54 protein-coding genes and 5 tRNA genes (2 of these 59 cut by a window edge) are annotated in these 55,103 nt (G+C 70.9%); 37 read left to right on the top strand and 22 right to left on the bottom strand.

Annotated features, from left to right (window positions below; all coding sequences use genetic code 11):
* Positions 1-1,665, top strand: partial view of a glycoside hydrolase family 3 N-terminal domain-containing protein gene (locus ACIRVK_RS14205; protein WP_404246626.1) — the 3' portion only. The gene continues 1,344 nt to the left of window position 1, outside the view; only the last 1,665 of its 3,009 coding nucleotides appear in the window; its start codon lies beyond the left edge, outside the window; its stop codon occupies positions 1,663-1,665.
* A gap of 58 nt (positions 1,666-1,723) precedes the next feature.
* On the top strand, positions 1,724-3,097 hold the full coding sequence (locus ACIRVK_RS14200) for a hypothetical protein (RefSeq protein ID WP_404246624.1): 1,374 nt from the start codon (positions 1,724-1,726) through the stop codon (positions 3,095-3,097).
* 22 nt (positions 3,098-3,119) lie between these two features.
* Here ACIRVK_RS14200 and ACIRVK_RS14195 read toward each other — a convergent pair whose 3' ends face one another.
* The gene (locus tag ACIRVK_RS14195) at positions 3,120-3,563 is read right to left on the bottom strand and encodes a MarR family winged helix-turn-helix transcriptional regulator (protein WP_404246622.1); all 444 of its coding nucleotides are present in this window, start codon (positions 3,561-3,563) and stop codon (positions 3,120-3,122) included.
* Positions 3,564-3,625: 62 nt separating this feature from the next.
* On the opposite strand from ACIRVK_RS14195, the gene ACIRVK_RS14190 reads away from it, so the two are divergent.
* Both ACIRVK_RS14190 and ACIRVK_RS14185 read left to right on the top strand, forming a co-directional pair.
* Positions 3,626-4,720 (top strand): FUSC family protein, encoded by a 1,095-nt coding sequence (locus ACIRVK_RS14190; RefSeq protein WP_404246620.1) that lies wholly within the window; start codon positions 3,626-3,628, stop codon positions 4,718-4,720.
* A 9-nt stretch (positions 4,721-4,729) separates the two neighbouring features.
* A complete protein-coding gene (locus ACIRVK_RS14185; protein WP_404246618.1) occupies positions 4,730-5,320 on the top strand; it encodes a YdeI family protein in 591 nt (196 codons plus the stop codon).
* A 68-nt stretch (positions 5,321-5,388) separates the two neighbouring features.
* Here the strand turns inward: ACIRVK_RS14185 and ACIRVK_RS14180 are convergent, their stop codons facing one another.
* Positions 5,389-5,940 (bottom strand): YceI family protein, encoded by a 552-nt coding sequence (locus tag ACIRVK_RS14180; RefSeq protein WP_404246616.1) that lies wholly within the window; start codon positions 5,938-5,940, stop codon positions 5,389-5,391.
* Between the two features lie 338 nt (positions 5,941-6,278).
* Between ACIRVK_RS14180 and ACIRVK_RS14175 the strand changes: the two genes are divergently transcribed.
* Together ACIRVK_RS14175 and ACIRVK_RS14170 are read left to right on the top strand one after the other, a co-directional pair.
* The gene (locus ACIRVK_RS14175) at positions 6,279-7,874 is read left to right on the top strand and encodes an acyl-CoA carboxylase subunit beta (RefSeq protein WP_404246614.1); all 1,596 of its coding nucleotides are present in this window, start codon (positions 6,279-6,281) and stop codon (positions 7,872-7,874) included.
* Between the two features lie 57 nt (positions 7,875-7,931).
* Positions 7,932-8,123: an acyl-CoA carboxylase subunit epsilon gene (locus tag ACIRVK_RS14170; RefSeq protein WP_404246612.1), complete on the top strand. Its 192-nt coding sequence runs from the start codon at positions 7,932-7,934 to the stop codon at positions 8,121-8,123.
* Positions 8,124-8,290: 167 nt separating this feature from the next.
* Here the strand turns inward: ACIRVK_RS14170 and ACIRVK_RS14165 are convergent, their stop codons facing one another.
* From ACIRVK_RS14165 to ACIRVK_RS14130, 8 genes are all read right to left on the bottom strand, one after another.
* A complete protein-coding gene (locus ACIRVK_RS14165) occupies positions 8,291-8,872 on the bottom strand; it encodes an ATP/GTP-binding protein (protein WP_026248371.1) in 582 nt (193 codons plus the stop codon).
* A complete protein-coding gene (locus ACIRVK_RS14160; RefSeq protein ID WP_404246610.1) occupies positions 8,853-9,437 on the bottom strand; it encodes a DUF742 domain-containing protein in 585 nt (194 codons plus the stop codon). The genes ACIRVK_RS14165 and ACIRVK_RS14160 overlap by 20 nt, the downstream gene beginning before the upstream one ends.
* Before the next feature lie 95 nt (positions 9,438-9,532).
* A complete protein-coding gene (locus tag ACIRVK_RS14155; RefSeq protein WP_004983065.1) occupies positions 9,533-9,946 on the bottom strand; it encodes a roadblock/LC7 domain-containing protein in 414 nt (137 codons plus the stop codon).
* A gap of 10 nt (positions 9,947-9,956) precedes the next feature.
* Positions 9,957-13,262 carry a nitrate- and nitrite sensing domain-containing protein gene (locus ACIRVK_RS14150; protein WP_404246608.1) on the bottom strand — a complete coding sequence of 1,102 codons (3,306 nt, stop codon included), beginning with the start codon at positions 13,260-13,262 and terminating at the stop codon, positions 9,957-9,959.
* Between the two features lie 386 nt (positions 13,263-13,648).
* Positions 13,649-14,224 carry an ATP/GTP-binding protein gene (locus tag ACIRVK_RS14145; RefSeq protein ID WP_133046741.1) on the bottom strand — a complete coding sequence of 192 codons (576 nt, stop codon included), beginning with the start codon at positions 14,222-14,224 and terminating at the stop codon, positions 13,649-13,651.
* A complete protein-coding gene (locus tag ACIRVK_RS14140) occupies positions 14,205-14,600 on the bottom strand; it encodes a DUF742 domain-containing protein (protein WP_016432454.1) in 396 nt (131 codons plus the stop codon). Before ACIRVK_RS14140 ends, ACIRVK_RS14145 begins: the two co-directional genes overlap by 20 nt.
* Positions 14,601-14,711: 111 nt before the next feature.
* Entirely contained in the window at positions 14,712-15,125 is a 414-nt protein-coding gene (locus ACIRVK_RS14135; RefSeq protein WP_003973453.1) for a roadblock/LC7 domain-containing protein, read from the bottom strand.
* Between the two features lie 9 nt (positions 15,126-15,134).
* Positions 15,135-18,896 (bottom strand): nitrate- and nitrite sensing domain-containing protein, encoded by a 3,762-nt coding sequence (locus tag ACIRVK_RS14130; RefSeq protein WP_404246606.1) that lies wholly within the window; start codon positions 18,894-18,896, stop codon positions 15,135-15,137.
* A 571-nt stretch (positions 18,897-19,467) separates the two neighbouring features.
* Here ACIRVK_RS14130 and ACIRVK_RS14125 point away from each other — a divergent pair.
* From ACIRVK_RS14125 to gltX, 3 genes are all read left to right on the top strand, one after another.
* Positions 19,468-19,656: a hypothetical protein gene (locus tag ACIRVK_RS14125; RefSeq protein ID WP_404246604.1), complete on the top strand. Its 189-nt coding sequence runs from the start codon at positions 19,468-19,470 to the stop codon at positions 19,654-19,656.
* 146 nt (positions 19,657-19,802) lie between these two features.
* Positions 19,803-20,588, top strand: coding sequence for a fumarylacetoacetate hydrolase family protein (locus ACIRVK_RS14120; RefSeq protein WP_404246602.1), 786 nt, complete (start codon positions 19,803-19,805; stop codon positions 20,586-20,588).
* Positions 20,581-22,065: a glutamate--tRNA ligase gene (gene gltX / locus ACIRVK_RS14115; protein WP_404246600.1), complete on the top strand. Its 1,485-nt coding sequence runs from the start codon at positions 20,581-20,583 to the stop codon at positions 22,063-22,065. The genes ACIRVK_RS14120 and gltX overlap by 8 nt, the downstream gene beginning before the upstream one ends.
* A gap of 158 nt (positions 22,066-22,223) precedes the next feature.
* Here gltX and ACIRVK_RS14110 read toward each other — a convergent pair whose 3' ends face one another.
* The gene (locus tag ACIRVK_RS14110; RefSeq protein ID WP_404246598.1) at positions 22,224-22,409 is read right to left on the bottom strand and encodes a hypothetical protein; all 186 of its coding nucleotides are present in this window, start codon (positions 22,407-22,409) and stop codon (positions 22,224-22,226) included.
* Positions 22,410-22,516: 107 nt separating this feature from the next.
* Here ACIRVK_RS14110 and ACIRVK_RS14105 point away from each other — a divergent pair, with 107 nt between their 5' ends.
* The 6 genes from ACIRVK_RS14105 to ACIRVK_RS14080 all read left to right on the top strand — a co-directional run bounded on the left by ACIRVK_RS14105 (position 22,517) and on the right by ACIRVK_RS14080 (position 23,816).
* On the top strand, positions 22,517-23,248 hold the full coding sequence (locus ACIRVK_RS14105; protein WP_404246596.1) for an HAD family hydrolase: 732 nt from the start codon (positions 22,517-22,519) through the stop codon (positions 23,246-23,248).
* 91 nt (positions 23,249-23,339) lie between these two features.
* A tRNA-Gln gene (locus tag ACIRVK_RS14100) sits at positions 23,340-23,411 on the top strand.
* 21 nt (positions 23,412-23,432) lie between these two features.
* Positions 23,433-23,505: transfer RNA gene (locus ACIRVK_RS14095), tRNA-Glu, on the top strand.
* 29 nt (positions 23,506-23,534) lie between these two features.
* A tRNA-Glu gene (locus ACIRVK_RS14090) sits at positions 23,535-23,607 on the top strand.
* Positions 23,608-23,627: 20 nt separating this feature from the next.
* Positions 23,628-23,699 (top strand) — tRNA-Gln (locus ACIRVK_RS14085).
* Between the two features lie 44 nt (positions 23,700-23,743).
* Positions 23,744-23,816, top strand: a tRNA-Glu gene (locus ACIRVK_RS14080).
* Positions 23,817-23,867: 51 nt separating this feature from the next.
* Here the strand turns inward: ACIRVK_RS14080 and ACIRVK_RS14075 are convergent.
* On the bottom strand, positions 23,868-24,512 hold the full coding sequence (locus ACIRVK_RS14075) for a MerR family transcriptional regulator (RefSeq protein ID WP_404246594.1): 645 nt from the start codon (positions 24,510-24,512) through the stop codon (positions 23,868-23,870).
* Positions 24,513-24,592: 80 nt separating this feature from the next.
* On the opposite strand from ACIRVK_RS14075, the gene ACIRVK_RS14070 reads away from it, so the two are divergent.
* Complete coding sequence (locus tag ACIRVK_RS14070) at positions 24,593-25,102, top strand: DUF4188 domain-containing protein (RefSeq protein WP_404246592.1); 510 nt, start codon at positions 24,593-24,595, stop codon at positions 25,100-25,102.
* A 79-nt stretch (positions 25,103-25,181) separates the two neighbouring features.
* Here ACIRVK_RS14070 and ndgR read toward each other — a convergent pair whose 3' ends face one another.
* Positions 25,182-25,898, bottom strand: coding sequence for an IclR family transcriptional regulator NdgR (gene ndgR, locus ACIRVK_RS14065; protein ID WP_026278050.1), 717 nt, complete (start codon positions 25,896-25,898; stop codon positions 25,182-25,184).
* Positions 25,899-26,086: 188 nt separating this feature from the next.
* On the opposite strand from ndgR, the gene leuC reads away from it, so the two are divergent.
* From leuC to ACIRVK_RS14045, 4 genes are all read left to right on the top strand, one after another.
* Positions 26,087-27,511, top strand: a complete 1,425-nt coding sequence (leuC, locus tag ACIRVK_RS14060) for a 3-isopropylmalate dehydratase large subunit (RefSeq protein WP_404246590.1) — start codon at positions 26,087-26,089, stop codon at positions 27,509-27,511.
* 6 nt (positions 27,512-27,517) lie between these two features.
* Positions 27,518-28,111: a 3-isopropylmalate dehydratase small subunit gene (gene leuD, locus ACIRVK_RS14055; protein WP_404246588.1), complete on the top strand. Its 594-nt coding sequence runs from the start codon at positions 27,518-27,520 to the stop codon at positions 28,109-28,111.
* Positions 28,112-28,376: 265 nt separating this feature from the next.
* Positions 28,377-28,607, top strand: coding sequence for a hypothetical protein (locus ACIRVK_RS14050; RefSeq protein WP_404246586.1), 231 nt, complete (start codon positions 28,377-28,379; stop codon positions 28,605-28,607).
* A gap of 137 nt (positions 28,608-28,744) precedes the next feature.
* Entirely contained in the window at positions 28,745-29,374 is a 630-nt protein-coding gene (locus ACIRVK_RS14045; RefSeq protein ID WP_404246584.1) for an HU family DNA-binding protein, read from the top strand.
* Between the two features lie 74 nt (positions 29,375-29,448).
* Here the strand turns inward: ACIRVK_RS14045 and ACIRVK_RS14040 are convergent, their stop codons facing one another.
* Positions 29,449-29,670 carry a hypothetical protein gene (locus ACIRVK_RS14040; RefSeq protein ID WP_404246582.1) on the bottom strand — a complete coding sequence of 74 codons (222 nt, stop codon included), beginning with the start codon at positions 29,668-29,670 and terminating at the stop codon, positions 29,449-29,451.
* Between the two features lie 10 nt (positions 29,671-29,680).
* Complete coding sequence (gene cofC, locus ACIRVK_RS14035) at positions 29,681-30,319, bottom strand: 2-phospho-L-lactate guanylyltransferase (RefSeq protein WP_404246580.1); 639 nt, start codon at positions 30,317-30,319, stop codon at positions 29,681-29,683.
* 156 nt (positions 30,320-30,475) lie between these two features.
* Here cofC and ACIRVK_RS14030 point away from each other — a divergent pair, with 156 nt between their 5' ends.
* Genes ACIRVK_RS14030 through ACIRVK_RS14020 form a run of 3 tightly spaced genes read left to right on the top strand, consistent with a single transcriptional unit; the run spans position 30,476 to position 33,461 of the window.
* Positions 30,476-31,240, top strand: a complete 765-nt coding sequence (locus ACIRVK_RS14030) for a lysophospholipid acyltransferase family protein (protein ID WP_404246578.1) — start codon at positions 30,476-30,478, stop codon at positions 31,238-31,240.
* On the top strand, positions 31,237-32,247 hold the full coding sequence (locus ACIRVK_RS14025; RefSeq protein ID WP_404246577.1) for an NAD(P)H-dependent glycerol-3-phosphate dehydrogenase: 1,011 nt from the start codon (positions 31,237-31,239) through the stop codon (positions 32,245-32,247). Before ACIRVK_RS14030 ends, ACIRVK_RS14025 begins: the two co-directional genes overlap by 4 nt.
* Positions 32,248-32,306: 59 nt before the next feature.
* Entirely contained in the window at positions 32,307-33,461 is a 1,155-nt protein-coding gene (locus ACIRVK_RS14020; protein WP_404246575.1) for a D-alanine--D-alanine ligase family protein, read from the top strand.
* Here ACIRVK_RS14020 and ACIRVK_RS14015 read toward each other — a convergent pair.
* A complete protein-coding gene (locus ACIRVK_RS14015; protein WP_404246573.1) occupies positions 33,458-33,940 on the bottom strand; it encodes a DUF3515 domain-containing protein in 483 nt (160 codons plus the stop codon). The two genes, ACIRVK_RS14020 and ACIRVK_RS14015, sit on opposite strands and share 4 nt — an antisense overlap.
* Before the next feature lie 20 nt (positions 33,941-33,960).
* The gene (locus tag ACIRVK_RS14010) at positions 33,961-34,194 is read right to left on the bottom strand and encodes an Lrp/AsnC family transcriptional regulator (RefSeq protein WP_003997603.1); all 234 of its coding nucleotides are present in this window, start codon (positions 34,192-34,194) and stop codon (positions 33,961-33,963) included.
* A 197-nt stretch (positions 34,195-34,391) separates the two neighbouring features.
* Between ACIRVK_RS14010 and ACIRVK_RS14005 the strand changes: the two genes are divergently transcribed.
* Positions 34,392-35,357, top strand: a complete 966-nt coding sequence (locus tag ACIRVK_RS14005; protein ID WP_404246571.1) for a thiamine-phosphate kinase — start codon at positions 34,392-34,394, stop codon at positions 35,355-35,357.
* On the top strand, positions 35,354-36,142 hold the full coding sequence (thiD, locus tag ACIRVK_RS14000) for a bifunctional hydroxymethylpyrimidine kinase/phosphomethylpyrimidine kinase (RefSeq protein ID WP_404246569.1): 789 nt from the start codon (positions 35,354-35,356) through the stop codon (positions 36,140-36,142). The genes ACIRVK_RS14005 and thiD overlap by 4 nt, the downstream gene beginning before the upstream one ends.
* 76 nt (positions 36,143-36,218) lie before the next feature.
* Here the strand turns inward: thiD and rpmB are convergent, their stop codons facing one another.
* Positions 36,219-36,404 (bottom strand): 50S ribosomal protein L28, encoded by a 186-nt coding sequence (rpmB, locus tag ACIRVK_RS13995; RefSeq protein WP_003993230.1) that lies wholly within the window; start codon positions 36,402-36,404, stop codon positions 36,219-36,221.
* Between the two features lie 251 nt (positions 36,405-36,655).
* On the opposite strand from rpmB, the gene ACIRVK_RS13990 reads away from it, so the two are divergent.
* Positions 36,656-38,341, top strand: coding sequence for a DAK2 domain-containing protein (locus tag ACIRVK_RS13990; protein ID WP_404246567.1), 1,686 nt, complete (start codon positions 36,656-36,658; stop codon positions 38,339-38,341).
* A gap of 1 nt (position 38,342) precedes the next feature.
* Here the strand turns inward: ACIRVK_RS13990 and ACIRVK_RS13985 are convergent, their stop codons facing one another.
* Both ACIRVK_RS13985 and ACIRVK_RS13980 read right to left on the bottom strand, forming a co-directional pair.
* Positions 38,343-41,273: a tetratricopeptide repeat protein gene (locus ACIRVK_RS13985; RefSeq protein WP_404246565.1), complete on the bottom strand. Its 2,931-nt coding sequence runs from the start codon at positions 41,271-41,273 to the stop codon at positions 38,343-38,345.
* Positions 41,273-43,150 (bottom strand): HSP90 family protein, encoded by a 1,878-nt coding sequence (locus ACIRVK_RS13980; protein WP_404246563.1) that lies wholly within the window; start codon positions 43,148-43,150, stop codon positions 41,273-41,275. The genes ACIRVK_RS13985 and ACIRVK_RS13980 overlap by 1 nt, the downstream gene beginning before the upstream one ends.
* A gap of 167 nt (positions 43,151-43,317) precedes the next feature.
* Between ACIRVK_RS13980 and recG the strand changes: the two genes are divergently transcribed.
* The 8 genes from recG (at position 43,318) to mutM (ending at position 50,604) form a co-directional block, all read left to right on the top strand.
* Positions 43,318-45,525, top strand: a complete 2,208-nt coding sequence (gene recG, locus ACIRVK_RS13975) for an ATP-dependent DNA helicase RecG (RefSeq protein ID WP_404246561.1) — start codon at positions 43,318-43,320, stop codon at positions 45,523-45,525.
* Positions 45,526-45,631: 106 nt separating this feature from the next.
* Positions 45,632-46,216 carry a 16S rRNA (guanine(966)-N(2))-methyltransferase RsmD gene (gene rsmD, locus ACIRVK_RS13970; protein WP_404246559.1) on the top strand — a complete coding sequence of 195 codons (585 nt, stop codon included), beginning with the start codon at positions 45,632-45,634 and terminating at the stop codon, positions 46,214-46,216.
* Positions 46,217-46,242: 26 nt separating this feature from the next.
* On the top strand, positions 46,243-46,722 hold the full coding sequence (gene coaD / locus ACIRVK_RS13965) for a pantetheine-phosphate adenylyltransferase (protein WP_404246659.1): 480 nt from the start codon (positions 46,243-46,245) through the stop codon (positions 46,720-46,722).
* Positions 46,723-46,780: 58 nt separating this feature from the next.
* On the top strand, positions 46,781-47,845 hold the full coding sequence (locus ACIRVK_RS13960; RefSeq protein WP_404246557.1) for a cell division initiation protein: 1,065 nt from the start codon (positions 46,781-46,783) through the stop codon (positions 47,843-47,845).
* 133 nt (positions 47,846-47,978) lie between these two features.
* The gene (locus ACIRVK_RS13955; protein ID WP_404246555.1) at positions 47,979-48,638 is read left to right on the top strand and encodes a YceD family protein; all 660 of its coding nucleotides are present in this window, start codon (positions 47,979-47,981) and stop codon (positions 48,636-48,638) included.
* 2 nt (positions 48,639-48,640) lie between these two features.
* Complete coding sequence (gene rpmF, locus ACIRVK_RS13950; protein WP_003951102.1) at positions 48,641-48,814, top strand: 50S ribosomal protein L32; 174 nt, start codon at positions 48,641-48,643, stop codon at positions 48,812-48,814.
* A 7-nt stretch (positions 48,815-48,821) separates the two neighbouring features.
* On the top strand, positions 48,822-49,667 hold the full coding sequence (gene rnc, locus ACIRVK_RS13945) for a ribonuclease III (protein ID WP_404246553.1): 846 nt from the start codon (positions 48,822-48,824) through the stop codon (positions 49,665-49,667).
* A gap of 76 nt (positions 49,668-49,743) precedes the next feature.
* On the top strand, positions 49,744-50,604 hold the full coding sequence (mutM, locus tag ACIRVK_RS13940) for a bifunctional DNA-formamidopyrimidine glycosylase/DNA-(apurinic or apyrimidinic site) lyase (RefSeq protein ID WP_404246551.1): 861 nt from the start codon (positions 49,744-49,746) through the stop codon (positions 50,602-50,604).
* Here the strand turns inward: mutM and ACIRVK_RS13935 are convergent.
* Positions 50,577-50,978 (bottom strand): winged helix-turn-helix transcriptional regulator, encoded by a 402-nt coding sequence (locus tag ACIRVK_RS13935; protein WP_404246549.1) that lies wholly within the window; start codon positions 50,976-50,978, stop codon positions 50,577-50,579. The two genes, mutM and ACIRVK_RS13935, sit on opposite strands and share 28 nt — an antisense overlap.
* Before the next feature lie 76 nt (positions 50,979-51,054).
* Positions 51,055-52,167, bottom strand: a complete 1,113-nt coding sequence (locus ACIRVK_RS13930) for a CAP domain-containing protein (RefSeq protein ID WP_404246547.1) — start codon at positions 52,165-52,167, stop codon at positions 51,055-51,057.
* A gap of 168 nt (positions 52,168-52,335) precedes the next feature.
* Between ACIRVK_RS13930 and ACIRVK_RS13925 the strand changes: the two genes are divergently transcribed.
* The 3 genes from ACIRVK_RS13925 to smc all read left to right on the top strand — a co-directional run.
* A complete protein-coding gene (locus ACIRVK_RS13925) occupies positions 52,336-52,617 on the top strand; it encodes an acylphosphatase (protein WP_404246545.1) in 282 nt (93 codons plus the stop codon).
* 381 nt (positions 52,618-52,998) lie between these two features.
* A complete protein-coding gene (locus ACIRVK_RS13920; protein ID WP_016432419.1) occupies positions 52,999-53,202 on the top strand; it encodes a hypothetical protein in 204 nt (67 codons plus the stop codon).
* 215 nt (positions 53,203-53,417) lie between these two features.
* Positions 53,418-55,103, top strand: partial view of a chromosome segregation protein SMC gene (gene smc, locus ACIRVK_RS13915; RefSeq protein WP_404246543.1) — the beginning only. 1,896 nt of this gene lie beyond the right edge of the window; the window shows 1,686 of its 3,582 coding nt (coding positions 1-1,686); it begins with the start codon at positions 53,418-53,420; its stop codon lies off the right edge, out of view.

The following is a 55,103-nucleotide window of genomic DNA, read 5'->3' as shown; positions in this document are numbered from 1 at the left end:
CAGAGGACAGGCGCGGTGACGGCCAGCGAGGTCCGTGCCACCGGCATCCCCTGGGACTTCGCCCCCTGCCTCTGCGTCTCCCGCGACGAACGCTGGGGCCGCGCCTACGAGTCCTTCGGCGAGGACCCGGCGCTCGTCCAGTCCATGGAGACGATCATCCAGGGCCTCCAAGGCGCCCCGAACGGCCGGGACTTGAAGGGCGACGACAAGGTCCTCGCCACCGCCAAGCACTTCGTCGGCGACGGCGGCACCGCGTACGGCTCCTCCACCACCGGCACCTACACCATCGACCAGGGCGTCACCAAGGTCACCCGGCAGCAGCTGGAGGCCGTCCACCTGGCGCCGTACCAGACGGCCGTCGACCGCGGCATCGGCACCGTCATGCCGTCGTACTCCTCGCTCGACATCCTCGGCGACGGACAGGGCCCGGTGAAGATGCACGCCCGGGGCGACATGATCAACGGCGTGCTCAAGGGCCGAATGGGCTTCGGCGGGTTCGTCATCAGCGACTGGAACGCCATCGACCAGCTCCCCGGCGACTACTCCGCCCACGTCCGCACGGCCGTCGACGCGGGCGTCGACATGATGATGGTGCCGTACGCGTACAAGGACTTCACCGCGCAGCTCATCGCCGAGGTACAGGCCGGGCGCGTCACTCAGAAGCGGATCGACGACGCCGTATCCCGCATCCTCACCCAGAAGTTCCGGCTCGGCCTCTTCGAGCACCCCTACGCCGACACCCGCAACGCCTCGCGGATCGGCTCCGCCGCGCACCGGGCCGTCGCCCGGCAGGCGGCCGCCGAGTCGCAGGTGCTGCTGAAGAACTCCCACGGCGTGCTGCCTCTGAAGAAGAACCAGAAGGTCTACGTCGCCGGGTCCAACGCCGACGACCTCGGCAACCAGACCGGCGGCTGGACCATCACCTGGCAGGGCGCCTCCGGCACCCACACCCAGGGCACCACCATCCTCGACGCGATGCGCAAGGACGGGAACGTCGCCTACTCCAAGGACGCCTCCGCGCCCACGGCGGGCTACGACGTCGGCGTGGTCGTCGTCGGTGAGACCCCGTACGCCGAGGGCGTCGGAGACGTCGGCAACGGGCACACGCTGCAGCTGTCGGCCGCCGACCAGGCCGCCGTCGACAAGGTGTGCGCGGCGATGAGGTGCGCGGTGCTGATCGTCTCCGGGCGTCCCCAGCTGATCGGCGACCGGCTCGGCAAGATCGACGCCCTGGTGGCGTCCTGGCTGCCGGGCACCGAGGGCGACGGGGTGGCCGACGTCCTGTACGGCAAGCGGCCCTTCACCGGGCAACTCCCCGTCACCTGGCCGAAGTCGGAGGCGCAGCTGCCGATCAACGTCGGCGACGCCTCGTACGACCCGCAGTTCCCGTACGGCTGGGGCCTCACGACCCTGACCAAGGTGCCGGGAGGCGGTGAAGCCGCTCTCAAGGCGCTCGCGGTGGCCGCTGCCGCCGCCGAGAGGGCGGGAGCCGACCGGGCAGGGCGCGTGCTCGTGACCAAGGCCCGGCTCATCGTCCAGGAGAAGGTGGGCGGCGACATCACGGCGGCGGTCGCGAAGCCCTTCGCCGAGGCGGACCACCTGTCGCTCACCGGACGGTACGGGGCGGCCGTCCAGAAGCTGATCGTGGCCTACCGGGCCGACTGAGGGAGGCCACCACCTGCAGGGATGACCAGTTTTGGGAGGCTTCGGGTAGCTTCGAACCATGAAGGCCGTCGCATGGACCCGAAGCCTCCCAGGGCTGCTGCTGGCCCTGGCGCTCGCCGCGTTGACCGTACTGCCGGCGGGCCCCTCGCAGGCCTCGGCCGCGACCAGTGTGTCCACGATCGCCGAGGCGCTGCGCAAGAGCCCCGTCTATGTCGATCCGGGCGCCTCCGGGCAGCTGTCGACGACGGACGCCGCCGCGCTCGCCCGGGAGATCAGGGACGCCGACAAGCCCCTCTTCGTCGCCGTCCTCCCGGCCGGCTACCCCACGCAGAACCTCTTCCAGAACCTCCGCACGGCCACCGGCGTCACCGGCCTGTACGCGATCCGCCTGGGCGACCGCTTCGACGCCCGCGCCGACTCCTCGGTCCTGCCACGCACCGCCGTGCAGAACCTCGTCACCAGCGTGCAGTCGGACAAGGACGCGAAGACCCAGCTGACCGACTTCGCCGGCCGTGCCCTCGCCAACATGGGTGGTTCGGCACCCGCGAGCTGGAGCTCCGGCTCCTCCGGCGGCGGGGTGCCGGCCGCCGCGCTGATCACGGTGGGCGCGCTGCTGGTCGCCGGCGGCGGGGGAGCGTACGCGCTGGCGCGGCGGAGCCGGCGCCGGCGGGCCGAGGAGCAGCGGGCCGCCCTGGAGCGGCTGCGTGTCGTCGTCGACGAGGACATCACGGCCTTCGGCGAGGAACTGGACCGGCTCGACTTCCACCCGGCGGAGGCGGGCGCGGACGACGCGATGCGCGCCGACTACGAACGCGCCCTGGACGCCTACGAACAGGCGAAGTCCGCCATGGCCGCCGCACAGAAGCCCGAGGACGTCCGGCCCGTCACCCAGGCCCTGGAGGACGGCCGCTTCAGCCTCGCCCAGCTCGCCGCCCGCCGTGAGGGCCGCCCCCTGCCCGAACGCCGCCCGCCCTGCTTCTTCGACCCGCGCCACGGCCCGTCCGTCACCGACGCCACCTGGACGCCCCCGGGCGGCGCCCCGCGTGAGGTCCCGGTCTGCGCCGCCGACGCCACCCGTCTCGCCGACGGCCGCGACCCCGTCATCCGCGAGGTCGACTCCGACTACGGCCGCCGCCCCTACTGGGACGCCGGGCCGGCCTACGGCCCCTGGGCGGGCGGCTACTTCGGCGGTGGCCTCCTGCCCGGCCTCCTGGTCGGCACCCTCCTCGGCAGCATGATGGCCGCCCCGTCCTACGCGGCCGACTACGGCGCGGGTTACGGCGACTTCGGTGACTACGGCAGCGGCGGCTACGACGGCGGGGACGTCTCCGGCGCGGACTTCGACCCCGGCGACTTCAGCGGCGGCTTCGGCGACGGGGGAGGGGACTTCGGCGGCGGGGGCGGCGGAGGCGATTTCGGCGGGGGCTTCTGATCGGGCCGGCTTCCGGCGGGGGTCACCCTTCCCCCGGCCCGGGGACCTCCGCGTCCGCCAGCCGCTCCATCACCTCCACCGCCAGCGCGAGCACCCCCCGCTCCGTCTCGCCCAGCGTTCCCAGGGCGCGGGCCAGCCACGCGTCCCGCTGCGCCATGTCGTCCTCGAGCGCCCGGCGCCCCGCCTCGGTCAGGGACAGCACGGACTGGCGCCGGTCGGTCGTGTCCGGCGCCCGCAGGACCAGTCCCTCCGCCTCCAGCTCCGCGAACACCCGGGTCAGCGACTGCGGACGCTGCCGCTCGGCCGCCGCGATCTCACCGGGCGTGGACGGCCCGTGCCGACGCAGATGACCGAGCACCGTCAGCTGGTTGGCGCTGAGGCTCCCGTCCCCGCGCTCCTGCCGCAGCCGACGGTTGAACCGGAGCACACCACGCCGGATCCGGGCGGCCTCGGAAAGGTGATCCATGGGCAGGAATCGTACGCGTTAATTTACTATCTCGCTCACCTCTATGCCCGTACTGTGGGCGAGTGACCGCCAAACTAATACGCAATGCGTACGAAGCGGTGCTGACCATGGCCGCTGTGCTGCTCTGCTGGGGCACCGCCCTGCTGCTGGAGCGAGCCGCCGGACTCCACACCGACGTGCTGGTCCTCGCGGTCGCCCTGGCCCTCACCCTGTCCTCCACCCAGCGCACCGCCGACACCCGCCGTCGGCTCACCTCGCTGGTGCTGCTGCCCGCGACCGCCGGCGTCTCGATCTTCCTCGGCCGCCTGATCGTCTCCCACTACGCGCTCGGCGCCGCCGTCTACACGGTCTGGATGGCGCTGGCCATCTGGATTCGCCGTTTCGGCCCCCTCGCCACCAAGATCGGCACGCTGCTGACGCTGCCGCTCGTCGCCCTCCTCGTCGTCCCGGGCCCTGCGCTGCCGCCCGAGGCGCAGAGCGGCCTGGTCACCTGGGGTTGGTCGGCGTTGATCGGCCTGCTGGCCTGCGCCTGCGTCTGGCTTGTGCAGGCGCTCGGCGACCGGTTCGGACCGTGGCGCGCGGAACCGGCCCCCGAGCCGCCGCGCCGCCCCTCCCGCCTCCACCCCCGCCCCAGCACCCGTATGGCCCTGCAGATGGCCGCCGGGATCGCCGCCGCCTTCACCCTCGGCACCCTGCTCTTCGACCACCACTGGCCCTGGGTCGTCCTCACCGCGTACGTCGCCGCGAGCGGCAACCGGGGCCGCGGGGACGTCCTGCGCAAGGGGATCGAGCGGCTCGCCGGGGCGTGCGCGGGCACGCTGCTCGCGGGGGCCGTGGCGGTGGCCGGGGTCACCGGGCACGCCGCCGTGGCGCTGATGTTCGCCGTCCTGACCGTCGCCCTGTGGCTGCGCCCCCTCGGCTACGCCTACTGGGCCGCCGGCATGACCTGCGCCCTCTCCCTCCTGCTCGGCTACTTCGGCCAGAACGCCCAGCAGCTCCTGCCGACCCGCCTGGAGGGCATCGCCGTCGGCGCGGCCCTGTCGGTGGCCTCGGCGTGGTGGCTGCTGCCGGTGCGGCGCAGGACCACCACGGCCAAGGTCGTCCTAGGGCCGAGCGAGGCCGCCACTAGGACAGATTCCGTCCTACCGCCCGCATAGGTTCCTGACATGACCTCTCCCGACACCCGGGCCGCGCTGCCCTTCGCCTCCGTCGCCGAGCTGGACGCGTGGCTCGCCGCCGCTCGCCACGTCGTCCCGCACCCCGGTCTGTGGGTGAAGGTCGCCAAGAAGGGCTCGGGCCTCGTCTCGGTCGACTGGTCCGAGGTGAACGACGTCTGCCTCTGCCACGGGTGGATCACGGGACAGCGCAAGGCGCTCGACGCCTCGTACTTCCTGCAGCTGATCACCACGCGCCGGCCTCGCAGTCTGTGGTCGATGGTCAACGTACGCAGGGTGGCGGAGCTGACCGCGGCCGGCCGCATGCGCCCTGCGGGCCTCGCGGAAGTGACGGCGGCCCAGGCGGACGGCCGATGGGCCGCGGCGTACGCGTCGCAGAAGGAGGCCGAGGTCCCCGACGACCTGGCGGCGGCCCTGGCCCAGCACCCCGAGGCCGGGGCGGCCTTCGGCGCCCTGAGCCGGACGGAGCGGTACCAATTGATCCTCGGGCTGCTGACGACCCGTACCCCGAAGGGCCGGGCGGCCCGGCTGGCGGCGGCGGTCTCACAGCTCCGTACAGAAGACCGTACAGAAGAAGGCTGAAACGCCGAACGCCCGCCGTCCTCCGGTGCTGGAGCGGGCGGGCGCCCGGGTGGCCGGTGCTGTGCGGCTCAGGCGTTCTTGATCGCCGAGATGTCGAAGTTCAGCTTGATCTTGTCGGAGACCAGGACGCCGCCGGTCTCCAGCGCCGCGTTCCAGGTCAGGCCCCATTCGGAGCGCTTGATCTCGGCCTTGCCCTCGAAGCCGACCCGCTCGTTGCCGAAGGGGTCCTTCGCGGCGCCGTTGAACTCGAGGTCGATGCTGATCGGCCGGGTGGTGCCGAGGATCTCCAGGTCACCGGTGATGCGGTAGTCCTCGCCGCCGAGCGACTCCGCCTTGGTGGAGCGGAAGGTCATGGTCGGGAACTCGTCGGTCTTGAAGAAGTCGGCGCTCTTGAGGTGGCCGTCGCGGTCCGCGGACCCCGTGTCGATGCTGTCCATCTTGACGTCGACGGACGCGGTGGACGCGGACGGGTCGTCGCCGTCCAGGTGCAGTGTCCCGCTGAACTCGTCGAACTTGCCCTTGACGTTGGTGACCATGGCGTGCCGGACGGTGAAGCCGATGGTGGAGTGGGCGGCGTCGATGGTGTAGTCGCCGGTCAGCGCGGTCAGGTCGTTCGCCATGACATGCTCCTCGGTGTGATGTTGAAACTTGAACTAGTCAACGGGAACGACCGTAGACCTATTCCCTTGCGGTTTCAAGATCATTCGCGAAGTGTTACGAGGGGGGCCGCTACCCTTCTTCCTGGGCGGATCCCCCGAACGGGTGAACCGCTCGACGCGTCGATGTGAGGTCTCTCTCGGCCGACGGGTTTGTACGACCCCTACAAGGCCAAGGCCCCCTGAGCAGTCGGAACGCCTGCATGCCGCCGGGGTTCTGTTCAGGGGTACCAGGAAAACGGTCCGGAGACTGTACGGAGTCGACGGCTCGCTTTCCTTGGTGTCCTTCGTAAGGTCGCTACATGACCGTTTTGGATGAGGCGCCGGGTGAGTCGACGAGCGAGCCGACCGATGCGCGGGGGCGGGTCGCCGAGCTGCACGAGATCCGTGCGCAGGCGCTGGCCGGGCCGAGCGAGAAGGCGACCGAGGCGCAGCACGCCAAGGGCAAGCTGACCGCGCGGGAGCGCATCGAGCTGCTGCTCGACGCGGACTCCTTCCGGGAGGTCGAGCAACTGCGCCGGCACCGGGCGACCGGCTTCGGCCTGGAGGCCAAGAAGCCGCACACCGACGGCGTCATCACCGGCTGGGGCACCGTCGAGGGTCGCACGGTCTTCGTCTACGCCCATGACTTCCGCATCTTCGGCGGCGCGTTGGGCGAGGCCCACGCCACCAAGATCCACAAGATCATGGACATGGCCATCGCGGCCGGAGCCCCCCTGGTCTCCCTGAACGACGGCGCCGGCGCCCGCATCCAGGAGGGCGTCTCCGCCCTCGCCGGCTACGGCGGCATCTTCCAGCGCAACACCAAGGCCTCCGGCGTCATCCCGCAGATCTCGGTGATGCTCGGCCCGTGCGCGGGCGGCGCCGCCTACAGCCCCGCCCTCACCGACTTCGTCTTCATGGTCCGCGAGACCTCGCAGATGTTCATCACCGGCCCGGACGTGGTCAAGGCCGTCACCGGCGAGGAGATCAGCCAGAACGGCCTCGGCGGCGCCGACGTCCATGCGGAGACCAGCGGCGTCTGCCACTTCGCGTACGACGACGAGGAGACCTGCATCGCGGAGGTCCGCTACCTCCTCTCCCTCCTCCCGCAGAACAACCGCGAGAACCCCCCGCGGGTCGAGCCCACGGACCCCCTCGACCGCCGCTCCGAGGTCCTCCTCGACCTGGTCCCGGCCGACGGCAACCGGCCCTACGACATGGCCAAGGTCATCGAGGAGATCGTCGACGACGGCGAGTACCTGGAGGTCCACGAGCGCTGGGCGCGGAACATCATCTGCGCGCTGGCCCGGCTGGACGGCCAGGTCGTCGGCATCGTGGCGAACCAGCCCCAGACCCTCGCCGGTGTCCTGGACATCGAGGCCTCGGAAAAAGCTGCGCGTTTCGTCCAGATGTGTGACGCTTTCAACATCCCGATCGTCACCTTCCTGGACGTCCCCGGGTTCCTCCCGGGCGTCGACCAGGAGCACGGCGGCATCATCCGCCACGGCGCGAAGCTCCTCTACGCCTACTGCAACGCGACCGTGCCGCGGATCTCGCTGATCCTGCGCAAGGCGTACGGCGGTGCCTACATCGTCATGGACAGCCAGTCCATCGGCGCGGACCTCACCTACGCCTGGCCGACGAACGAGATCGCCGTGATGGGCGCCGAAGGTGCCGCCAACGTCATCTTCCGTCGGCAGATCGCCGGTGCCGAGGACCCCGAGGCCATGCGGGCCCGCATGGTCAAGGAGTACAAGTCCGAGCTGATGCACCCGTACTACGCCGCCGAGCGCGGCCTGGTCGACGACGTCATCGACCCGACCGAGACCCGGGAGATCCTCATCCGCTCCCTGGCCATGCTGCAGACCAAGCACGCCGACCTGCCCTCCCGCAAGCACGGCAACCCCCCGCAGTAACCCAGCGGACCCTCCGCGACACCCTCGCGGAAACCTCTCTCACGGAGACTGAGACCTATGAGCACCCCTGACATCCGCGTCGAGAAGGGCCACGCCGACCCCGAGGAAGTCGCCGCCATCACGGCCGTCCTCCTGGCCCGCGCCGCCGCCCGGCCCGCCGAGACCCCGGCCGACCAGACCCGCCCCAAGGCCGTCTGGCGTCGCCTGGAACGCGAAAACGGCTTCCGGGCCCCCCACAGCTGGCGCTGACTTCTGTACGACGACTGAGGGCCCCTCTTGAACGAGGGGCCCTCAGTCGTGCCCAGGGGCACGGAGCTGTGTCGATTTGCGGCTCCGCCGCGCGGGCGCGACAAGCCACGAGCTGCCCGCAGACGGCAACAAACCGCCCGGGGCAGCCCAGTGGCCGCAAGTACCACTTACCGCAACCGTGCCATCAACGCGTGCTCGACCAGCGTGATAAGAGCCGACTTCGCATCCGCCCGATGCCGCGCGTCCGTCGTGATGATCGGCGTGTCCGGCCCGATCTGCAGAGCCTCCCGCACCTCGTCCGGGTTGTACGGCTGGTTCCCGTCGAACCCGTTGAGCGCGATCACGAACGGGAGACCCGAGTTCTCGAAGTAGTCGACGGCGGGGAAGCAGTCGGCGAGACGCCGCGTGTCGACCAGCACGATCGCCCCGATCGCGCCGCGGACCAGGTCGTCCCACATGAACCAGAAGCGGTCCTGGCCCGGCGTACCGAACAGGTAGAGGATCAGGTCCTGGTCGAGGGTGATGCGGCCGAAGTCCATGGCGACCGTCGTGGTCGTCTTGTCTCCGGTGTGGGTGAGGTCGTCGATGCCGGCCGAAGCGGACGTCATCACGGCCTCTGTGCGCAGCGGGTTGATCTCCGAAACGGCCCCGACGAACGTGGTCTTGCCCACGCCGAAGCCACCCGCCACCACGATCTTCGCCGAGGTGGTGGAGCGGGAAGGACCGCCGCTAGAGCTTGCGAAGTCCACTGAGCACCCTTTCGAGCAGTGTCACGTCTGGCTGGCCGCCGGCGTTCTCGTCGCCGCCGGGCTGATGGATGGCGACCAGTCCCGCCTCCGCCAAGTCGGCGACGAGGATCCTGGCCACGCCGAGAGGGATCGTCAGCAGCGCGGAGATTTCGGCCACCGACTTGATCTCACGGCAGAGGTTGCAGATCCGCTGATGCTCGGGCAGCTGGCCCTGCATCTGGTGCGGCTGCGCGGTCGTGTGCACCAGCGCCTCGATGGCGAGCTGGTAGCGCGGGCGCGTCCGGCCGCCGGTCATGGCGTACGGACGCACCAGGGGGTTGTTCGACGCCCCCGCGGGCGCCGGCTCAGGGGAGCGTCGGTGCGGCTGCACGGGCTGGATGCGCGGCGCGGGCGGCTGGTCGTACGGCGACGGGCCGGGACCCTGGGGCGCGTACGGCTGCTGGTGCCGCGGGGTCGGGGCGGAGGGGAAGTTGTAACGGTTCGGGTTCTGAGCACCGTCGCCGTGGCCCTGGGCAGGGCCGTACGACCAGTTGCCCGAATTCGAACCGCCTGGGGGTGTTGCCACTTTCTCCTCCTCCGACTGTGCCGGGCACCCAATCCCTGTGGAGCCGCGTCCCGAAACCTTACGGCCCCGGGACGCCAAAACGCACCGTCTGTCTGTCAGTTGAGCAGGCTGCCCTGGAGCTCCGCGCGGAGATCCGGCGTCAGGACCGTACCGGCACGGTCCACCAGAAGGGCCATCTCGTACCCGATGAGACCGATGTCCGCCTCCGGATGTGCGAGAACCGCGAGCGAGGAACCGTCGGAGATGGACATGATGAACAGGAATCCCCGCTCCATCTCCACAACAGTCTGGTTCACGCTGCCGCCCTCGAAGATCCGGGAGGCGCCTGCCGTCAGAGACGTCAGACCGGAGGCGACGGCCGCGAGCTGGTCGGCCCGGTCGCGCGGGAAGCCTTCGGACATCGCCAGAAGGAGTCCGTCGGCGGAGACCACCACCGTGTGGGACACCCCCGGGGTGTTGTCCACGAAGTTGGTGATCAACCAGTTCAGGTTCTGTGCCGCCTGGCTCATCGGGCTCACACTAACGCTCCTGGTTGTAGGTGCTGTCAGAACCGAAGCCCTGACCGTTCGTTTCACTGCCTGCGCCGGCGCTGCGTCCGCGCTGGACGCCCCGCCGCAGGTTGCTCAGCCTGCCCCGGACGTCCTCCGGGGCGCGGGAGATCTGCGGACCTCCCTGGGGGGTGGTCTCGGCGGCTCCCTCGACCAGGTTGGCCTTGGGCACCCGCCGCGGCAGGCCGGAGGAGGTGACCCCGCCCGCCTTGGGCTTGCGCAGCTGCGCGGCCTGCTGCCAGCGTGCGTCGTTCGCCGAACGCCAGCTGCTGGTGTCGCCGTTGCTTTCCGGAGCCGGAGCCGAGACCGACGGTTCCTGGTTCACGTGCCGCGTGCCGTTCGCACCGCTGGTGCCGGTCCCGAAGGATCCGCGGCGGGGCAGCCCGGCGTCGGTCAGCTCGTGGACGGCGGAGGGGGCCGGTCCCGGTCGGTCGAAGCCTACGCGGTCCCGCTCACTCGCGTCAGCGGCCTGCGCGGGCTCCGCCTCCGGAGCGTACTGGTCCGGGTAGCCGTTCTGATAGCTGTCCTGCTGGGGCCAGTCGTCCTGGTAGCGGCGCTGCTCGAAGGCCGGGAAGGACTCCGGGGCGGTGGAGTGCGCGGCGGCGGGCTCCTCCTGGGTCGGCTCCGCGTACGCGGGGTCGGGGTAGCCGCCGTTGGACGAGAAGCCGTCGGCCTGGGGCGCCGAGCCGTTCGAAGCGAAGTACGGCTCCTCGTACGACGGCAGCTGGGCCTGACTGTCGTACGCGGCGCTCTGCTCCTCGTACGGCGCCTGCTGCTGCTCCTCGTACGCCGGGCGCGGGTCGAAGGCGCCCGTCTGCTGGTCGCGGTAGCCGCCGTGGCCGTTGTCGTAGGCGGTCGGCTGGGCCTCGAAGGGGTCCGGGAACTGCGGGCTCTCGTGCGACTCCTGCTCCGGCTGGTCCTGCGTGTTCTGCGCCTCCAGCGCGGCCCGGCGCTCCTCGCGCATCAGCGAGCGGCCGACCGGGTCGAGCTCGCGGATGTCGTCGGGGACGTCGGCGTATCGGCTGTCGTCGAAGCCGAGCTCCGCGGCCGTGCGCATCGGCAGACCGGTGTTGAAGTCCTCGCCGTGGTAGTTCTGCTCCGGGATGATCTGCGAGACGGTGAACTCGTCGCGGTTGATCTGCTGCTCGCCGCCACCGCCGTGGGTGATCGCGTCGGGCAGCATCACCAGCGAGGTGGTGCCGGCCTGCTCGCCGGAGGGGCGCAGCTGGACCCGGATGCCGTGCCGGTCGGAGAGGCGGCCGACCACGAACAGACCCATGCGCTGGGAGATCGCGGCGTCCACGGTGGGCGGGTTCGCGAGCTTGTGGTTGATGTCCGCGAAGTCCTCGGCGGTCAGGCCGATGCCCTTGTCGTGGATCTCGATCATGATGCGGCCGTCGGGGAGACGGGTCGCGGTGACGCGGACCTTGGTCTGCGGGGAGGAGAACGTCGTCGCGTTCTCCAGCAGCTCGGCCAGCAGGTGCACGAGGTCGGTGACCGCACGGCCGTGGATCTCGGCCTCCGGGACGCCGGACAGCTCGATGCGCTCGTACTGCTCCACCTCGGAGGAGGCGGCGCGCAGCACGTCGACCAGCGGGACCGGCTGGTCCCAGCGGCGGCCGGGTTCCTCGCCGGCGAGGACGAGGAGGTTCTCGCCGTTGCGGCGCATACGGGTCGCGAGGTGGTCCAGGCGGAAGAGGTTCTCCAGCTGGTCCGGATCGGCCTCGTTGTTCTCCAGGTCGGTGATCAGGGTCAGCTGGCCCTCGATCAGCGACTGGTTGCGCCGGGACAGGTTGGTGAAGATCGCGTTGATGTTGCCCCGCAGCAGGGCCTGCTCGGAGGCGAGTCGTACGGCTTCGCGGTGGACCTGGTCGAAGGCGCGGGCCACCTCGCCGATCTCGTCCTTGGTGTGGATCGGGATCGGGGCGACCCGGGTGTCGACCCGGCCGGGATCGGTGCGCGAGAGCTGGTCGACCAGCATCGGCAGCCGCTGCTCGGCGATACCGAAGGCCGCGTTGCGCAGCTGGCGCATCGAGCGGGACATCTGCCGGGCGACCGCGCCGGCCAGGATGAACGCGAGCAGCAGGGCGACGACCACGACGGCGCCGGTGATCAGGGCGTCACGCTTGGCGTTGTCGGCGATGGACGACGCCTCGCTCACCGCGATGTCGGCCTTGCTCTCCTCGAGCTTGCGGTACGCGTCGAACTTGAGGGTGGTGACCCCCCACCAGTTCTGGGCGGTGATGCCCTTCCCGGCCAGCGTGGCCCGGGCCGCCGGGTCCGTGGTCTGCAGCTGCGACATCGCCGCGATCATGTCCGTCGGGTTGGACGGCGGCGGCACGTACGTCTCGTTCTTGGCGGCCGCGTCCGCGGCGGCCTGCTTGGCCATCGCCGCGCCGTCGGCCTGGATCTGCTTCTCGGCCGTGTTGAGCTTCGCGAGGTCCTCGTCGGTGCCGCCGGCCTGGTACTCCTGGATGGCGATGCCCTCCAGGTAGGCGTACGAGGTGAGGGCGGTGCGCTGCAGGGACAGGCTCTTGGCGCTGGGGCCCGGGCTCACCAGGAGGTGCATGCCGATGGCGCGCTCGAGGGAGAGGGCTCCCTTGGCGAGCGCGATGGCGTAGACGGAGCGGCCGTAGCTGGTGATGTTGCCGGTGCCGAGGCCGAGCTCGTTGGAGAACTCGAGCAGCGGGTGCTCGATGTTGACGTAGGCCTCTTCGGTCTGCACGCCGGTGAACTTCGACGTGTAGGCCGCCGCGCGGATCTGCTGCAGTTGCGGCTCCACCTTGCGGAAGCGCTCCAGGCGGCGCACCAGGTTGGGCCGGTTCGGCATGCTCTTGACGGCCTCGTCGAACGCGCCGGCCGCGTCGTCCGTCTGCTTGCGGATCTTGGCGACGAGCGCCTTGTCGTCCGCGGTCTGGCTCTTGCCCTTGAGCAACGGTGCCGCGGTCGTGTCCCGCTCGACGACCACGGCGTTGCTGTACGTCAGGGCGGCGCGCACCAGGCGCGCGGTGTTCTCCGCGTCCTTGGCGTTCTGCCAGGTGTCGATCGAGTTCTTCACCTGGAAGCCGCCCATGACGAGACCCACGCCCACGGGTATGAGCAGGATCGCGTTCAGCCGGGTCGGCACTCGCCAGTTGCGCGGGGAGAAACGGCCGCCGCTCGAAGCGGGCGCGGCCGTGGGCTCCGGCACGGGCACAGGGGCGGGCGCCGCTCCGCGCGGCGGCGGGGTGAAGTTGCCCCGTGCCGACGGCTCGGGACCGTTCTTGCTTCGCCTCACTCGACCAACAACCTCTCGGCGGCGGGCACCAACGTTGTGCCGCAGTGTCTCAGAGCCCAGTACGCCATTGAGTACGCAGTACTACTGAGTACGTCTTTGACCAATAGGCAGTTCAGGCATTCCAGCACGACGACCAGCGCTCTTCCAAACAGTGGAAAGCGCGGATTCCATGTGATGTAAGCCCCAGATAAAACGGTCATAAAGAACGAGCCCCGTCAAAAGACGGGGCCTGTGTGTGCGCAGCGGTACCGGGTGGCAACGACGCGTGGCCGTACCACCCGATACCTCTGCCGAAACGTTATGAACACCGGGGCCGACCGTGTCAAAGGCCACAGCCGGCTCCGATGCGTCTACGACAACTGCCGTACGGCATGGCGAATTTGGGGCTACCTCAGCCGTGCCATCAGCGCGTGCTCGACCAGCGTGATCAGCGCGCTCTTGGCATCGGCCCGGTGCCGGGCGTCGGTGGTGATGATGGGGGTGTCGGGACCGATCTGCAAGGCCTCGCGCACCTCCTCGGGCTGGTAGGGCTGGTGTCCGTCGAAGCCGTTGAGCGCGACCACGAAGGGCAGACCGCTGTTCTCGAAGTAGTCGACCGCCGGGAAGCAGTCGGCCAGGCGCCGGGTGTCCACGAGCACCACCGCGCCGATCGCACCACGGACCAGGTCGTCCCACATGAACCAGAAGCGGTCCTGACCCGGCGTACCGAACAGGTAGAGGATCAGGTCCTGGTCGAGGGTGATGCGGCCGAAGTCCATGGCCACCGTGGTGGTGGTCTTGTCCCCGGTGTGGGTGAGGTCGTCGATGCCCGCTGACGCGGACGTCATCACGGCCTCGGTGCGCAGCGGGTTGATCTCGGAGACGGCGCCCACGAACGTGGTCTTGCCGACGCCGAAGCCACCCGCCACCACGATCTTCGCGGAGGTGGTCGCCCGCCCTCCGTCAGAGCTTGCGAAGTCCACTGAGCACCCTTTCGAGCAGTGTCACGTCCGGCGCACCGGTCGTCTCGTCGCCACCCGGCTGGTGGATGGCGACGAGCCCGGCCTCGGCCAGGTCCGCGACGAGAATCCGGGCCACGCCCAACGGCATGGCCAGGAGCGCCGACACCTCTGCGACCGACTTGACCTCACGGCACAGGTGGCAGATGCGCTGGTGCTCCGGGAGCAGCCCCATGAGCGCTGCCGGGTCGGCCGTGGTGCTGATCAGTGCCTCGATGGCGAGCTGGTAGCGCGGCCGGGTCCGGCCGCCGGTCATCGCGTACGGACGTACCAGCGGCTGGTCGCCCTCATCCTCGTACGGCTCCGCGTACGGATCATGAGAGGCGGTGGGCGGGGTCATGAATCCTCCGGGCGGGACAGCAAGTCGGTCGGGCTGGCCGTCTGACGGGGCCGGTGGGGGGATTGTGGCGGCCGGACGGTGATGTGGTGAGGGGGGTGGATCCTGGGCAGGTCAGTGGAGCAGACTGCCCTGTAGTTCGGCCCGCAGGTCCGGTGTGAGGACCGCACCTGCCCGGTCGACGAGCAGCGCCATCTCGTAGCCGACCAGGCCGATGTCGCACTCGGGGTGTGCGAGCACGGCCAGGGACGAGCCGTCCGAGACGGACATGAGGAAGAGGAACCCGCGCTCCATCTCGACGACCGTCTGCGCCACGTTGCCGCCCTCGAAGATCCGGGAGGCCCCGGCCGTCAGCGAGGTGAGCCCGGACGCGACGGCCGCCAGCTGGTCGGCACGGTCCCGCGGAAAGCCTTCCGACATCGCCAGAAGAAGACCGTCGGCGGAGACGACGACGGTGTGGGACACACCGGGGGTGTTGTCCACGAAGTTGGTGATCAACCAGTTGAGGTTCTGTGCCGCCTGGCTCATCTGGCTCAACTATCGCTCCTGCTGGTGAGTGGGGCTCGGGAAACTGCCGGTCTGGCCGGTACCGGTACCGGCCTGGCGACCCTGCGCGATGCCCCGACGGAGATTGGTCAGACGGCCGCGTACGTCGTCAGGCGCACGCGAGACAGCCGGACCCGATTGGTGCTGTTGCTGCTGAGCCGTGCCCGGAACGAGGTTCGCCCGGGGCACCCGGCGCGGCAGGCCGGAGGTGGTGACGCCGCCCGCGGCCGGCTGCCTGACACGCTCCGCCTGCCGGACGAGGTCGTCGTTCGGCGAGGTGCGCCAGGAGGAGGTCGCGGGACGCTGGGGAGCCGCGGCGGGAGCCGACGGCTGCTGGGGGGCGGGGCCGGAGCCGTTGCCGTTGCTCCGCGGACCGCCCTGGCCGCCCGGTCCGCCGTGGAACCAGTTGGTCTCCAGCGTGTCGTACAGCGGGGTACGGCCGTCGCCCGGGCCGGACGCCGGCGGCAGTGCCTCGGGCTCCTGGTGGGCGGGCCGCTGCTGCGGACGCTGCGGGGCGGGCGGACGCGGGGCACCGAAGTCGGCGCCGCCGTTCTGCGGGCGCTCGAACTGGCCGGTGGAACCGCCGTCGAAGCCCGGTGTGGCGAACTGGCCGGTGGAGCTCGGGTCGTACGCCGACGGGCTCGCGAACTGGCCCGTGTTCGCCGGGTTGTTCGGGTTGTTACGACCGTTCGGCGCACCGAAGACGTCCGAGCGGACGAACTGGCCCGGGTTCTGCGAGCCGCCCGCACCGGGCTGCGCGCCTCCGAAGTCCTGTCGGCCGAACTGACCGTTGTTCTGCGGCGATTCCGCGCCCGGCAAGTTGAACTGCCCGGTGTTGTGCGAGGTGTCCGCACCCGGACGGGCGAACTGGCCCGTGTTCTGGGGGTTGTTACCGAAGTCGGGACGGCCGAAGTCGTCGGCGCCCCGGCCGATCGCCGGCATCTCCGTCGTCGCGCCCGGACCCTGGAGGTCGTCGACGCGCGGCATCCGGGACGTCTCGTCATGACCGCGCGGGGTGTCGAGCGAGGCGCGCGGCAGCGGCGGCTGCGCGTTCTCGTCGCTCCAGCTCGGCGTGCGCTGCTGCGGGTTGCCGCCGGGCAGCTCGGCCCGCGGACCACCACGGCCCGGAAGCTGCGGCTGACGCCCACGCCGGCCGCGGCCCTCCTTGGGCTGCTGCTCGGAGCGGGGGGACTGCGGCGGTACGGCGCCACGAGCGCCGCCGAAGCTGTCCTGGCCCTGACCCGTGCCGCCCATGCCCGCGGCCTGCATGCCCTGCGGCGCACCCGGCGCCTGGCCGAAGCCGGCACCTGCGCCCGCGGGAGCCGGCCGGCCCTGCTGGCCGGGAGCCTGCGGTCCCCGCGCACCGCCCGGTGCGCCCGGACGGCCGTTGCCGCCGGCGCCCGGCAGTGCGGCTCGCGGCCCCTGACCGGCCCCGAGCAGACCGCCACCGGCGCCGGCCCCGAGGGCGGGACCGCCCGGCGCGCCCGCGCCGGCCTGACGCCGTGCCGCGGCCACACCGGCGGCGGCCTGCGCGGCGGCCGGACCACCGACACCGCCCGGACCGCCCTGACCGGGCTTGCCCTGCGGCTTCTTGCCGCCCTGGGCGACGTCCACGGGCAGCATGACCAGCGCGGTCGTACCACCGGAGTCGGAGGGGCGCAGCTGGATGCGGATGCCGTGCCGCTGGGACAGCCGGCCGACCACGAACAGACCCATGCGGCGGGAGACGGAGACGTCCACGGTGGGCGGCGAGGCGAGCCGCTCGTTGATCGCCGCGAGGTCCTCGGGCGAGAGGCCGATACCGGTGTCGTGGATCTCGATCAGGACGCGGCCGTCGGGCAGCGCGTGACCGGTGACCTTGACCTTGGTCTGCGGCGAGGAGAACGAGGTCGCGTTCTCCAGCAGCTCGGCGAGCAGGTGCACGAGGTCGTTGACCACCCGGCCGGCCACTTCGGTGGTCGGCACGGCGGCCAGTTCGATGCGCTCGTACTGCTCCACCTCGGACGCGGCGGCGCGGAGCACGTCGACCAGCGGGACCGGACGGGTCCAGCGGCGGCCGGGCTCCTCACCCGCGAGGACGAGGAGGTTCTCACCGTTACGGCGCATACGCGTCGCGAGGTGGTCGAGCTTGAACAGCGAGGACAGCTGGTCCGGGTCGGCCTCGCGGGACTCCAGTTCGGAGATGAGCGAGAGCTGACGTTGGATGAGGCCCTGGGAGCGGCGCGAGAGGTTGGTGAACATCGCGTTGACGTTGCCCCGCAGCAGGGCCTGCTCGGCGGCGAGGCGGACCGCCTCGCGGTGAACGTCGTCGAAGGCCGCGGCCACCTGGCCGATCTCGTCCCGGGAGTGCACACCGACCGACTCGACGGAGGTGTCGACGTCCTGCGGGTCCGACTCGGACAACTGCTTGACCAGCTCGGGCAGGCGGTCCTGGGCGACCTTGTTGGCGGTCTCCTGCAGGCGGCGCAGCGAGCGGATCATGGAGCGGGCGATGACGAAGGCGCCGACGAGGGAGACGCCGAGCACCAGCAGGATCAGCGCACCGGAGATGATCGCCTCCTGCTCGGAGGCGGAGCGCAGCGAGCGGGCCTTCTGCTCCATGTCCTGGAGCAGGGTGTGCTCGATCTTCTTCATCTGCTCGATCTTCGTCGAGCTGTCGTCCACCCAGTCCTGGTAGGACCGCTTCTGCAGGTCGTTCAGGCCGTTCTGGGCGGCCAGGGCGCGGCTGGCGTAGGTGTCCGTGGCCTGGATGGTGGCGTTGTTCTCCTCGATGGGCTTGAGAAGAGCGGTGGCCTTGTCCGTGCCGTAGATGCTCCGGAAGCTGCGCAGGTCGGACTTCTGGCTCTCCAGCGCCGACTGGGCGTACAGACGGTCGTTCTCGGAGAGCTGGCCGGTCGTGGTGTTGTTCGCGGGCAGCGCCGCCGCGAGGACCGCGCGCTGCATGGACGCGTACTCCTTGGCCGAGGAGAAGGCGGCCAGGGAGCGCGTGCGCTGGATCATCTCGGAGTTGCTGGTGGCCTCGGCCATGTCCTGGGAGAGGCTCAGCAGGTGCGTGATGAGGCGGTGGTAGGCCTCGACCGTCTGGGAGGAGTTCAGCCGGGTCTCGTACGCCGTGGAGCGGATCTTCGACAGTTGCTCGAGGTCGCCGACCACGCCGACGAGGCTCTCCCGGACGCCCTGGAGCGATCCGTTCTTGGTGGTGGTGTCGATCTGCTCGGCGGCGTCGATGAAGTTCTGCTTGGCCCGGTCGGTCTTGTCCCGGTAGCCCTTGACCGTGTAGTCGCTGGACTTCGAGCCGTGCGCCAGCGGGCCGGCGGACTGGTCGCGCTCCTCCTGGAGGGCGGCGGCCAGCTCGGTCGCCTGCTTGGTCATGTCCGTCAGCAGCTTCATGTCGTCGAGCTGCTGGATGGTGTTCATGTTGTCGCTGATGCGCAGGGCGCCCAGCGAGGTTGCGGCGACCACCGGCAGCGCGAGCAGCGACACCAGACGCGTGGAGATGCGCCAGTTGCGCAGCGCGACGCGTGAGCCGGGGCCGCTCGCGCCCTGGGGTGGCTTGACCGCCGGGGCGGGGGCCGGTGAACCCGAAGGTGCCGACGCGCCGGGGCGCCCGGGGCGCTCACCGCCGTCGCCGGACGGGGCCGGGCCCGGGTTCTGGGCGTGCTGGGGCGAGGAGCTGCCTTTGCTGGGGGCAGTCCCGCCGTGCGGCTCCGGCTCCGCCGAAGCACTGCCATCCCTCTTGAAACGTCCCTGCACTAGCGTCGCAACCTCTGGACCAGGCGCCCCTCCGCGTGAACGGAAAGACACGGTGTCGGCGTTGTGGGGAACGCCCTGAACGCGCCCCCCGGGTAGTCGTGAGTGACCGGCGCCGGTTCCCCCTTCTTCGCCGCCACTCGGCGCTTTCGCAGCGCCCCCTGTGCGCCGGCTAGATCCTGCGGCGGTCCGTGGCATTCCAGCACAGTGCCGGATCTCCAACAAGGCTCATGGGCCATGCCGTGACCTACGTGACAGCACGTGAGTGCCGGGTCACCAGACGTAGAGACAGGTCTCCCCCATAACGGACTTATGCCCGCGAGTCCCCCGGCGGCGAGGGGTGTCCCAGTCGCCATGATCAGGAGCGGAATGATGGCTTCAGGGGGCCAATGTCCGTTTCGTTGGGGTGGATTGTGGGCCTGAATTGACCGCTTTGTCTGGGACGCCGTGAGCAAACTCACATGCTGATCAAGGGGAGTTCGTCCCGCCGGAGGGGAATTGGATGTTTAGCCTGACGCTTTACAAAGTGCAGGCAACTGCCAACCCGCCACGGACGACGAGGTCAAGTACAACCGTGAAGACGACGATGATGTTCCGCAACATAGCCAACCCGCGGCGCACGACGCTGGCCCACCTCGAGGACGCCGAAGCTCTGCGGACCCCGGAGCAGCCGGAGCACTCCGTCGATCTTCCCACCCAGACCGCCAACCCCAGGCGCACCATCCTCGTCGAGGTCCCCACCACGGCTTCCGTCGCCGAGTAGTACGCGCGCGGGGCGTAGATCATTCAAAGCTCCCGCGATCTTATGCCGCGGCCTCGCGCGGACGGTAATGCGCGAGGCGGGGCCACCCCACCGCGCTAGCCTGGAGCGTCAGACTCCAGTCGGCTCAGTGAGGGGCGCAGCATCCCGTGCGCATCGCCAGATTCTCCATCGACGGGAACGTCGCCTTCGGCGCGGTCGAGGGCGACAGGCCCGAAGAGCTCGTGCTCGACATCATCAAGGGCATCCCGTTCGCGGACTTCGAGCTCTCCGGTACGAAGGTGCCCCTGAGCAAGGTCAGGCTGCTGCCGCCGGTGCTCCCCAACAAGGTCGTCGCCTTCGGCCGCAACTACGCCGAGCACGCGAGGGAGCTGGGCAACGAGGTGCCCGACGCCCCCTTCGCCTTCTTCAAGCCGTCCACCTCGGTGATCGGCCCCGGCGACGACATCCAGTACCCCTCGTTCTCCGAGGAACTGCACCACGAGGCCGAGCTGGCCGTGGTCATCGGCCGGCTGTGCCGCGAGGTCCCACGCGAGCGCGTGGCCGACGTGATCTTCGGCTACACCTGCGCGAACGACGTCACCGCCCGTGACGTCCAGCGGCGCGAGAAGCAGTGGGCGCGGGCCAAGGGCTTCGACACCTCCTGCCCGCTCGGCCCCTGGGTGGAGACCGACCTCGACCTCGCCACGGCCTCCGACCTCACCCTCCAGCTCACGGTCAACGGCGAACAACGCCAGCTCGGCCGCACCAGCGAGATGATCCACTCCATCGCGGATCTGATCGTCAACATCTCCGAGGCCATGACGTTGCTCCCCGGCGACGTGATCCTCACGGGCACCCCGGCAGGCGTCGGGCCGCTCACCGTCGGCGACGAGGTCGCCGTCACCATCGAAGGCATCGGCACTCTCACCAACAAGGTTGTCAAGCGTGGCTAGCGCACCCGCCCCCGCCGTCCGAGTACGGTTCTGCCCGTCGCCCACCGGTAACCCCCATGTGGGCCTCGTCCGCACCGCCCTGTTCAACTGGGCCTTCGCCCGCCACCACCAGGGCACGCTCGTCTTCCGCATCGAGGACACCGACGCGGCCCGCGACTCCGAGGAGTCGTACGAGCAGCTGCTCGACGCGATGCGCTGGCTGGGCTTCGACTGGGACGAGGGCCCCGAGATCGGCGGCCCGCACGCGCCCTACCGGCAGTCGCAGCGCATGGACCTCTACGCCGATGTCGCCGCGAAGCTCCTGGACGCCGGGCACGCCTACCACTGCTACTGCTCCCAGCAGGAGCTGGACACCCGCCGCGAGGCCGCCCGCGCGGCCGGCAAGCCGTCCGGCTACGACGGCCACTGCCGCGACCTCACCGAGGCGCAGGTGGCGGAGTACAAGGCCCAGGGCCGCACCCCGATCGTCCGCTTCCGGATGCCCGACGAGACGATCACCTTCACCGACCTGGTCCGCGGCGAGCTGACCTTCACGCCGGAGAACGTGCCGGACTACGGCATCGTCCGCGCGAACGGCACCCCGCTGTACACGCTGGTCAACCCGGTCGACGACGCCCTGATGGAGATCACCCACGTCCTGCGCGGCGAGGACCTGCTCTCCTCCACCCCGCGCCAGATCGCCCTCTACAAGGCGCTGATCGAGCTCGGCATCGCGAAGGGGATCCCGGCCTTCGGTCACCTGCCCTACGTCATGGGCGAGGGCAACAAGAAGCTGTCGAAGCGCGACCCGCAGTCCTCCCTCAACCTCTACCGGGAGCGCGGCTTCCTCCCGGAGGGGCTGCTCAACTACCTCTCCCTGCTGGGCTGGTCGCTCTCGGCCGACCAGGACATCTTCAGCACCGACGAGCTGGTCGCGGCCTTCGACGTCGCCGACGTGAACCCCAACCCGGCGCGCTTCGACCTCAAGAAGTGCGAGGCGATCAACGCCGACCACATCCGTCTGCTCGACGTGAAGGACTTCACGGAGCGCTGCGCCCCCTGGCTCCGGGCTCCGTTCGCCCCCTGGGCCCCGGAGGACTTCGACGAGTCGAAGTGGCAGGCGATGGCTCCGCACGCGCAGACCCGGCTGAAGGTCCTCTCCGAGATCACGGACAACGTCGACTTCCTGTTCCTGCCGGAGCCGGTCTTCGACGAGGCGTCGTGGACCAAGGCGATGAAGGAGGGCAGCGACGCGCTGCTCGCGACGGCCCGCGAGAAGCTCGAGTCGGCGGACTGGACCTCCCCGGAGTCCCTGAAGGAGGCCGTCCTGGCCGCCGGCGAGACCCACGGTCTCAAGCTCGGCAAGGCCCAGGCCCCCGTCCGCGTGGCCGTCACCGGCCGCACGGTCGGCCTCCCCCTCTTCGAGTCCCTGGAGATCCTGGGCAAGGAGAAGACACTGGCGAGGATCGACGCGGCCCGGACGAAGCTGACCGCGTAGCTCACGCACAGACGAGGGGGCGGCACCCGGGACTCCGGGCGCCGCCCCCTCGCGTTCCGGTCACTGCGCGTCGGCTTCGTCGATCAGGTAGGCGCTCTCGTCGAAGACCTCCAGCACGACGACGACCATGATCGCGCCGGCCACCATGTACTCCAGCATCAGTCCGGGGGCGACGTATGCCCGGCGCAGATGCTCTCCGGGGCCCAACGGCGCGGTCGCGTGCTTCCGAAACGGGTCACGGGCCAGGACCCGAACCGCCCTGTCCAGATCGGCCCGGCGCGAGGGGGCAGGTCGTCGTAGGCCGCCCGGGCCTCGACGGTGTACTGGACTCGGTACTCGCTCATGGCCGCAGTGTGCCAGTCCGTGAGGGTGATCAGAGCCGTTGTCGACGCTGCGTCCATCGGGGGATAACCCCCGAACCCCCAGCCCGCTCGGGGGTACTGTCGGTGGCATGCCGATCAGAGCCGTTGTCTGGGACGTCGACGACACCCTCTTCGACTACAGCACCGCCGACCGGGTCGGTATGGGAGCGCATCTCGCCGCCGAGGGGCTGCTCGACGGGTACGGCACCGCGGCGGAGGCCGTCGCGCGGTGGCGGGAGATCACCGACCAGCAGTGGGCGCGGTTCTCGGCGGGCGAGGTCACCTTCGAGGGGCAGCGGCGGGAACGCATCCGCGTGTTCCTGGGCGAGGCGCTGAGCGACGCGGAGGCGGACGCGTGGTTCGGGCGCTACATGCGTCACTACGAGGCCGCCTGGGCGCTCTTCCCGGACGTCCTGCCCGCACTGGAGGCGCTCGCCGCCAGCCACCGGCACGCCGTGCTCTCCAACTCCAGCCTCACCGTCCAGGACCGCAAACTGCGCGTCCTCGGCGTGCACGACCGCTTCGAGGTCATCCTGTGCGCCGCCGAACTCGGCGTCTCCAAGCCGGAGGCCGGCGCCTTCCTGGCGGCCTGCGACGCGCTGGGGCTCACCCCGAGCGAGGTCGCCTATGTCGGCGACCACCCGGAGATCGACGGGCGCGGTGCCGCGGACGCCGGGCTGCTGTCCGTGTGGATCGACCGCGGCGGCCTCTGCACCAGCGACGACGCGCACTCCGGCCCGCGCCGGATCGCCTCCCTCGCCGAACTCCCCGCGCTCCTCGGCGCCGATACCCGTTTTGGAGCCCCGTCCACCTTCGGGTAATGTTCTTCCTGCGCCGCCGGGGAGCGGGCCGAAAGGCCGGAACCGGAGGAGCGAACTAGAACAAGATCCCCACCAGGGGCTTGCGTTCCAGTGGCCTATGGTGTAATTGGCAGCACGACTGATTCTGGTTCAGTTAGTCTTGGTTCGAGTCCAGGTAGGCCAGCTCGCAGAGCTCATCTGCATCGCCCCCGTTGTGTAGCGGCCTAGCACGCTGCCCTCTCAAGGCAGTAGCGCCGGTTCGAATCCGGTCGGGGGTACGGATCTCGATCAACTCGGGATCGCTAGGGCCCCCGTTGTGTAGCGGCCTAGCACGCCGCCCTCTCAAGGCGGTAGCGCCGGTTCGAATCCGGTCGGGGGTACGAACTGGTCTAAACCACATTGGTCTATGGTGTAATTGGCAGCACGACTGATTCTGGTTCAGTTAGTCTTGGTTCGAGTCCAGGTAGACCAGCTCGGATCTGCGGCGATGCGGTACGCAACGCTTGCAAGATCCACGCCCCCGTTGTGTAGCGGCCTAGCACGCCGCCCTCTCAAGGCGGTAGCGCCGGTTCGAATCCGGTCGGGGGTACACAGACGCAGGCCCTCCGCTTCGGCGGGGGGCCTGCGGCGTGTGCGCGGTTCACTCGTAGCCGTACCGACGCGCCGACTCCTCCTCCTGGGCCAGCCGGTGCAGCGCCCGCAGGGCGGGCTCGTGGAGGATCGCCCCCAGGAGCGCGAACTCGACCCGCTCCGCGTCCGACGGATAGGTCTCCAGGGAGTCCAGGTCGAGGGCGGCCGTCCGGTGCATCAACTCCGCGTACGGCGCGAGCTGTTCGGCGCCCCAGTCGTAGCCCAGCCGGCGGAACGCGGCCACCGCGACCACCAGCGAGCGGTACGAGGGTGAGATCGTCGTCAGCTGTTTGGCGTTCTCCCACCCGAGCCGGTTCAGGAGCGCGGCCACCTCCCGGTGTGCCGCCCGGACGTACTCGTCGTCCTCGTCCGGCTCCGGCAGCTGCGGCAAGGTCCACAGTGCCGCGCCGAGGCGGATCGTACGGCCCAGGGAGTCGTCGTCGACGTGTCCGAGCACCTCCCGGACCGTCGCCACCGGGATCTGGCCCACCTGGATCATCGCCCGCACCAGCCGCAGCCGGCGCAGATGCCCCTCGTCGTACTCGGCGGTCGTCGTGTTGATCTGCCGGCCGGGCGCCAACAGGCCTTCGCGCAGGTAGTACTTGATCGTCGCGGTGGACACACCGCTGCGTCTGCTCAGTTCGGCGAGCCGCATGTCTTGCGCTCCTTCTGGGATACCGGCACTATCCAAGCATGCGAATCGGATAGCGCCACTCACCAACGAGGGGAATCGTCATGGTGTCCCGTACGACCGCCAATGCGAAGGGCGACGTCGTCGTCCTGCTGATCGGCATGCGCATCAACCGTTTCTGGGCGGTCCACCTGTGGCTGCCCGTGCTGCTCGGCATGCTGCGCATGCTGCGGGAGCTGGCGCAGGACCCGGCGCGGGGCCTGCTCAGCCGGGTCCTGCTGACGGCCTCGCCGCGCACGTACTACGTCGTGCAGTACTGGGAGTCCAAGGAGAAGCTGTACGCCTACGCGAGCGCGCCGGACGCGTGGCACCACAAGGTGTGGACCGCGTTCAACCACAAGGAACGCAAGGGGAAGCTGCGCGGGCGAGTGGGCATCTGGCACGAGGCGTACGTCGTGCCGGAGGGGTCGTACGAGGCGATCTACGGGGACATGCCGGCGTTCGGTCTCGCCGCCGCGCACGGGCAGGTGCCGTTGGAGAGGCGGGGCCGGTACGCCAAGGACCGGTTCTCCTACCGCTCGCAGCAGGAGACGGTGGGCGAGAAGACCGGCTGAACCGGGGGCGGGGGGGCGGGGAGGGTCTGCCGCGGCGTTGAGGCGGGCCCTCCCCGTACGGGTTCCCGGGGTCCGGGGGTCAGCCCGAGCGGCGCAGCGCCTCCGAGAGGCGGGCGGCGGCGTCGATGACCGCCTGGGCGTGCATCCGGCCGGGGTGGCGGGTCAGGCGCTCGATGGGACCCGAGACGGAGACGGCGGCCACCACGCGGTTGGACGGGCCGCGTACGGGCGCCGAGACGGACGCGACGCCCGGCTCGCGCTCACCGATGGACTGGGCCCAGCCGCGGCGCCGTACGCCCGACAGGGCGGTCGCCGTGAAGCGGGCGCCCTGCAGGCCCCGGTGCAGGCGCTCGGGCTCCTCCCAGGCCATCAGGATCTGCGCGGAGGAGCCGGCCTTCATGGTGAGGGTCGAGCCGACCGGAACGGTGTCCCTGAGGCCGGACAGGCGCTCCGCCGCGGCGACGCAGATGCGCATGTCGCCCTGGCGGCGGTAGAGCTGGGCGCTCTCGCCGGTGACGTCCCGCAGGTGCGTGAGCACCGGGCCCGCCGTCGCGAGGAGGCGGTCCTCGCCGGCGGCCGCGGCCAGCTCGGCGAGCCGGGGGCCCAGAATGAAACGGCCCTGCATGTCACGTGCCACCATGCGGTGGTGCTCCAGGGCCACGGCCAGTCGGTGGGCCGTCGGTCGTGCCAGTCCGGTGGCCGCCACCAACCCCGCGAGGGTGGCCGGACCGGACTCCAGGGCGCTCAGGACAAGGGCTGCCTTGTCCAGAACGCCGACGCCGCTACTGTTGTCCATGAAACGATACTCACGTCTCACTCTGTGAAACGCAAGTTCCTTTTTCCGTGAGACGCGCAACCCTTGTATCCACAGCGGCCCGCTGACCGAACGGGCCGGATGACGGACGCCCGTGACCAGGGGCCGGGAGCCGTCTCCTCAAGATCTCTAGTTGGGCCGGTGGACGTTCGCCGGCCGGAGGGAAAGCGATGGGTAGGACACTCGCGGAGAAGGTCTGGGACGACCACGTCGTCCGGCGCGCCGAGGGCGAGCCCGACCTCCTCTTCATCGATCTCCACCTCCTGCACGAGGTGACCAGCCCGCAGGCCTTCGACGGCCTGCGACAGAACGGCCGCCCGGTGCGCCGTCTCGACCTCACCATCGCGACCGAGGACCACAACACCCCGACCCTCGACATCGACAAGCCGATCGCGGACCCGGTCTCCCGGGCCCAGCTGGAGACGCTGCGCAAGAACTGCGCCGAGTTCGGCGTCCGGCTGCACCCGCTGGGCGACGTCGAGCAGGGCGTCGTGCATGTCGTCGGCCCGCAGCTGGGCCTGACCCAGCCCGGCACCACGGTCGTCTGCGGTGACTCCCACACCTCCACGCACGGCGCGTTCGGCGCGCTGGCGTTCGGCATCGGCACCTCGCAGGTCGAGCACGTGCTGGCCACCCAGACGCTGCCGCTGGCCCGCCCCAAGACCATGGCGATCACGGTCGACGGCGAGCTGCCCGAGGGCGTCACCGCCAAGGACCTGATCCTGGCGATCATCGCCAAGATCGGTACCGGCGGCGGTCAGGGCTACATCCTGGAGTACCGCGGCTCGGCCATCGAGAAGCTCTCGATGGAGGCCCGGATGACCATCTGCAACATGTCGATCGAGGCCGGCGCCCGCGCGGGCATGATCGCCCCCGACGAGACCACCTTCGCGTACCTCAAGGGCCGCCCGCACGCCCCCGAGGGCGAGGACTGGGACGCCGCCGTCACGTACTGGAAGACGCTGAGGACGGACGACGACGCCGAGTTCGACGCCGAGGTCGTCATCGACGCCTCGTCGCTCTCGCCGTTCGTCACCTGGGGCACCAACCCCGGCCAGGGCGCGCCGCTTTCGGCGTCCGTCCCCGACCCCGCTTCGTACGAAGACGCTTCGGAGCGCTTGGCCGCCGAAAAGGCCCTGGAATACATGGGGTTGGAGGCCGGCCAGCCGCTGCGCTCCATCAAGGTGGACACCGTCTTCGTAGGTTCCTGCACCAACGGGCGGATCGAGGACCTGCGTGCCGCGGCCGAGATCGTCAAGGACCGCAAAGTCGCCGACGGCGTACGGATGCTGGTCGTCCCGGGCTCCGCGCGGGTGGGTCTGCAGGCCGTCTCCGAGGGCCTGGACGTCGTCTTCAAGGAGGCCGGCGCCGAGTGGCGGCACGCGGGCTGCTCGATGTGCCTGGGCATGAACCCGGACCAGCTGGCCCCCGGTGAGCGCTCCGCCTCCACCTCCAACCGCAACTTCGAGGGCAGGCAGGGCAAGGGCGGCCGTACGCACCTGGTGTCCCCGCAGGTCGCCGCGGCCACCGCGGTCCTGGGCCACCTGGCCTCCCCGGCCGACCTGTCCGACACCTCTGTGCCCGCTGGAGTCTGATCAGTCATGGAAGCATTCACCACGCACACCGGCCGGGCCGTCCCGCTGCGCCGCTCCAACGTCGACACCGACCAGATCATCCCTGCTCACTGGCTCAAGAAGGTGACCCGGGACGGTTTCGAGGACGGGCTGTTCGAGGCCTGGCGCAAGGACGCGTCCTTCATCCTCAACCAGCCCGAGCGCCAGGGCGCCACGGTCCTGGTCGCCGGTCCTGACTTCGGCACCGGCTCCTCCCGTGAGCACGCGGTGTGGGCGCTGCAGAACTACGGCTTCAAGGCCGTGATCTCCTCCCGCTTCGCCGACATCTTCCGCGGCAACTCGCTCAAGAACGGCCTGCTCACGGTGGTTCTGGAGCAGAAGATCGTGGACGCGCTGTGGGAGCTCACGGAGAAGGACCCCGAGGCCGAGATCACCGTCGACCTCGAGGCCCGCGAGGTGCGCGCCGAGGGCATCACCGCCTCCTTCGAGCTGGACGAGAACTCCCGCTGGCGGCTGCTGAACGGGCTGGACGACATCTCCATCACCCTCCAGAACGAGGCCGACATCGCGGCGTACGAGGCGAAGCGGCCGTCGTACAAGCCAAAGACGCTCCAGGTCTGAGCGGAGCCCCCTCCGGAGCATCCGAACCAGGCGAGTTTCAGCCACCCGGTACCCCCGATCAGCCCGATCGGGGGTACCGGCATGTCTGCACCCGAACGGCCCCGCGCACCCGCCTGGCCTTCGTTCAACTTCCCACGTTAGAACGGGGGTTGTCGGGGTACGCGCAGGTTGTAACGGTGGCATCCGCGAACGCCCGGACGGCCGTTTGAGGCGGCAGTTGCCCCCTGGGCAGGCGACAACTCGCCCCAGATGGCACAATCTGTGCATGGAACACGACGGCCAACTCGAGCTCTATGCGGCGGTCGCGGACCAACTCAAGGAAGCGCACGCAAGAGTGCGCGCACTGCAAGTCCCGGAGGGCGTACGGATGGCGCTGACCCGGAAGCTGCTGGTCATTACGGCCGCGGCCAAGCACGATCTCGCCGATGCGGCACGGCGTCTGGAGGCGTTCACCGCGGACCTGGAAGCGGGGCGAATCCCCGAAGAGGACCGCTGAACGCAGCCGGGACAGTCGAGTTCGTTGCGGCGCACGGGTGATTAGCCCGTTTCGTGTTTGATTTGCGGTATATATCTGCCTAACGTGCGAAAAAGCTTGAACACTTTCGTTCGGGCAATGTCTCCGAAGGGGAAGACGTGAACAAGGCGCAGCTCGTAGAAGCGATTGCCGACAAGCTGGGCGGCCGCCAGCAGGCCGCCGAGGCTGTCGACGCGGTCCTGGACGCCATCGTCCGCGCGACCGTCGCGGGGGACCGGGTCTCGGTCACCGGCTTCGGTTCGTTCGAGAAGGTCGACCGTCCGGCCCGCTACGCCCGCAACCCCCAGACGGGCGAGCGGGTTCGGGTCAAGAAGACCTCCGTTCCGCGCTTCCGCGCGGGTCAGGGCTTCAAGGACCTGGTCAGCGGCTCGAAGAAGCTCCCGCGTGGCGGCGAGGTCGCCGTCAAGAAGGCACCCAAGGGCAGCCTGACCGGCGGCGCTTCGACGACCGTGAAGAAGGCCGCGGCGAAGAAGGCCGCCCCGTCGACGCGGGGTGCGGCGGCCGCGAAGAAGACCGCGGCGAAGAAGACGACGGCCAAGAAGACCACGGCCACCGCCAAGACGTCCGCGGCGAAGAAGACCACCGCCAAGAAGACGACGGGCGCCGCCAAGACGTCCGCCGCCAAGAAGACCACCGCCAAGAAGGCGACGGCCAAGAAGGCCCCGGCCAAGAAGTCGACGGCTCGCAAGACCACCACCGCCAAGAAGGCCACCGCCCGTACCAGGTAGGGGCACAGGGGCACCAAGCGCCGGGCCGGACTCCCCGTGGAGCCCGGCCCGCGGCGCGTCGTGGGACCGACGCGTCAGAAGGTCTGCAGAGTGACGAGGGTGACGTGCGGGTAGCCGCCGGCCCCCTGAGCTCCCTCGGCTTCCTCGAACTCGATCCGCACCCGCTGGCCGGGCCTGAGCAGGCGCAGACCGCCGGCGTCGAACGCCGCCGCGTCGAACGGCACGGGCGTGCCGTCGTCCAGGAGGACCTGCCCGCTGCGGGTCTCGGGGTCGTACGTGTACGCGGTGGCCTGCATGCTCCGCAGCCTACTGCCCGGGAATCAGCAACTGCGCGGCCACCGCGGCCGTCCGGGGACCCACCCCGAGCGCCAGCGCGGCCCGCAGGTCGGCGCCGGTGTCGACGTCCTGCCGTACCGACTCCACGCCGTCGAGCGTGAGCTCCACCGCTCCGGAGGCGCGATGACGGGCGCGGGAATCCGTGCCGAACAGCGGAAGCAATTCCTGGTGCGGCGCCGCGGCGAGCAGCGTCGTGCCGACGGCGGCCGCGTCGCAGACAAAGGCGCGCGGGAATTCCGCGGCGGCGTCCAGCACCCGGGCCAATTCGAGGGCGCGGAGCGCGGGAAGATCGGCGTTCAGGGCGGCCACGGGGGTTTCGGGGCGCTCGTCGCGCACGACGGCCGACGCGTGATTCAGGGCCGCGTTGAGGCCGCCGCGGGGCTCGTCGGTGACGATGCGGGCGCCCAGCGCGGCCAGTTCGCGGCCGGCCAGGGCGTCGTCCGTGACCACCGCCACATCCTTCACCGCCGGGCAGGCCAGCGCCGCTGCCACCGTGTCCTGGGCGAAGGCGAGGGCGAGGCCCGGGCGCACCCCGTCGTGGGCGGTGTCCGAGAGCCTGCTCTTGGCCCGCGCCAGGGGTTTCAGGGGTATGACCAACGTCCACTGCACGAGCGTTCCGTCCCTCTCTTGTCGCGGCCATTGTCGCTCAGCCGTCACCTCGACCATCTGGCGGTCGCGCCGTCGGGGCGTACGGTGTTCTCGACAGACCGGCGGCCTGGGGCGACACTTGTGCGGCCCCCCAAGGCCCTAGAGGAAGGTGTCCGCGTGCCCCGCCGCAGAATCGGCTTCTGGTACCGCTTCGCTGCGGTCCTCTGCAAACCGCCGTTGGTGGTTCTGATCAAGCGGGACTGGCGCGGAATGGAGCACATTCCGGCCGAGGGCGGGTTTATCACCGCGGTGAACCACAATTCCCACGTGGATCCCTTCGCATACGCGCACTATCAGTACAACACGGGACGCGTTCCGCGATTCCTGGCGAAGAGCGGCCTTTTCAAGAAGGGATTCGTCGGCGCCGCGATGCGCGGCACCGGCCAGATCCCCGTCTACCGCGAGTCCACGGACGCGCTCAGCGCGTTCCGCGCCGCCGTCGCCGCCGTGCAGCGCGGCGAGTGCGTGGTCTTCTACCCCGAGGGCACCATCACCCGCGACCCGGACGGCTGGCCCATGACGGCCAAGACGGGTGCCGCGCGCGTCGCCCTGGAGACCAAGTGCCCGGTGATCCCGGTCGCCCAGTGGGGCGCCAACGAACTGCTGCCGCCGTACAGCACCCGGCCGCACCTCTTCCCGCGCAAGACCCATCACGTGCTCGCGGGCCCGCCCGTGGACCTCTCGCGCTTCTACGACAAGGAGATGTCCGCGGACGTCCTGAAGGAGGCCACGGAGGTCATCATGGCCGCCGTCACCCGCCTGCTGGAGGACATCCGCGGCGAGAAGGCGCCCGAGAGGCCCTACGACCCGCGCCGTGAGCGCATCGAGCAGCGGCGCAGGACACAGGCGCAGACCGGTTCCGAGGGGGAGACGAGCAAGTGAGCAAGCCCGTCAAGGCGGCGGTCTTCAGCGCCGGTTCGTGGGGGACGGCGTTCGGCATGGTGCTGGCGGACGCGGGCTGCGAGGTCACCCTGTGGGCCCGCCGCCCGGAGGTCGCCGAGGCGGTCAACTCCCGCCGTACGAACCCCGACTACCTGCCCGGCGTGGAGCTCCCCGGGAACCTGCGGGCCACCACCGACCCGGCCGAGGCCGCCGCCGACGCCGACTTCACGGTCCTGTCGGTGCCGTCCCAGACCATGCGCGCCAACCTCGCCGAGTGGGTGCCGCTGCTCGCTCCCGACACCGTCCTCGTCTCCCTGATGAAGGGCGTCGAACTCGGCTCCGCCATGCGGATGAGCGAGGTGATCGAGGACGTCGCCAAGGTCGGCGCCGACCGTGTCGCCGTGGTCACCGGGCCCAACCTCGCACGCGAGATCGCCGCCCGGATGCCGGCCGCCGCCGTCGTCGCCTGCACGGACGAGGCGGTCGCGCGGCGGCTCCAGGCCGTCTGCCACACGCCGTACTTCCGGCCGTACACGAACACGGACGTCGTCGGCTGCGAACTCGGCGGCGCCGTCAAGAACGTCATCGGGCTCGCCGTCGGCATCGCGGACGGCATGGGACTCGGCGACAACGCCAAGGGCTCGCTCATCACGCGCGGCCTCGCCGAGACCACGCGGCTCGGGGTCGCCCTCGGCGCCGACCCGCTGACGTTCTCCGGGCTCGCGGGCCTGGGCGACCTGGTGGCGACCTGCTCCTCGCCGCTGTCGCGCAACCACACCTTCGGCACCAACCTCGGCAAGGGCATGACCCTCGAGGAGACCATCGCCGTCACCCGGCAGACCGCGGAGGGCGTCAAGTCCTGCGAGTCGGTGGCGGATCTGGCCCGCCGGCACGGCGTGGAGATGCCGATCACCGAGACGGTCGTCGACATCGTGCACGAAGGCAAGCCGCCCGTCGTGGCGTTGAAGGAACTGATGTCGCGCAGCGCGAAGCCCGAACGACACTGAGCGACCCCCCGGAGCGCACGCTGTCTTGGGGCACTACCACCGGGTACGCTCAACGCGATATGAGCACCGAGAACCTCCCCCAGAGCCCCGAGCAGCCGCCCCGCAAGCCGCGTGTGGCCGTCGTGTTCGGCGGGCGCAGCTCCGAACACGGGATCTCCGTGGTCACGGCCGGCGCCGTCCTCAAGTCCATCGACCGGACGAAGTACGACGTCCTGCCGATCGGCATCACCAGGGAGGGCCGCTGGGCCCTGACCGCCGACGAACCGGACCGCATGGCGATCACCGACCGCCGCACGCCGGAGGTCGAGGACGTGGCCGAGTCGGGCGAGGGCGGCGTGGTGCTCCCCCTCGACCCGGGCAACCGTGAAGTCGTCGTCAGCGAACCCGGATCGGTGCCCAAGGCGCTCGGCGAGGTCGACGTCGTCTTCCCCGTCCTGCACGGCCCGTACGGGGAGGACGGCACCCTGCAGGGCCTTCTGGAGCTCTCCGGCGTACCGTACGTGGGTTCGGGCGTGCTCGCCTCGGCCGTCGGCCAGGACAAGGAGTACATGAAGCGGGTGTTCACCTCCTTCGGGCTCGCGGTCGGCCCGTACGTGGTGATCCGGCCGCGCGAGTGGGAGCGGGACGAGTCCGCGGCCCGCAAGAAGATCGTCGACTTCGCCGGCGAGCACGGCTGGCCGCTGTTCGTGAAGCCCGCGCGCGCGGGCTCCTCCATCGGCATCACCAAGGTCGACGACCTGTCCGGCCTGGACGAGGCGATCGCGGAGGCCCAGCGGCACGACCCGAAGATCCTGGTCGAGGCGGCGGTGCGCGGGCGCGAGATCGAGTGCGGGGTGCTGGAGTTCGAGGACGGGCCGCGGGCCTCGGTCCCCGCGGAGATCCCCCCGCCGGACGCCCACGCGTACTACGACTTCGAGGCGAAGTACATCGACTCGACCCCCGGGATCGTGCCGGCGCCCCTGACGCCGGAGCAGACGGCGGAGGTCCAGCGCCTGGCCGTGGACGCCTTCGAGGCGGCCTCCTGCGAGGGCCTGGTGCGCGCGGACTTCTTCCTCACGGACGAGGGCTTCGTCATCAACGAGATCAACACCCTGCCGGGCTTCACGCCCATTTCGATGTACCCGCAGATGTGGCAGGCGAGCGGCATCGCCTACCCGGAGCTGGTGGACCGGCTGATCCAGGCGGCCCTGCGCCGCTCGACCGGCTTGCGCTAGTCGGCGATACCCGTCGGAATCGCCTTCTTGACGGCAGGCGCCAGATCGACCAACGGCGCCATGCCGTCCCCGGTCCGCCCCACGGGGATCGTCACCTCGGCGTACGCCTTGCGCAGCGTGGTGGTGAAGTGGAACGACCCGTCCTGCTGCTTCTGCAGCAGCCAGCCCACGCCGTCGACCTCGACCCCGTCGGCCTCCGGATCGCTCATCTGCGCGGGCCGCGGCACACCGCAGCGCAGTATGATCGCCGGGTTCCCCCAGCCCGCGGTCAGTGCCGACGCGGGCTCGGGATCCCGGCGACCCTGACCGTCCACCTTGGCCGGCAGCACCTTGTCCAGCTTCCGGCACAGCCCCGCGACCTTCGCACCCGGCGAGGGAACCGCGGCCCGGGCACCGTCGTCTGCTGAGGAGCAGCCCACGACCGTGATCAGCAGGGCGAGCACGGGCAGGCCGGTGAGCCGGTGACGGAAGAAGTTCACCGGCCAAGGGTAGACGGGGGCTACAGATGCACGACCGGGCAGGTCAGGGTTCGGGTGATGCCGTCCACCTGCTGGACCTTCGCGACCACCATGCGGCCGAGGTCGTCCACGGTGTCGGCCTGTGCCCGCACGATCACGTCATAGGGTCCTGTCACGTCCTCGGCCTGGATCACCCCAGGGATCTTGCTGATCGTCTCGGCGACGGTCGACGCCTTGCCGACCTCCGTCTGGATCAGGATGTACGCCTGTACCACGGAACCTCCAGGGCGGCCACGAGGATCATGTGGGGAAAAGGAACGCCACGGTATCGCGTCGCCACGCGCCGCGGGGAGACCCGGGGCACCCGTGCCGGGGTGCGGGTACGACACGGGTTGACGGCAGTTACGACCGTATCGAGGACACTGATGACGCGCGACCGGGCACGGCAAGGGACAGAAGGGGAGCAAGGGCAATGAAGGGCACTGTTGGTGAGCTCGGGGAGTTCGGGCTCATCAGGGAGCTCACCTCCCGTCTGACCACCACCCCGGCGGTCCGGGTCGGCCCCGGCGACGACGCCGCGGTGGTCGCCGCCCCCGACCGACGGGTCGTGGCCTCCACCGACATCCTCCTGGAGGGCCGGCACTTCCGCCGCGACTGGTCCACGGCGTACGACGTGGGCCGCAAGGCCGCCGCGCAGAACCTCGCGGACATCGCCGCCATGGGCGCCGTCCCCACCGCGCTGCTGCTGGGCCTGGTCGTCCCCGCCGAACTCCCGGTGACCTGGCCGAACGAGCTGATGGACGGACTGCGGGACGAGTGCCAGGTTGCGGGCGCCTCGGTGGTCGGCGGGGATGTCGTACGAGGCGACACGATCATGGTGTCGATCACCGCGCTCGGCGATCTGCGCAACCAGGACCCCATCACCCGGGGCGGCGCCCAGCCCGGCGACCTGGTCGCCGTCACCGGCTGGCTGGGCTGGTCGGCCGCCGGCTACGCGGTGCTGTCCCGCGGCTTCCGCTCGCCGCGCGCCTTCGTGGAGGCGCACCGGCGCCCCGAGCCGCCGTACCACGCGGGCCCGGCCGCCGCGGGGCTCGGCGCGACCGCGATGTGCGACGTCAGCGACGGGCTGATCGCCGACCTCGGGCACATCGCCGAGGCCAGCAAGGTGCGCATCGACATCCGCTCCGGCGCGATCGACATCCCCTCCCAGATGAACGACATCGGGCAGGCCGTCGGCGTCGACCCCATGCAGTGGGTGCTGACCGGGGGAGAGGACCACGCGATCGTGGCGACCTTCCCGCCGGACGTGAAGCTCCCGGCCCGCTGGAAGGTCATCGGTGAGGTCCTCAACCCCTCGGCACTGCCCCAGGTGACGGTGGACGGGGCGCCGTGGACCAGCAAGGGCGGCTGGGACCACTTCGGGGACATCGAGTCGTGAGCGCCCCGCCCCGGGTACTGACGGTCGCGGGCTCGGACTCCGGCGGCGGGGCCGGCATCCAGGCCGACCTGAAGACGATGCTCGCGCTCGGCGTGCACGGCATGAGCGTCGTCACGGCCGTCACCGCGCAGAACTCCCTCGGCGTGCAGGGTGCCTGGGAGCTGCCGGCCCAGGCGGTGCGGGCGCAGTACCGCAGCGTGGTCGACGACATCGGCGTGCAGGCGGTCAAGACCGGAATGCTGGCCTCGGCCGAACTCGTCGAGACGGTCGCCGAGTTGATCGGCGCCACGGACGCCCCCGCGGTCGTCGATCCGGTCGGCGTCTCCAAGCACGGCGACCCGCTGCTGGCCGCCTCCGCCCTGGAGTCGATGCGCGAGCGGCTGCTCCCGGTCGCCACCGTCGCCACCCCGAACCTCGACGAGGTCGCCCAACTCACGGGTGTCCGCGTCGAGTCGGAGGCGGGGCTGCGGGAGGCCGCCGCGGCCGTGCTGTCGTACGGTCCGCAGTGGGTGCTGATCAAGGGCGGTCATCTGCCCGGTGACGCAGTGGACCTGCTCACCGACGGCACCGAGGAGCACTGGCTGCGCGCGCCCCGGCACGACAACCGGCACACGCACGGCACCGGCTGCACCCTCGCGTCCGCGATCGCCGCGCAGCTCGCCAAGGGGCAGTCCGTGCCGGAGGCGGTGGCCGCCGCCAAGGAGTACGTCACCGGGGCGATCGCCGCCGGGTTCGCGCTCGGCGGCGGGATCGGACCCGTGGACCACGCCTGGGCGCTCGGGTAAGGCAAAAAGCCGGCCCACCCTCGGGTGGACCGGCTCAGTGCAGCGAACCAGCGGTGGCCGCGCGCTTAGCTGTGCGTCAGCGCGAGACCTTGCCGGCCTTGATGCACGAGGTGCAAGCGTTCACGCGCTTCGGCGTCCCGCCGACCACGGTACGGACGCGCTGGATGTTCGGGTTCCAGCGACGGGACGTACGGCGGTGCGAGTGCGAGATGTTGTTGCCGAAGCCCGGCCCCTTGCCGCAGACGTCGCAGTTGGCAGCCACGGGTCACTCCAAAGACTTCAGATGCACTTACGGTTGGATCCCGGCATGCCGGGATCGAGATCGCAGGATCAGATCTGAGTGGCGGTGCCAGGGGAATGGCCCGATGTGGATCGGGCAACCGGAGCAGCATACAACGACTGCGCCCGTGCAACGAAACTACCATGCCTGCTCAGACCCCCGCTCCCGGCCCTCTTCCGGCGAAGACCGTTCCTGGGTCTACGCTGCGACCAGTCCGGCTCAAGGAGGCACAGGTGGCGCGGGTGCCGCAGACATTCCTCGATGCTCTCGCGGTGCGCACCTGGTGCGTCCTCGCGCTCGAGGGCCTCGGCCGCGCGCGCGAGGAGATCGACGCGATCAACGTCTATCCCGTGGCCGACGGGGACACCGGCACCAACCTGTACCTGACCATGGAGTCCGCCGTCACCGCCGTGGAGGCGGTCTTCGCCGGTCACGCGGTCGGTGCGGGGGAGCCGGGGAAGCCGGCCCTGGCGGACACCGTGCGCGCGATGGCCCACGGGGCGCTGATAGGGGCCCGGGGGAACTCCGGGACCATCCTCGCGCAACTCCTCAGGGGCATGGCGAAGGTGCTCGCGGCGGACGGTGACCAGCCTCACACCGACGGCTCCGGTCTGCGGCTCGCCCTGCGGCACGCGGCCGACTCGGCCCGGCACGCCGTCGCGCATCCCGTCGAGGGCACGGTCCTGTCCGTCGCCTCCGCCGCCGCGGACGCCGCCGGCGCGGCCGAGGGCGACTGCGGGACGGTCGCGCGGGCCGCCCACGCGGGCGCCTGCGCAGCCCTCGCGGCGACGCCGGGGCAGTTGGCGGTCCTGCGCCGGGCGGGGGTGGTCGACGCCGGTGGGCGCGGGCTGGTGGCCGTGCTGGCCGCGCTGGTGGAGACGTTCACGGGGGAGGCGCCTTCGGGGGTTCCCGCGCCGGGCGGTGAGGTCCACGGGATCGGTGCGGGCGGCTTGGGCGGCCCGGTCGAGGAGTGCGCCGACGCGGTCGCCGAAGGCGGGCCCGCCTTCGAGGTGATCTACCTCCTGGAGGCCGAGGACGCGGCCGTGGCGCGGCTGCGGGAGCGGCTCGACGGGCTCGGGGACTCCCTGGTCGTGGTCGGCGGCGACGGACTGTGGAACGTGCACGTGCACGTGGACGACGCGGGCGCCGCCGTGGAGGCGGGCGTCGAGGCCGGACGGCCGTACCGGATCCGGATCACCCACTTCGGGGCCGGCGACGTGCACACCGCCGGCGCCGGGCGGCCGCCCGGGGAGCGGGCCCAGCGGGCCGTCGTGGCGGTCGTGCCCGGGGAGGGACTGGCCGGGCTGTACGCGGAGGCCGGCGCGACCACCGTGCTCGCGCGCCCCGGGGAGCCGCCCGCGAGCGGCGAGCTGGTCGACGCCGTACGGCGGGCCCACGCGCGCGAGGTCGTGCTGCTGCCCAACGACGCCGACCTGCGCCACACCGCCGCAGCGGCGGCCGAGCAGGCCCGCACGGAGGGCATCCGGGTCGCGCTGATCCCCACCCGGTCCGCGGTCCAGGGCATCGCCGCGCTCGCCGTGCACGAACCCGAACGCCGCTTCGACGAGGACGTGGTGTCGATGACCTCGGCGGCCGGCGCGACGCGCTACGCCGAGGTCGCCGTCGCCGAGCACCAGTCCTGGACGATGGCCGGCATCTGCCAGGCCGGCGACGTCCTCGGCCTCATCGAGGGCGACGTGGCCGTGATCGGCGCCGACGTCACCGCCACCGCCGAGACCGTGCTGGACCGCATGCTCCAGGCCGGCGGCGAACTCGTCACCCTCGTCCTCGGCGACGAGGCCCCCGAGTCCGTCGCCGAGCGCCTGGAGGCACGCGTGCGTGAGTCCTACCTGGCCGTCGACACGGTGGTGTACCGGGGCGGCCGCCAGGGTGCGCTGCTGCTGATCGGGGTCGAGTGAGCTAGCTCTCCTCCACCTGCAGCAGCTGTTCGGCCTCCGCGCGTCTGTCCCGTACCGTCTCGTCCTCGGGGCCCGCACCGTCGTACGCCGCGAGCACGGCACGCGCGCGTGAAGCCGCCCGGGACGGCCGGCCGAGGTCGGCCTCCAGCCAGCCGGCGGCGAGTTCGGCGCCGGTACGGCCGTGCAGGGCGTCGTCGCCCTCCAGGGAGGCGAACACCGCGATGGCCTCCTCGACCTGGGACAGCGCCTCCTCGAGCGCGGCCCGTATCGAGTCGTCGTCGGCGTCCTCGGCCGCGGAACGGGCCAGCAGGTCGCCGAACTGGCGGTGGGTGTGGCCGAGTTCGGCGCCCAGCCGCTCCCGTGCCCCCTCGTCGTCCCCGGCGCCGGCTAGCGCTTCCCGGCACTCCCCGGCCGCCGCCGCCATCAACTCCCGGGCCGTGTCCGTGCCGTCCGGCACCCGCAGCGCGAGCCACGCCCGCGCGCGCAGGGAGCGGACCAGGCCGTGGACGTCGCCCAGGGAGCGCCACAGGTCGCCCGCCCGCGCGTAGGCCCGGTCCGCCTCGGTGGTCAGCCCGGCGGCCCCCAGCGACTCGGCCGCGAGGTGGGCGAGCGTGGCGTGGTCGCGCTGCTCGGGCCAGTGCCGGGCGATCTCGGCGGCCTGCAGCCGGCGTTCGGCCGCTTCCCGGTGCTCGCCCAGCTCGCTCAGGCAGTCGCCGAGCCACCACTGCGCCTGGACGACCGCGCCGTCGCCGTGCGTCTCGGCGCGCAGGTCGGGCAGCGCCGACTCCAGCACCTCGGCGGCCTCGGCGAACCGGCCCTGCCGCAGCAGCAGCCCGCCCAGCTGCTGCCGGGCCCAGGCGCCGAGCGTGGGGCCCTGGCCCGCCTCGTCGGCCCAGTGCGCCGCCTCCAGGGCGTGCTCGGCCGCCTCCACGGCCAGTCCCCGGCCGCCCAGCACCTCGGCGAGCTGGAGGTGGAGCTGGGACCGCCCGACCGGCTCCAGCTGGGCTCCGCCGTGCTCCAGGGCCGCGCGCAGCGCCCGCTCGGCGCCGGTGACGTCACCGAGGTGGTGCGCCAGCCCCGCGAGCCGGGCCTCGTACTCCACCGCGAACCACGGCAGCCCGGCTGCCACGAAGTTCTCCGAGGCCCGCGTGAACAGCTCCCGTGCGGCCTCCAGGTCGCCGCCCTGCAGGGCCAGCTCCGCGAGCATGGCCAGCCCCTCGGCCTCCCGCGCGGCGATCCGCACGTCGTCCCCGGCGCGTCCACCGACCAGTGCGAGCAGCTCGCGTACGGCGTTCTCGGCCTCGCTGAGCACGACGTCCCCGGCAGCCCCGCCGGCCGCCCGCTCGCTCGCCTCCTGCACCCGCCGCATCAGCACCCGGGCCCGGCCCATCAGCACCGCCGCCGTCTGCCGGACCCCCGTTGCGTCCTCCGCGTACAAGGCGAGGACCTGGTCGTACGGCTCGGCGACCGCGGCGACGGCCTCCTCGACCCGGCCCGCGAGGGCGCGTACGTACGCCGCACGCGTGCGTGCCGCGAGCGCCTCGCCCGGGTCGCCCGCCGCCGCGTACAGCTCGGCGGCCCGCTCGAAGAGCTCGGCGCCCTCCGGGCCCCGGTCCATCGCCTCGTGGTCGACGATCTCCGCGCGGTCGCGGACGTCGAGCTCTACACCCTCCGCGGCCCGGGAGACCGCCGCCCACGCCTCGACGGCGTTCGGGCGCAGCGTGTCGGACAGCCGCCGTGCCTCGGCCAGCAGCGCGGGCAGGTCCGGCTCCTCCTCCCGGGTCACGGCGACCGGCGCCGGGGGAGCGGGTGCCGGGCGCACCGCGCGGACCCCGAGCGGCAGCCGGTCCACCAGCGGGCGCTGCGCCATCCGCGCGCGGGTCCGCTCACCGACGTACGAGGTGCCGTTGCGCTCGTCGAAGCGGGCCGCGAGAGCGAGGGCCTCCGCACGCGCGTGCGTGGCGAGTTCGCGCGCGGTCCAGGAACGCCCGGCCGGCCCCGGCACCTCACGCCCGCCCAGACCCAGCGCGACGAGCCGGTCCATGAGCAGGGCCACCACGCTCAGGTAGTCGAGCCGGCTGCGTGGCTGCCCGGTGTCCGTGAAGTACGCCGGCCGCTCCGCCAGCAGCTCCAGGCCGCGCGCCTCGTTGCCGGTCAGGGCGCAGAACTCCACGTGGTCCGCGTACGCGCCGCGCATGCTCTCCATGGGCCGTACCAGCCGGAAACCGCGCAGGTGGTGGGCGCGGGCGTCGTCCGTGCGGCCCAGCCGCAGCAGGGGCACCAGGGAGGAGGCGAGCACGGTGTGCGGCTCGTGCGCGCAGGTGAACTCGCCCTCCAGGACCGGCCGCCACAGCAGCAGCGCCTCCGCGTCCCGGCCTCGCTCGGCCTGCCACCAGCCCTGCCCGTGCAGCTCGCAGGCGTGGCAGTCGGCCATGCGGTCCCGGTCCGCCGCGAGCCAGGCGGCGTACGCCCGCTCCGCGCGCGGGAGGTCACCGACATGCGCGGCCACGCTGAACTCCGCGCTGCGCACGGCCCGTTCCGAGTGCCCGGCGAGCCGGTAGCGGTGCTCCATCTCGCCGAGCCACTTCTCGATCGAGGCGAGCGGGACGTGCGGCTGGTCGAGCATGCCGGAGGACATCCACTTGAAGACCCAGTGCAGCGAGTGCGTCTCGTATGCGTCGAAGTCCTCGGGCCGTTCGTCCCACATGCGCAGCAGGCGCGCGAAGGGGACGAACATCTTGTCCTTCTCGGAGCTGTAGTTGTAGACCTTCAGCTGGTGCCCGAGCGCCTCGATCACGGCGAGCGGGATGCCCAGCTTCTCCGCCTCGGCGAGCAGCTGCTCCGCGCGCGCGTTGCGTGCAGGACCCTCCGGGCGCTCGGAGTTCTCCGCCATCGCCCGGCGCAGGGAGTCGAAGTCCGTGATCCCAGCCATCAGCGGCCGTCCTCCCCGTGTGTGGACTCTCCGTGTGCGGAGTCGCCGTGGGTGGCCCATTCCAGCAGGCCGATGAACGCCCGGTTCAGCAGGGCGGTGTCCGCGGGCCTGAGCGGCCGCTGCGCCATCAGCAGGGCCTGCCCGTACAGGGACTCGGTGGCGGTACCGATCAGTTCCGGGTCGCCCAGCGAACTGATCCTGCGCACCAGGGGGTTGAGGTGGTTGAGCACCAGACGCGCGCGGGGAGCGCTGCCGCGCAGGGAGCCGAGGATGCCCGCCCACAGGTCGTCGGCCTGCTCCTCGGCCTCGGCACGGGCCTGCTCGTGGCGGGTGGAGCGGTCGTCGAGGTGGAGGGCGGGGACCGAGATCGGGTGGAAGGAGCGCAGTACTATGTCACATTGCACTGCGTCCAGCCGTGCCCGCGCCGCCGCAAGGAACCCCGCCAGCGCCAGCTCCTCCGTCGCATCCACGGCGTCCAGGTGCGCCGTGACGGTGTCCGCGTCCAGCTCCGCCACCACCGTGCCCGGCCGGACCGACGGCAGGGCCTCGACCAGCTCGCTGTCGTACGTGTAACCGCCGTTGACCACCCCGACGCCCTGTGCGGACGCGATCGCCGCGACCTGCCGGTACTCCTCCACGGTCCGGGTGAAGTGCACCATCGGGTGCCGCTGCGCGAACTCCTCCAGGGACAGCTGCCCGTCGGTCGTCTCGAAGGGCAGCCACGGCAGCATCGTCCGCAGCATCTCCCTGTCGTGCCGGGCCAGCGACTTCACGCCCAGGTGGTGCACCGACAGGAAGGCCGCCAGCCGCTGCGGATCACCGGCCGCGAGCCCGGTCAGCCAGGACCGGATCCGCTCGCCCAGCGCCTCCCGCACGGCCGCCAGCGTCTCGTCCTCGTACAGGGACTCGCGCGAGGCCGTGGGCCGCAGACTGTCCGTGTCCAGCACGCAGCGCACGAAGAACGCCCAGTCCGGCAGCAGCTGTTCGGCCCGCTCGGTCAGCAGCATGCCCTTGAGGTGCACCCGGTGCGTCGCCCGCTGCGCCGGGCTGACCGCCGACGGCAGCACATACGCCACCCCGCGGATCCCGGCGAGCGGCACGTCCAGCTCGATCGAGTCCAGCGGGGTGAACCCGAACAGCTCGTGACAGTGCCGCGCCAGGGCCACACGCCGGTTGGCGGGGGAGGGGTACGCACGGTCCCAGGGCGCCGGCAGGTCCGTGACCGCCTCCTCGCCGACCCGGACGTCGTAGGGCAGCAGCGACCCGAAGTCCCGCGCCAGGGTCAGCACGCGCTCGGGGGACAGCCACTCGGCGGCGCCCGCTCGCGCCACCAGGTGCACCGTGGTGCCGGGTTCCGGCCGCGCGGCATCGGGCAGGGTCCGCACGGTGTACGAACCGTCGTCGCTCGCCGTCCACTCCACGGGCGCCGCGTCGGGCGTACGGGCACTGCGGCTGACCACCCGGATCCGCTCGGCCACCACGAAACAGGCGAGCAGCCCGATGCCGAACTGCCCGAGGAAGTCCGAGCGGGCCTCCTGGATCCCGCCGGCGATCCCGTCGGACCGCTTGGAACTGCGCCCGATGGTGGCCAGCAGGCTGTGCACGTCCGCCTCGGTGAGCCCGATGCCGGAGTCCTCGACCCGCAGCGCGCCCTCCTCCGCGTACAGCCGCACCCGCGCCGGGGCGTCGGGCTGCTCCGCCCGCCGGGCGGTGACGGCGTCCACGGCGTTCTGCAGCAGCTCGCGCAGATAGACCCGGGGACTGGAGTAGAGGTGATGGGAGAGCAGGTCCACCAGTCCACGCAGGTCGACCTGGAACGTATGAGGTGACTGGGGTGACTGGGACGGCTGGGATGACTTCGAGGTCTGGGAGTCCATCGTCGCAGCGCCGGTGGGGGGACGTCGCGTCGGCGCGGGGTCGGGCGGTCCCTGGTGGGGCGGTGACCGCGGGGGATGGCCGGAGCGCGCCATCCTAGAGCCCGAACGAACCGTCTGACCAGGGGTTTCGACAGACGTATACGGCAATGTCAGTGGCGTGGTGTGCAATGGATCTCGTGCCCGCACTGGAAGAACCACTGAAGAAGGTGCTCGGACCACCCACCGCGAAGGTGATGGCCGAGTTCCTCGGCCTGCACACCGTCGGCGACCTCCTGCACCACTACCCGCGCCGGTACGAGGAGCGCGGCCAGCTCACCCACCTCGCCGACCTCCCCATGGACGAGCACGTCACGGTGGTCGCCATGGTCGCCGACGCCCGCCTGCACACCTTCGCCTCCGCCAAGGCCCCGCGCGGCAAGGGCCAGCGCCTGGAGGTCACGATCACCGACGGCAGCGGCCGGCTCCAACTGGTCTTCTTCGGCAACGGCGTCCACAAACCCCACAAGGAACTCCTGCCGGGCACCCGTGCGATGTTCGCCGGCAAGGTCTCCGTCTTCAACCGCCGCCTTCAACTCGCCCACCCTGCGTACGAGTTGCTGCACGGTGACGGCGACGAGACGGTCGAGACCTGGGCCGGCGCGCTGATCCCCCTCTACCCCGCCACCGCCAAGCTGGAGTCCTGGAAGATCGGCAAGGCCGTTCAGACGGTGCTGCCCAGCGCCCAGGAGGCCCTGGACCCGCTCCCGGCCACCCTGCGCGAGGGCCGTGGCCTGCTGCCCCTGCCCGAGGCCCTGCTCAAGATCCACCAGCCGCACACCAAGGCGGACATCGAGGACGCCCGCGCCCGCCTCAAGTGGGACGAGGCCTTCGTCCTCCAGGTCGCCCTCGCCCGCCGCCGCCACGCCGACGCCCAACTCCCCGCCGTGGCCCGCAGACCCAAACCCGACGGACTCCTCACCGCGTTCGACGACCGCCTCCCCTTCACCCTCACCGAGGGCCAGCAGAAGGTCTCGAAGGAGATCTTCGACGACCTGGCGACCGAGCACCCGATGCACCGGCTGCTCCAGGGCGAGGTCGGCTCCGGAAAGACGCTGGTGGCCCTGCGCGCCATGCTCGCCACCGTCGACGCCGGCGGACAGGCCGCCATGCTCGCGCCCACCGAGGTCCTCGCCCAGCAGCACCACCGTTCGGTCGTCGAGATGATGGGCGAGCTGGCCGAGGGCGGGATGCTCGGCGGGGTGGAGCACGCCACCAAGGTGGTGCTGCTGACCGGCTCCATGGGGACGGCGGCCCGCCGCCAGGCGATGCTCGACCTGGCCACCGGCGAGGCCGGCATCGTGATCGGCACGCACGCGCTCATCGAGGACAAGGTCCAGTTCCACGACCTGGGCCTGGTCGTCGTCGACGAACAGCACCGCTTCGGCGTCGAACAGCGCGACGCCCTGCGCGGCAAGGGCAAACAGCCCCCGCACCTCCTGGTCATGACGGCCACGCCCATCCCGCGCACGGTCGCCATGACGGTATTCGGCGACCTGGAGACCTCGGTCCTCGACCAGCTCCCCGCCGGCCGCTCACCCATCTCCTCGCACGTCGTGCCGGCCGCCGACAAACCCCACTTCCTGGCCCGCGCCTGGGAACGGGTCCGCGAGGAGGTCGAGAACGGCCACCAGGCGTACGTCGTCTGCCCCCGCATCGGCGACGAGGAGGACGACCCGAAGAAGTCCGGCAAGAAGAAGTCCCCGGAGGACGAGGCGGAGAAGCGTCCGCCGCTCGCGGTCCTGGACGTGGCCGACCACCTGGCGAAAGGGCCCCTGCACGGCCTGCGCGTGGAGGTCCTGCACGGCCGTATGCACCCCGACGACAAGGACGCGGTCATGCGCCGCTTCGCCGCCGGCGATGCGGACGTCCTGGTCGCCACGACCGTCATCGAGGTCGGCGTCAACGTCCCCAACGCCACCGCCATGGTCATCATGGACGCCGACCGCTTCGGCGTCTCCCAGCTCCACCAGTTGCGCGGCCGGGTGGGCCGAGGCTCCGCCCCCGGCCTCTGCCTGCTGGTCACCGAGATGCCGGAGGCGAGCGCGGCCCGCCAGCGCCTGAACGCGGTGGCCGCCACCCTCGACGGCTTCGAGCTCTCCCGCATCGACCTGGAACAGCGCCGCGAGGGCGACGTCCTGGGCCAGGCACAGTCGGGCGCCCGCTCCAGCCTGCGGGTCCTCGCGGTCATCGAGGACGAGGAGGTCATCGCGGAGGCGAGACAGGAGGCGGCGGCGGTGGTGGCGGCGGACCCGGAGCTGACCGACCTCCCGGCGCTGCGGACGGCCCTGGACGCCCTCTTGGACGAGGACAGGGAGCAGTACTTGGAAAAGGGCTGAGGTGTACTCACCCAGGGGCGCGGGGCTGCATCGATGTGCGGCTACCGCCGCGCGGGCGCGACCAGCCACACTGGACCTGTAGCCGCTCACAACCGAGGAACCAAAGATGACCCGCGTGATCGCCGGCGCAGCCGGCGGACGTCGACTAGCCGTCCCGCCGGGCAACGGCACCCGCCCCACCTCCGACCGCGCACGCGAGGGCCTCCTCTCCACCTGGCAGTCCCTCCTGGGCGGCCCCCTGGACGGTGAACGAGTCCTCGACCTGTACGCCGGTTCGGGCGCGGTCGGCCTGGAAGCCCTCTCCCGGGGCGCGAGCCACACCCTGCTCGTCGAGGCGGACGTCAGAGCGGCCCGCGTCATCCGGGAGAACGTCACAGCGCTCGGCCTCCCCGGCGCCGAGGTCCGGGCGGGCAAGGCCGAGCAGATGATCCAGTCGGCGCCGACAGCCCCGTACGACCTCGTCTTCCTGGACCCTCCGTACCGAGTCACAGATCACGATCTTCGGGAGATTCTCCTCACACTCCGCACCCAAGGCTGGCTCGTGCCGGAGGCGATCGTCACCGTGGAGCGCAGCACCAGAGGCGGAGAATTCAAGTGGCCGCAGGGCTACGAGGCGGTCAAGGCCCGTCGCTACGGCGAGGGAACGTTTTGGTACGGTCGCGCCGCCTCAACGTGCGAAGACGCACGATGACCGGACCGGAGAGCGAGGGATCTCAAGTGCGCCGCGCCGTCTGTCCCGGGTCGTTCGACCCCATCACCAACGGACACCTCGACATCATTTCCCGTGCCTCCCGTCTGTACGACGAGGTCTATGTCGCGGTCATGATCAACAAGTCCAAGAAGGGCCTCTTCGAGATCGACGAGCGGATCGACCTGATCCGCCAGGTCACCACCGAGTACGGCAACGTCAAGGTCGAGGCCTTCCACGGCCTGCTCGTCGACTACTGCAAGCAGCGCGACATCCCGGCCATCGTCAAGGGCCTGCGCGCCGTCAGCGACTTCGACTACGAGCTGCAGATGGCCCAGATGAACAACGGCCTGTCCGGCGTGGAGACGCTCTTCGTGCCGACCAACCCCACCTACAGCTTTCTGTCCTCCTCCCTCGTCAAGGAGGTCGCCACCTGGGGAGGGGACGTCTCCCACCTGGTACCGCCCACCGTCCTCGAAGCCCTGAACGAGCGCCTCCGCCGGGACTGAGGGGGCTACAGTCGTCCCGTCCGTCTCCAACACATCGGCAGAGAGTGGCGAGCACACGGTGGACGTGCAGAAGAAGCTCGACGAGATCGTCGCGGCGGTCTCCAGTGCCCGGTCGATGCCCATGTCGGCGTCCTGCGTGGTCAACCGCGCGGAACTGCTCGCGATGCTCGAAGAGGTCCGTGCGGCCCTGCCCGACTCCCTGGCCCAGGCGCAGGAGCTGATCGGCGGCCGGGAGGAGCTGGTCGAGCAGGCCCGCCAGGAGGCCGAGCGGATCATCCAGGGCGCCCACGCCGAGCGCGGCTCGCTGATCTCCGACACCGAGATCGCCCGCCGCTCCCAGGCAGAGGCCGACCGGATCCTCGGCGAGGCCCGCCGGGAGGCGGAGGAGGTCCGCGCCGAGGCCGACGACTACGTCGACTCCAAGCTCGCCAACTTCGAGGTCGTCCTCACCAAGACCCTCGGCTCGGTCGGCCGTGGCCGCGAGAAGCTGCTCGGCACCGGCCCGGGCCTCGACGAGCAGGGCTACGAGGACGAGGACGCCCCCGAGCGCAGCCACGACCCGGAGATCCTGCGCAAGGACGCCGACGCCTACGTCGACGCCAAGCTCGGCGCCTTCGAGGCGGTGCTCGCCAAGACCCTGGAGGCGGTCGGCAAGGGCCGCGCCAAGCTGCACGGCCGTATCGCCACCGACGACCTGGGCGCCCTCGCCGACGACACCACGTCCTTCCAGCACTCCAGCGACGCCGACTACCTCGCCGACCTGACCGCCCTCACCCAGCAGGAGACCGCGGCCGAACAGCAGCCCGCCCAGCAGCAGGACTACGCCCAGCCGCAGCCGGCCTACGGCTACCAGCAGCAGGCCGACCCCTACGCCGGCCAGTACCAGCACCAGCAGCAGGACTACGGTCAACAGGACGCCTACGGCTACCAGCAGGCGGACCCGTACGGGTACCAGGGTTACGGCGGCCAGCAGTACGACCCGAACCAGCAGCACCAGGCGCAGCAGCCGCACCAGGGGCAGCAGTCACAGCAGTCGTACGCCCTGGACGAGACCAGCCTCTTCGACACCGGCATGATCACGCCCGAGCAGTTGAGGGCCTACGAACAGGGCCGCGGCCAGTAAGGGACCACCGGATTGGGTCGAGAGCGAAAGGACCGGTATCCTGGCTCTTCGGTCGCGTGTACGTCCGCGATCAACGCTGCCCCGAAGCACCCAAGGGCGGCGTTCCCCTCGGCTCAGAAGATCGAAAGCAGGAATGGCTCCCAACGCTCGCCTCGACCACCGCAACCCCCTCGTGTTCGACACGCACGAGCTGGGTCGGCGTCCCGGTGCGCTGCAGCGGCTGTCCCGCACGATCGACGCTCCCAAGGACCTCGGTCTGCAGGAAGTCATCGGAGTGCCGGAAGGCGCCCCGGTGCAGCTGGAGCTCAGGCTCGAGTCGGTCATGGAAGGGGTGCTTGTCACAGGCACCGCCCGTGCACAGGCCCAGGGGGAGTGCGTAAGGTGTCTGGAGCCGCTCGAGCTCGATCTCGAAGCGGACTTCCAGGAGATGTTCTCGTACCCTGACGCCGACGACCGGGGCCGCCCAAAGGCGGAACCGGCCGACGACGCCGGGGAATCCGCAGAAAACGAGGACAGGCTCTTCATCGAGGACGGCCTGTTCGACCTCGAACCCGTGCTGCGGGACGCGGTGGTGCTCGCACTGCCGATGCAGCCGGTGTGCCAGGACGACTGCCCCGGCCTGTGCTCCGAGTGCGGAGCCCGGCTGGCGGACGACCCGGACCACCACCACGACGCCGTCGACATCCGTTGGGCGGCTTTGCAGGGACTCGCCGGTTCACTCGAAGACGGCGAGAAGGACGAGATGAGCGGCGCTGACGCGGAAGCGGGCGTCGACGAGAAGCAGGAGAAGTAGCCGTGGCTGTTCCGAAGCGGAAGATGTCGCGCAGCAACACGCGCCACCGCCGGTCGCAGTGGAAGGCTGCGGTCCCCACCCTGGTTGCGTGCGAGCGCTGCCACGAGCCCAAGCAGCAGCACATCGCGTGCCCGTCTTGCGGCACCTACAACAAGCGCCAGGTCCTCGAGGTCTGAGCGGCTGGTGAGAGGCACCGTGTCCACTGCCAAGAAGGCGGATGACGCCAAGGCGGACCCGTCCGCCAAGAAGAAAGCGGACAACACGGCCTCGTCCCACACGCTTCTGGAAGGGCGGCTCGGGTACAAGCTCGAGTCCGCCCTTCTGGTGCGTGCGCTGACCCACCGTTCGTACGCGTACGAGAACGGCGGTCTGCCGACCAACGAGCGGCTGGAGTTCCTCGGGGACTCCGTGCTCGGCCTGGTCGTCACGGACACGCTGTACACCACCCACCCCGACCTGCCCGAGGGCCAACTGGCCAAGCTGCGGGCCGCGGTGGTCAACTCGCGTGCGCTGGCGGAGGTCGGTCGCGGTCTCGACCTGGGCTCCTTCATCCGGCTCGGCCGGGGCGAAGAGGGCACGGGCGGCCGGGACAAGGCGTCCATCCTCGCCGACACCCTGGAAGCGGTGATCGGCGCGGTCTATCTCGACCAGGGCCTCGACGCGGCCTCCGAACTGGTGCACCGCCTGTTCGACCCGCTGATCGAGAAGTCCTCGAACCTCGGAGCCGGCCTGGACTGGAAGACCAGCCTCCAGGAGCTCACCGCGACCGAAGGGCTCGGCGTTCCCGAGTACCTGGTCTCGGAGACCGGCCCCGACCACGAGAAGACCTTCACTGCTGCCGCCCGCGTCGGAGGCGTCTCGTACGGCACCGGCACCGGCCGCAGCAAGAAGGAGGCGGAGCAGCAGGCCGCCGAGTCCGCCTGGCGGTCCATCCGGGCCGCAGCGGACGAGCGGGCCAAGAAGGCGGCCGAGCAGGCCGCCGTCGAGGCCGAGGAGGACGGCGAAGGCCCGACCTCCGTCTCCGCCTGACGAACAGCGCGTCCCGAGCGCCCGCCCTGTCCAGGGTGGGCGCTCGGTCCATCACCGGTCCGGTACGGGGGTCGTCATGCCCGAGTTGCCCGAGGTCGAGGTCGTCCGGCGCGGCCTCGAGCGGTGGGTCGCCCACCGTGTCGTCGCCGACGCCGAGGTGCTGCACCCGCGTGCCGTACGACGCCACGTCGCCGGCGCCGACGACTTCGCGCACCGCCTCAAGGGCCACCGCGTCGGCGTGCCGAGCCGTCGCGGCAAGTACCTGTGGCTGCCCCTGGAGGACACCCACCAGTCGGTCCTGGCGCACCTCGGCATGAGCGGCCAACTACTCGTCCAGCCGGTCACCGCCCCCGACGAGAAGCACCTGCGCATCCGCGTCCGCTTCGCCGACGACCTCTCCACCGAGCTCCGCTTCGTCGACCAACGCACCTTCGGCGGGCTGTCGTTGCACGAGACCACCCCCGACGGTCTGCCCGACGTCATCGCGCACATCGCCCGCGACCCCCTCGACCTGCTGTTCGACGACGAGGCCTTCCACCGGGCCCTGAGGCGCAAGCGCACGACGATCAAACGGGCCCTGCTGGACCAGTCGTTGATCAGCGGAGTCGGCAACATCTACGCGGACGAGGCCCTGTGGCGCGCCCGCGTCCACTACGAGCGCCCCACCGCCGGCTTCACCCGCCCCCGCACGGCCGAACTCCTGGGCCACGCACGGGACGTGATGAACGCGGCCCTCGCCGTCGGCGGCACCAGCTTCGACAGCCTGTACGTCAACGTCAACGGGGAGTCGGGCTACTTCGACCGGTCCCTCGACGCGTACGGCCGCGAGGGGCTGCCGTGCAAGAGGTGCGGTACGCCGATGCGCCGGCGCCCGTGGATGAACCGGTCCAGCTACTTCTGCCCGAAGTGTCAGAGGGCGCCGCGCGCCGTGTCGTAGCGCTCGCGGGAGGCCAGGACGTCGTCCATGCGGCCCTCCACCAGGTGGATGAGGTCCAGCAGCCGCTCGGCGACCTGGCGGCCGAGCGGGGTCAGCTCGTAGTCCACGCGGGGCGGGTTCGTCGGCTGGGCCTCGCGGTGCACCAGACCGTCGCGCTCCAGCGCGTGCAGGGTCTGGGAGAGCATCTTCTCGCTCACCCCGTCCACCCGGCGGCGCAGTTCGTTGAAGCGCAGCGAGCCCTCGAACAGCGCGCCCAGCGTGAGCGCGCCCCAGCGTCCCGTGACGTGCTCGAGGGTGCCGCGCGAGGGACACGCCTTGGCGAACACGTTGAACGGGAGGTCCTGCGCCGACGGGCGCTCCTGGGTGCGGTCCATACCACAAGCGTACGCGAACACAGCGCTAACGGCAGGGCTGCGCTAACTCTTGGTTAGCACCCGCCCCGGGGGAACATCAGTAGCCGAAGTCCTGCGTCCACCAGGGCCCGCCGGTCCCGAAGTGCACTCCGACCCCCAGGGTCTTGAAGTTGCAGTTCAGGATGTTCGCCCGGTGGCCGGGGCTGTTCATCCAGGCGTCCATCACCGCGGCCGCGTCGGCCTGGCCCCGGGCTATGTTCTCGCCGCCGAGGTTGCTGATGCCGAGCTTGGCGGCACGGTTCCACGGGGTGGCGCCACTGGGGTCGGTGTGGTCGAAGAAGCCGAGGGCGGCCATGGCGTCGCTGAAGTTCTCGGCCAGCTGGGACAGGGTGCTGTTGGCGGACAGCGCGCTGCAGCCGACCTTGGCCCGCTCCTGGTTGACCAGTTTGAGGACTTCCGCCTCGGCGGCGGTCCGGGCCGAGACCGTCACCGGCGCGGTGGCGGACTGCTTCGGCGGCGCGGTCGGCTTCTGCGAGGGCGTGGCCTGCGGCTTCTTGCTGGGCGTGGCCTGCGGCTTCCTCGTCGGCGCCTGGCTCGGCGCGGCCGCCGAGGCGGACGGCGTGGAGGGGGCCGGCGAAGGCGAGGCCGTGCGGTCGGCGTCGCGGCTCGTCGAGGACCCGTCGTCCCGGCCCTGGACGCTGCCGGAGGTGCCGCCCTGCGCGGTGGCCGAGTTGCTCGGCGAACTCGCGGCCTGCACCTTTCCGCCGCCCCCGCCGCCGAGCTTGTAGTTGTCGAGCCCGGGTATCGCGCCCGTGGCGACCGCGACCGTGCCGAGGGCCACCGCCGCGGAGACCCCGAGCAGACCGGTCTTCACCGGGGTCACGGTCCTCTTGCGGCGCCGGTGCGACTTCCCGTGCCCGCCGTCGGGCGTGAAGCCGTCCTCCGGGAAGACGGTGCGGTAGTCGTCCTCCGTGGCGAACAGGTACGCGGCGCTGCGCGCGGAGGTCTCGGAGTAGTCGTCGCCGTGCCGCAGGTACGGGGCCGTGCCCAGGGTGGGCGGGGCCTCGGCCCCGAAGGCCTCCGCCGGTTCATAGCTGTACGAGTACTTCCGGGGGTCGTAACTGCCCGCGTGCGAGCCGTTCCTCGCTGTGACCCCCGTGGCACGGCCCGTGGCGGCGCGGCCGGCGGCGGAGCGTCGGTGGCGTCCCATGTTCTGGCCTTCCTCGTCCTCGCGATCAACCCGCCCTATACGACCTTGCGGGTGATCCAACTCACTCCTTCGAGTGAGTTTCACATGAGTTTCACTGGGTGGGGACCGTACCGCATGGCGCCGGAGGAGGCTGTGTCGCGAGAGACATTGGCCGGTTAGGTTGCACCCATGAGCGAGGATGTGCGACTGGTCGCCTGGGTGCGGGGACGCGTCCAAGGTGTGGGTTTCCGCTGGTTCACGCGGGCCAAGGCCCTGGAGCTCGGGGGCCTGAGTGGTTTTGCTCTCAATTTGGGCGACGGCAGGGTCCAGGTGGTCGCGGAGGGCTCGCGGGAGTCATGTGAAGGACTGCTGGACTGGCTCCAGGGTGACGACACGCCCGGGCGCGTGGACGGCGTCACCGAGATCTGGGACACACCTCGCGGGGGTTACGACGGCTTCGCCATCCGCTGACCCCTTTCTGTAAAGAGGCCCAGGCGGAAGCGGAGGGACATGCCACCGGCACCTGCCGGGAGCAGAAAGGCGCTGGTGGTTGCCAAGAACCCCTTGCTCTGGCAGGCTCCGCACGTAAGGATGATCGCCACGCCCCGAGGGCCCCGTGCGAGTCGCAGCGCCGCCGCTTTCCGGCCGTGCGCGCCGGGTTGCCACCAATACGGGGCGTGATCGTGTTGACCGTCAAACTTTTTGGTGAGACGCTGAAAGCACCCCGCGCACCTTAGCTGTTTGGCATGGACGAACGGCAGCATGAACTCAAAAGTGTCAAGCACCGCGGGTGCGATTCCCTCACGACCCACACCGCTTCGGTCGGTCACTCAGTGTGGAGGACCATCCATCATGGCAAAGGCGCTTCTCGGTTACGTCGGCGGCTCCGACCCTCGACTCCTCGCCGAGATGCGACGGCTCCAGCAGCGCGTCCAGGACCTGGAATCCGAGCTCGTACGGATCCAGGCGGAGAACGACGCGCTCGCGGCTGCCGCTTCTCACGACAGGATCATGGAGAGCATCGACGCACACCAGGCGGAGCCTGCGCTCACCTGATCACTGCATCGCACGACGACAGCAGTGGTTGGGCCGCCCGTCACAACCGCTAAGTTGTCAGAGTTTGCAAGGGACGCTTCGGCGTCCCTTCTTTCTTTCCCCCGCATCCCTTCACCTTCTTCAACGTTTGATGTGCCCTGCATGTTCAACGGTGAAACCGCGGGAGACAGCACGTTCATGGAGTGAGACACCCCCGGAAGGTAGAGTCCAGCGGCGTGCACCTCAAGGCCCTGACCCTCCGCGGGTTCAAGTCGTTCGCCTCGGCGACCACGCTCCGGTTCGAGCCGGGGATCACGTGCGTCGTCGGACCGAACGGCTCGGGCAAGTCCAACGTCGTCGACGCCCTCAGCTGGGTGATGGGCGAGCAGGGCGCCAAGTCGCTGCGCGGCGGCAAGATGGAGGACGTCATCTTCGCCGGCACCACCGGGCGTCCGCCACTCGGCCGAGCCGAGGTTTCGCTGACCATCGACAACTCCGACGGGGCGCTGCCCATCGAGTACGCCGAGGTCACCATCACGCGGATCATGTTCCGCAACGGCGGCAGCGAATACCAGATCAACGGCGACACCTGCCGCCTCCTCGACATCCAGGAACTCCTCTCCGACTCCGGCATCGGCCGCGAGATGCACGTCATCGTCGGCCAGGGCCAGCTCGACTCCGTCCTGCACGCCGACCCCATGGGCCGCCGCGCCTTCATCGAGGAGGCGGCCGGCGTCCTCAAGCACCGCAAGCGCAAGGAGAAGGCGCTGCGCAAGCTGGACGCGATGCAGGCCAACCTCGCGCGCGTGCAGGACCTCACGGACGAACTCCGCCGCCAGCTCAAGCCGCTTGGCCGCCAGGCCGCCGTCGCGCGCAGGGCCGCCGTCATCCAGGCCGACCTCCGCGACGCCCGCCTCCGCCTCCTCGCCGACGATCTCGTACGCCTGCGGGAGGCGCTCCAGGCCGAGGTCGCGGACGAGGCCGCGCTGAAGGAACGCAAGGAGGCCGCCGAGCAGGAGCTGAAGCGGGCCCTGCAGCGGGAGGCACACCTCGAGGACGAGGTCCGCCGGCTCACCCCGCGCCTCCAGCGCGCCCAGCAGACCTGGTACGAACTCTCCCAGCTCGCCGAACGTGTCCGCGGCACCATCTCGCTGGCCGACGCGCGTGTGAAGAGCGCCACCTCCGCGCCCCCCGAGGAGCGGCGGGGCCGCGACCCCGAGGACATGGAGCGCGAGGCCGCCCGGATCCGCGAGCAGGAGGCCGAGCTGGAGGCGGCCCTGGAGGCGGCCGAACGCGCGCTGGAGGACACCGTCACGCACCGCTCCGAACTGGAGCGTTCGCTCGCGCAGGAGGAACGGCGCCTGAAGGACGTGGCCCGTGCCATCGCCGACCGCCGCGAAGGGCTCGCCCGTCTGGGCGGCCAGGTCAACGCGGCCCGTTCGCGCGCCGCCTCCGCCCAGGCGGAGATCGACCGCCTGGCCGCAGCGCGCGACGAGGCACAGGAACGCGCGGTCCAGGCGCAGGAGGAGTACGAGGCACTGAAGGCCGAGGTCGACGGCCTGGACGCCGGCGACGCCGAACTGGGAGACCAGCACGAGGCGGCCAAGCAGCACCTGGCGGAGGCGGAGGCGGCCCTGTCGGCGGCCCGCGAGGCGGCGACGACGGCGGAACGCAAACGCGCCGCGACCCAGGCCCGCCACGAGGCACTGGCCCTCGGCTTGCGCCGCAAGGACGGTACGGGCGCCCTCCTGACGGCGAAGGACCGCCTCTCCGGCTTGCTGGGCCCAGCGGCAGAACTGCTGACCATCACCCCGGGCTACGAGGTCCCGTTGGCGGCGGCGTTCGGCGCGGCGGCGGACGCGATCGCGGTGACATCACCGTCAGCGGCGGCGGACGCCATCCGCCTCCTGCGCAAACAGGAC

The organism is Streptomyces sp. NPDC101152 (genome assembly GCF_044768275.1).
GTDB lineage: Bacteria > Actinomycetota > Actinomycetes > Streptomycetales > Streptomycetaceae > Streptomyces.
The sequence above is the reverse complement of the archived record's forward strand: the minus strand, read 5'-3'. Positions and strand labels throughout refer to the sequence as shown.

What these genes read in the sequence shown, in the direction of transcription:
- ACIRVK_RS14195 (WP_404246622.1), bottom strand. Translation starts at nt 3,563, where the DNA reads ATGGATCACCTTTCCGAGGCCGCCCGGATCCGGCGTGGTGTGCTCCGG.
- ACIRVK_RS13930 (WP_404246547.1), bottom strand. Translation starts at nt 52,167, where the DNA reads ATGGGACGCCACCGACGCTCCGCCGCCGGCCGCGCCGCCACGGGCCGT.
- ACIRVK_RS14110 (WP_404246598.1), bottom strand. Translation starts at nt 22,409, where the DNA reads ATGAGCGAGTACCGAGTCCAGTACACCGTCGAGGCCCGGGCGGCCTAC.
- ACIRVK_RS13985 (WP_404246565.1), bottom strand. Translation starts at nt 41,273, where the DNA reads ATGGCTGGGATCACGGACTTCGACTCCCTGCGCCGGGCGATGGCGGAG.
- ACIRVK_RS14005 (WP_404246571.1), top strand. Translation starts at nt 34,392, where the DNA reads ATGAAGGGCACTGTTGGTGAGCTCGGGGAGTTCGGGCTCATCAGGGAG.
- leuD (WP_404246588.1), top strand. Translation starts at nt 27,518, where the DNA reads ATGGAAGCATTCACCACGCACACCGGCCGGGCCGTCCCGCTGCGCCGC.
- ACIRVK_RS14200 (WP_404246624.1), top strand. Translation starts at nt 1,724, where the DNA reads ATGAAGGCCGTCGCATGGACCCGAAGCCTCCCAGGGCTGCTGCTGGCC.
- recG (WP_404246561.1), top strand. Translation starts at nt 43,318, where the DNA reads ATGGATCTCGTGCCCGCACTGGAAGAACCACTGAAGAAGGTGCTCGGA.
- ACIRVK_RS14070 (WP_404246592.1), top strand. Translation starts at nt 24,593, where the DNA reads ATGGTGTCCCGTACGACCGCCAATGCGAAGGGCGACGTCGTCGTCCTG.
- leuC (WP_404246590.1), top strand. Translation starts at nt 26,087, where the DNA reads ATGGGTAGGACACTCGCGGAGAAGGTCTGGGACGACCACGTCGTCCGG.
- ACIRVK_RS14050 (WP_404246586.1), top strand. Translation starts at nt 28,377, where the DNA reads ATGGAACACGACGGCCAACTCGAGCTCTATGCGGCGGTCGCGGACCAA.
- ACIRVK_RS13920 (WP_016432419.1), top strand. Translation starts at nt 52,999, where the DNA reads ATGGCAAAGGCGCTTCTCGGTTACGTCGGCGGCTCCGACCCTCGACTC.
- ACIRVK_RS14170 (WP_404246612.1), top strand. Translation starts at nt 7,932, where the DNA reads ATGAGCACCCCTGACATCCGCGTCGAGAAGGGCCACGCCGACCCCGAG.
- ACIRVK_RS14155 (WP_004983065.1), bottom strand. Translation starts at nt 9,946, where the DNA reads ATGAGCCAGGCGGCACAGAACCTGAACTGGTTGATCACCAACTTCGTG.
- ndgR (WP_026278050.1), bottom strand. Translation starts at nt 25,898, where the DNA reads ATGGACAACAGTAGCGGCGTCGGCGTTCTGGACAAGGCAGCCCTTGTC.
- ACIRVK_RS14175 (WP_404246614.1), top strand. Translation starts at nt 6,279, where the DNA reads ATGACCGTTTTGGATGAGGCGCCGGGTGAGTCGACGAGCGAGCCGACC.
- ACIRVK_RS14180 (WP_404246616.1), bottom strand. Translation starts at nt 5,940, where the DNA reads ATGGCGAACGACCTGACCGCGCTGACCGGCGACTACACCATCGACGCC.
- ACIRVK_RS14105 (WP_404246596.1), top strand. Translation starts at nt 22,517, where the DNA reads ATGCCGATCAGAGCCGTTGTCTGGGACGTCGACGACACCCTCTTCGAC.
- rsmD (WP_404246559.1), top strand. Translation starts at nt 45,632, where the DNA reads ATGACCCGCGTGATCGCCGGCGCAGCCGGCGGACGTCGACTAGCCGTC.
- ACIRVK_RS13925 (WP_404246545.1), top strand. Translation starts at nt 52,336, where the DNA reads ATGAGCGAGGATGTGCGACTGGTCGCCTGGGTGCGGGGACGCGTCCAA.
- ACIRVK_RS14040 (WP_404246582.1), bottom strand. Translation starts at nt 29,670, where the DNA reads ATGCAGGCCACCGCGTACACGTACGACCCCGAGACCCGCAGCGGGCAG.
- ACIRVK_RS14020 (WP_404246575.1), top strand. Translation starts at nt 32,307, where the DNA reads ATGAGCACCGAGAACCTCCCCCAGAGCCCCGAGCAGCCGCCCCGCAAG.
- ACIRVK_RS14185 (WP_404246618.1), top strand. Translation starts at nt 4,730, where the DNA reads ATGACCTCTCCCGACACCCGGGCCGCGCTGCCCTTCGCCTCCGTCGCC.
- mutM (WP_404246551.1), top strand. Translation starts at nt 49,744, where the DNA reads ATGCCCGAGTTGCCCGAGGTCGAGGTCGTCCGGCGCGGCCTCGAGCGG.
- ACIRVK_RS14135 (WP_003973453.1), bottom strand. Translation starts at nt 15,125, where the DNA reads ATGAGCCAGGCGGCACAGAACCTCAACTGGTTGATCACCAACTTCGTG.
- ACIRVK_RS13980 (WP_404246563.1), bottom strand. Translation starts at nt 43,150, where the DNA reads ATGGACTCCCAGACCTCGAAGTCATCCCAGCCGTCCCAGTCACCCCAG.
- ACIRVK_RS13935 (WP_404246549.1), bottom strand. Translation starts at nt 50,978, where the DNA reads ATGGACCGCACCCAGGAGCGCCCGTCGGCGCAGGACCTCCCGTTCAAC.
- ACIRVK_RS14075 (WP_404246594.1), bottom strand. Translation starts at nt 24,512, where the DNA reads ATGCGGCTCGCCGAACTGAGCAGACGCAGCGGTGTGTCCACCGCGACG.
- ACIRVK_RS14140 (WP_016432454.1), bottom strand. Translation starts at nt 14,600, where the DNA reads ATGACCCCGCCCACCGCCTCTCATGATCCGTACGCGGAGCCGTACGAG.
- ACIRVK_RS13955 (WP_404246555.1), top strand. Translation starts at nt 47,979, where the DNA reads ATGGCTCCCAACGCTCGCCTCGACCACCGCAACCCCCTCGTGTTCGAC.